Source organism: Pseudomonas sp. KU26590, from assembly GCF_026153515.1.
Classification (GTDB): domain Bacteria; phylum Pseudomonadota; class Gammaproteobacteria; order Pseudomonadales; family Pseudomonadaceae; genus Aquipseudomonas.
This window is the reverse complement of record NZ_CP110644.1, coordinates 4,300,895-4,358,347: the sequence shown is the minus strand read 5'-3', so window position 1 is coordinate 4,358,347 and position 57,453 is coordinate 4,300,895. Positions and strand designations below refer to the sequence as shown.

Here is a 57,453-nt window from a genome sequence, read left to right as displayed (position 1 = left end):
GATCTTCGTCAACGCCCGCGACATCGGTTATAGCGGCAGCGAATTGCAGGACGCGATCAACAGCGACCCGAAAGCCTTGAACATGTTCGAAACGATCCGGGCCTACGGCGCCGTGCGCATGGGGCTGATCGGCACGGTCGAGGAGGCCGCAACGCGTCAGCACACGCCCAAGGTGGCCTTCGTGGCGCCGCCTGCGCAATACCTGTCTTCCAGCGGCAAACGGGTCACCACCGAAGACACCGATTTACTCGTGCGCGCCATGTCCATGGGCAAGCTGCATCACGCGATGATGGGCACCGCGGCAGTGGCCATCGGCACAGCCGCGGCGATTCCGGGAACGCTGGTCAACCTCGCAGCGGGCGGTGGCGAGCGCAGTGCCGTGCGCTTCGGTCACCCCTCGGGCACCCTGCGCGTCGGCGCCGAAGCGGAGTTGGTCGACGGTGAATGGCAGGTCAAAAAAGCGATCATGAGCCGCAGCGCGCGGGTATTGATGGAAGGGTGGGTGCGGGTGCCGGGCTGAAAGCTCAGCTTCATTGAGCACCGTAACCTGTAGGAGCCGGCTTGCTGCGGGCCGCGCTCGGACGAATGCGGTGTGTCAGGCACCGAAAATGGTGTGTGATGAATCGGTTCGCCAGCAAGCCGGCTCCTACAGTGTTGGAGCTGCGCGCTTATTTAAACCGCCGCTCGACGCCTTTCTCCACCAGCACCTTCGCCGAGATTTCCTCGACCGAAAAATGCGTGGAATTGATGTGCGGGATGTTTTCGCGGCGGAACAGGCCCTCGACTTCGCGCACTTCGAACTCGCACTGGGCGTAGCTGGCGTAGCGGCTGTTGGGTTTGCGCTCGTGGCGGATGGCGGTGAGGCGGTCGGGGTCGATGGTCAGGCCGAACAGCTTGTCCCGGTGCAGTTTCAGGGCAGCGGGCAACTGCAGGCGCTCCATGTCGTCTTCGGTCAGCGGGTAGTTGGCCGCGCGGATGCCGAATTGCATGGCCATGTACAGGCAGGTCGGGGTTTTGCCGCAGCGCGACACGCCCACCAGGATGATGTCGGCCTTGTCGTAATAATGGGTTCTGGCGCCGTCATCGTTGTCCAGCGCGAAGTTCACCGCCTCGATCCGCTCCATGTAGTTGGAGTTGTGCCCGATGGAGTGGGATTTCCCCACCGAGTAGGACGAGTGTGAACTAAGCTCCAGCTCCAGCGGGGCGAGAAAGGTCGAGAAGATGTCGATCATGAAGCCGTCGGAGGTCGCGAGGATCTCGCGGATGTCCTGATTGACGATGGTGTCAAAGATGATCGGACGGGCCTCGTCCTTCTCGGCGGCCTTGTTGATTTGCTGCACCATGGCCCGCGCCTTCTCGACGCTGTCGATGTAGGGCCTCGTGAACTTGTTGAAGGTAATGTTCTCAAATTGCGCTAACAGGCTCTGGCCCAGTGTTTCGGCGGTGATGCCGGTGCCATCGGAGATGAAAAAAGCGGATCGTTTCATTTGCGCACCGGGGCCTTAAGCTAATGACCATTTGTGGATATGATAGGCCGGCTTTCTGGCCATGGCTGGCCGCAGTCTACCCGTTTTCAATCGCCGCGATTCCCGCACCAAAGCGTTTCCCAACAATAACCGGTTAGTGGAGAGATCACCTTGGTAGAGTACGTAGTTTCCCTCGATAAGCTCGGCAAACATGATGTTGAGCACGTGGGGGGCAAGAACGCATCCCTCGGCGAGATGATCAGCAACCTGGCGGGCGCAGGCGTGTCCGTTCCCGGTGGCTTTGCCACTACCGCTCAGGCCTACCGTGATTTCCTCGAGCAGAGTGGCCTTAACGATCAGATCCATCAGGCCCTCGACGCGCTGGATGTCGACGACATCAACGCGCTGACGAAAACCGGCGCGAAGATCCGTCAGTGGATCATGGAGGCTGAATTCCCGGAGAAGCTCAACGCCGAAATCCGAACCGCCTTCGCCGAGCTGTCGGCGGGCAACCCGGACATGGCCGTGGCCGTACGCTCTTCCGCCACCGCAGAAGATTTGCCGGATGCCTCCTTCGCCGGTCAGCAGGAAACCTTCCTGAATATCCGTGGCGTCGAAAACGTGATTCGCGCGGCGAAAGAAGTCTTCGCTTCGCTGTTCAACGATCGCGCCATTTCCTACCGCGTGCATCAAGGCTTCGACCACAAGCTGGTGGCGCTGTCCGCTGGCGTGCAGCGCATGGTGCGTTCTGAAACCGGCACCGCCGGCGTCATGTTCACCCTGGACACCGAATCCGGTTTCCGCGACGTGGTGTTCATCACCGGCGCCTACGGCCTGGGCGAGACCGTCGTACAGGGCGCAGTCAACCCCGACGAATTCTACGTTCACAAAAACACCCTTGAAGCCGGTCGCCCGGCGATCCTGCGCCGCAACCTGGGCAGCAAGGCGATCAAGATGATCTACGGCGAAGAAGCCAAGGCCGGCAAATCGGTCAAGACCATCGACGTCGACCCGGCCGACCGCGCGCGTTTCTGCCTCAGCGACGAGGAGGTCAGCAACCTGGCGCGCCAGGCGATGATCATCGAAAAGCACTACCAGTGCCCGATGGACATCGAGTGGGCCAAAGACGGCGATGACGGCAAGCTGTACATCGTGCAGGCGCGTCCCGAGACCGTTAAAAGCCGCACCTCGGCCAACGTCATGGAGCGTTACCTGCTGAAAGAGAAGGGCACCGTTCTGGTGGAAGGCCGCGCCATCGGCCAGCGCATTGGCGCCGGCAAGGTGCGGATCATCAAGGACGTGTCCGAGATGGACAAGGTCCAGCCCGGCGACGTGCTGGTCTCCGACATGACCGACCCGGACTGGGAACCGGTGATGAAGCGCGCCAGCGCCATCGTCACCAATCGCGGCGGGCGCACCTGCCACGCCGCGATCATCGCCCGCGAGCTGGGCATTCCGGCCGTGGTCGGTTGCGGCAACGCCACCGAGCTGTTGCAGGAAGGTCAGGGCGTCACCGTGTCCTGCGCCGAGGGCGACACCGGTTACATCTTCGAGGGCGAGCTGGGCTTCGACATCAAGCAGAACTCCGTCGACGCCATGCCTGACCTGCCGTTCAAGATCATGATGAACGTCGGCAACCCCGATCGCGCCTTTGATTTCGCCCAGCTGCCCAACGCCGGTATCGGCCTGGCGCGTCTGGAATTCATCATCAACCGCATGATCGGCGTGCACCCCAAGGCACTGCTGAACTACGCCAACCTGCCCCAGGACATCAAGGAAAGCGTCGACAAGCGCATCGCCGGTTACGACGACCCGGTCGGTTTCTACGTCGAGAAGCTGGTCGAAGGCATCAGCACCCTGGCGGCGGCGTTCTCGCCGAAAAAAGTCATCGTGCGCCTGTCGGACTTCAAGTCCAACGAATACGCCAACCTCATCGGCGGCAAGCTCTACGAGCCGGAAGAAGAAAACCCGATGCTGGGCTTCCGTGGCGCGTCGCGTTACATCAGCGAAAACTTCCGCGACTGCTTCGAACTGGAATGCCGCGCCCTCAAGCGCGTGCGCAACGAGATGGGCCTGACCAACGTCGAAATCATGGTGCCGTTCGTCCGCACCCTGGGCGAAGCGAGTCAGGTCATCGACTTGCTCGCCGAAAACGGTCTGGCCCGTGGCGAGAACGGTTTGCGCGTGATCATGATGTGCGAGCTACCGTCCAACGCCCTGATGGCCGATGAGTTCCTCGAATTTTTCGACGGTTTCTCCATCGGTTCCAACGACCTGACCCAGCTGACCCTGGGCCTGGACCGTGACTCCGGGATCATCGCCCACCTGTTCGACGAGCGTAACCCTGCGGTCAAGAAGCTGCTGTCCTACGCCATTCAGGCCTGTAACAAGGCGGGCAAGTACATCGGCATCTGCGGCCAGGGCCCGTCCGATCACCCGGATCTGGCGCGCTGGTTGATGGAGCAGGGCATCGAAAGCGTTTCCCTGAATCCTGATTCGGTATTGGAAACCTGGTTCTTCCTGTCCGAAGAGGACGCTCCAACCTGATGCAGATCGAGTAAGATGCCGGCCCGTTTCCATGGGCCGGTTTCCCGAGAGGGCGGTTTTTAACGAATCCGCCCTTTTTTGTGGGTGATTTTCAGCGCGCTGGCAGCGTCAACCTGCTGTCCCGCACAACCGCCGTACCCCATCCACCAAGAGCGTCCAGCAAAAGCACCATGCAAAGCAGCAGTCATCTCTTTCCCGTGGCCTTGATCAGTGCCGAGCGTCGTGGCGACCTGACCGAAGACGTGTACCGTTTGAAGCCCGGCAACAGCCCGGATTTCACTGTCGAAATCGCCGTCACCCGGCTGGGTCGTGTGTCGGCCCCGGATGCCCGAGGCGTGCCTGTGGTCTTGCTGCACGGCAGTTTTTCCAATCGACGCTTCTGGTACTCCCCCAAAGGCATCGGCCTGGGTGCCTATCTGGCCCGTGCCGGGTTTGATGTGTGGATACCGGAAATGCGCGGGCACGGTCTCTCGGCGCGCAATAGCGCGTTTGGAACCAACTGCGTCGCCGATTACGCGCGCTTTGATCTGCCGGCCATCGCGGCGTTTGTGCGCGAGCAGACCGGCGAAGCGCCGCACTGGATCGGCCACTCCTTGGGTGGCACGACCCTGGCCGCGGCATTGGGCGGGCATTATCTGACGGCAGCCGACGCGGCCTCGGTAGCCCTGTTCGGCAGTCAGGTCACCCGCAGCCACTGGCCGCTCAAAGTGCCGCCCCTGCAATGGGCTGCACGGCTGCTGCTCAAACGCTTCGAGCACGTGTCGGGCCCGCGTTTCAAGCGCGGCCCGGAAGACGAGCCCATGGGCGTCCTGCTGGAAAGCATGCGCTGGCATGGCCTGTTCGGTGGCTTCGGGCACAAGAAGGATGACTGGTGGGGCGGGCTGCCACAGGTCACGGTCCCCGTGCTGTGCGCTGCTGGCGCTGGCGATCATCAGGACCCCGAATGGGCCTGCCGCGAGCTCTTCGAGCGGTTTGGCAGCGAGGACAAGACGTTTCTCGTCCTCGGCCGCGAACACGGCTTCAGCGAAGACTTCGGCCACGTGCCGATGCTGGTCAGCAAAGCCGCGCAAACCCAGGTGTGGCCGCGCGTGGCGGACTGGCTGAACCGTCATGTGGCTGTAGAAGAGGCTGAATCAACGCTGAACATGATGGCAACTCTTTGATTGTGACGGGCGCAACCATTCCTTGGGCGCCGACTTGGCGATAAGCTGCGGTCATTGTCATCGCCGGGGCTGAAATGCAGGTGGCGACTTGTTGGTCAGATTTTTCTGTTCCCTGTGAGGTGCTATATAAGGATGCAATGCGCGTGGAGCGTCGGTCGTTCAACCAGGCCGTCTATTCTCGTAGCCGTCTATCCTAGTGGCTGTCTACCCTCATCACAGAGCTTTCCTGACAGGAGTTACCCATGCATTACATCACCCCGGACTTGTGCGACGCCTACCCTGAGCTGGTTCAAGTGGTAGAACCGATGTTCAGCAACTTTGGTGGCCGTGATTCATTTGGCGGTGAGATCGTCACGCTCAAGTGCTTCGAAGACAATTCCTTGGTCCGCGAGCAGGCCGATCAGCCTGGCCACGGCAAAGTGCTGGTCGTGGACGGCGGAGGCTCACTGCGTTGCGCCCTGCTCGGCGACATGATCGCTGAAAAGGCGGCGAAAAACGGTTGGGAGGGCATGGTGATTTTCGGTTGCGTGCGCGACGTCGATGTCCTGGCACAGACCGATCTGGGTGTGCAGGCCTTGGCCAGTCATCCGCTCAAGACCGAAAAGCGCGGCCTGGGTGATCTGAACAAGGTGGTGACCTTCGGCGGTGTGACGTTCAAGCCGGGCGCATTCATCTATGCCGACAACAACGGCATCATCGTCTCGCCCAGCGCGCTGAAGATGCCGGACTGACCGGCTCTATTACGCTTAACGCTGTTAGCGATTCACTCAGCAAGGACACGAATGTTCGACGAAACAAACGCGCAGTGGGGGCTGGTTCATGCCCTCGTGTTGGACGGAAAGGGCGGGGCACGTTTTATCCCCCGAACTGCACTGGATGGTCTGCAGCTGGAGCCCCACGAAAGTGTGTGGCTCCATTGGGACCGCAGCCACCCGCAGACCCAGACGTGGTTGCGCAAGACCAGCGGTCTGAGCGAGTTTGTCTGTGACCTGATGCTGGAAGAGAACACCCGGCCACGCCTGTTGGCCTTGCCGGACAATGAATTGCTGCTGTTCCTGCGCGGGGTCAACCTGAACCCGGGCGCAGAACCGGAAGACATGGTATCGGTGCGTATTTTCGCCGCCGCCCAGCGCGTCATCTCGTTGCGCCTGCGCTCGCTGCGGGCAACCGACGAGCTGATCGCGTCATTGAATGAAGGTAAGGGCCCGAAAACAGCGTCGGAATTGCTGTTGTATCTGGCTCAGTTTCTGACCGAAAAGGTTCAAGCGGTGGTCAGCGAGCTGACAGAACTGGCCGATGACATGGAGGAGCGCATGGATGCCGACGAGCGGTATCTGCCCGAGCACGGCAACATGGTTCACATCCGCCGGCGAGCGGCGGGACTGCGTCGTTTCCTGGCGCCTCAGCGCGACATCTACGCTCAGCTGACGCGCAGCAAGATGCCGTGGTTCGTGGAAGACGATGCCGATTACTGGAACGAATTGAACAACAGCCTGACGCGCTATCTCGAAGAGCTGGAATTGATCCGAGAGCGCGTGGGGCTGGTGCTTGAGGCCGAAGACAGGCGTCGCAACGAACGCATGAACAGGACCATCTATCGGTTTGGGGTCATCACTGGCATCTTCCTGCCGATGAGCTTCCTGACCGGTTTGTTGGGCATCAATGTGGGGGGCATCCCAGGGTCGGAAAATCCCTACGGATTTGTGTACGCCTGCGGCCTGATGCTCGTTGTGGCCGTCGGCCAGATGTGGCTGTTCAAGCGATTGCGCTGGGTATGAGGATGAAAAATCGGAAGGCGTTCACGTGTGTCGTGTGACTCCGGCAGAAGTGGCTGCGTCTTTCAGTGATATTGCGTGAGGTGCCTATGCACGACCCGTTTGAAGAATCACTGCGCGACATGCTCAACGCTTCGTCGAGCAGCCGGGACGATGATGCCGTTCTGGGCCGAGTGTTGAAGACCGCCAACCGTCAGGTCGGCGCCGGTGATCTGTTCAGTCTTCTGGGTCGTTGCACGCAGGCGTTGATGATCGCCGTGAATAACGGCTCCGCTCACGTTTCACCCGTTTCTCGCCGCAAGGCGACACGTGCCGGTACTACGTTTAGCGGTACCGGTGCACAAGACAAGGCTGATTGAATATGGAATTGGATCTCTGGACGCAGAGCCTGGTTACCGCAATGACTGCGTTGTGGACCAAAGTCGCGAACTTCATCCCGAATCTGTTCGGCGCGCTGGTCGTAGTGCTTTTGGGTTTCGTGGTTGCAAAACTGCTCGACACCCTGCTATCCAAGCTGTTGGCCAAACTCGGTCTGGATCGCCTGATGGGCGGCACCGGTTTGACCAAACTGATCAGCCGCGCCGGGATTCAGGTCCCGATATCGACGCTGATCGGCAAGATCGTTTATTGGTTCGTGCTCTTGATTTTTTTGGTATCAGCGGCAGAATCGCTGGGGCTGGAGCGGGTCTCCGCGACGCTGGACATGCTAGCGCTGTACCTGCCGAAGGTTTTCGGCGCCGCGCTGGTGTTGCTGGTCGGTGTCTTGCTGGCGCAGTTGGTCAACGGTATTGTGCGAGGCGCCGCCGAAGGGGTGGGCCTGGATTACTCGGCTGGCCTGGGGCGAATCGCTCAGTGGCTGGTGATCATCATCAGTATTTCGGTGGCGATCAGTCAGCTGGAGGTCAAAACCGACCTGCTGAACCATGTAATTGTTATCGGATTGATTACCGTTGGTCTGGCCGTTGCGTTGGCCATGGGACTGGGCAGTCGCGAAATCGCGAGCCAGATCCTGGCAGGAATTTATGTGCGTGAGTTGTATCAGGTAGGGCAACAAGTGCGTGTGGGTGAGGTCGAAGGGCAGATCGAAGAAATTGGCACGGTGAAAACCACCCTGCTGACCGAGGAAGGGGAGTTGGTGTCTTTGTCCAACCGGATCCTCCTCGAGCAGCGAGTGAGCAGCCGTTGAGCCGGCGAATCTGCTAATGTATGCCGCCGCAAAACCCGGGCGATTCCCGGGCGCGGCGGACATCTACCCGACTGTCGGCACGACTTGTTTTGAATAACGTTCAATCGCCCTCTCTGCGCTACGACCCACGCGAGCTCTCCGACGAGGAGCTGGTTGAGCGTTCGCACGCCGAGCTGTTTCACGTCACGCGGGCGTACGAAGAATTGATGCGTCGTTACCAGCGGACACTTTTTAACGTGTGCGCACGCTATCTGGGGAACGATCGCGATGCTGATGATGTCTGTCAGGAAGTGATGCTTAAGGTGTTGTATGGCTTGAAGAACTTCGAGGGTAAATCGAAGTTCAAGACCTGGCTCTACAGCATCACGTACAACGAATGCATCACGCAGTACAGGAAGGAGCGGCGAAAGCGTCGGTTGCTGGACGCTTTGAGTCTTGACCCCCTCGAGGAAGCGTCGGAAGAAAAGACGCCAAAACCAGAAGAAAAGGGCGGGCTTGATCGCTGGCTTGTGCATGTGAACCCGATCGACAGGGAAATTCTGGTGCTACGATTTGTCGCAGAGCTGGAGTTTCAGGAGATCGCAGACATCATGCACATGGGCCTGAGTGCCACGAAAATGCGTTACAAGCGGGCACTTGATAAATTACGTGAGAAATTTGCAGGCGTTACCGAAACTTAACTCGGCGCAAATATCTCTAACGAGCAGGCAAGTTCTGATAGACTTGCCGACGAGTTGTCTCTCGCTGAGGGGGACTGCTTTACAATCACCAGATGGGGATTTAACGGATGAAACTGAAAAACACCTTGGGCTTGGCCATTGGTACTATTGTTGCCGCAACTTCGTTCGGCGCTCTGGCACAAGGCCAAGGCGCAGTCGAAATCGAAGGCTTCGCCAAGAAAGAACAGTACGACAGCGCTCGTAACTTCAAAAACGACGGCAACCTGTTCGGCGGTTCTGTTGGCTACTTCCTGACCGACGACGTTGAATTGCGTCTGGGCTATGACGAAGTGCACAACGTCCGTAGCGACGACGGCAAGAACATCAAGGGCGCTGATACCGCTCTGGACGCTCTTTACCACTTCAACAACCCGGGCGACATGCTGCGTCCGTACGTCTCGGCTGGTTTCTCCGATCAGAGCATCGGTCAGAACGGCAGCGGCGGTCGTAACCGCTCCACCTTCGCCAACATCGGCGGCGGTGCCAAGCTGTACTTCACTGACAACTTCTATGCCCGTGCTGGCGTTGAAGCTCAGTACAACATCGACCAGGGCGACACCGAGTGGGCGCCAAGCGTCGGTATCGGTGTGAACTTCGGCGGCGGTTCGAAGAAAGTTGAAGCAGCACCGGCTCCAGTAGCTGAAGTGTGCTCCGACAGCGACAACGACGGCGTTTGCGACAACGTTGACAAGTGCCCTGACACCCCAGCAAACGTGACTGTCGACGCTAACGGCTGCCCAGCTGTTGCTGAAGTCGTACGCGTTGAGCTGGACGTTAAATTCGACTTCAACAAGTCGGTTGTGAAGCCAAACAGCTACGGCGACATCAAGAACCTGGCTGACTTCATGAAGCAGTACCCACAGACCACCACCACTGTTGAAGGTCACACTGACTCCGTCGGTCCTGACGCTTACAACCAGAAGCTGTCCGAGCGTCGTGCAAACGCCGTTAAGCAAGTTCTGGTTAACCAGTACGGTGTTGGCGCTAACCGCGTAAACTCGGTTGGCTACGGTGAAACCCGCCCAGTTGCTGACAACGCAACTGACGCTGGCCGCGCTGTAAACCGTCGCGTAGAAGCACAAGTAGAAGCCCAAGCTAAGTAATTAGCCTCGCTTCACGAAAAACCCGGCTCAGGCCGGGTTTTTCTTTGCCTGCGATTTGACCCCGGTGATCCTCCTTGATTTGCGGTCTGGCTGTCTAAGCGAAAAAAACGGATGAATCTGGATCCATCTAAGCGAGTACCCTTGACAGACTAAGCCCTCATTAGCGTTTGAGTAGCAACACCCACAACACCAGATTGAACAGCAGCGACACCAAGGCAACTGTGCGCCAGACTTTAAGCGGCTCACGCTCCAGCAGTGGGATTGTCCGTTTATTCAGCGGCGAGAGTTCGCCCTGTTGAAAGTGCACGAGCCAGTGCTCGGCGGTCTCGAAGCGCTTCAGCGGATCAGCCAGCAGGGCACGCTCTAGATGCTGTTCCAGCCAGTCCGGGACATCCGGGCGGTAACGGCTCACCGGCAGCGGATTGCCGAAGCGGCGGCGCTGGAAGGGCTCGATCTCGCCGTAGGGATAGTGGCCGGTGAGCAGGAAGTACAGCGTGACGCTGGCGCCATACAGATCAAAGCCCGGGCTGGGTTCTGCACCTTCGAAGGCTTCAGGGGCCATGTAGCTGGGCGTGCCGGGCACGTCGCCGTTTTGATCCACTGAGAGACCTGGGCTGTAGGCGAGCCCGAAATCCAGAATGCGTAAACCTCCTGCTTTCTCAAGCAGCAGATTTTCCGGCTTGATGTCACGGTGAATGATGTTGCGACGGTGCAGCAGACCGACGGCAGCGATCAGTTCCCGGGCCAGACTCAGCCACGGCGACAGCGCCATCGGCCCTTCCTGATCGAAGATGTCAGCCAGGGTCTGGCCGGAGTACTCACGCATCACGTAATACAGATGCTGGCGCTGGCCAAGGGGGTGCAGCTCTGGAAAGAAGCGACCCGCGACGCGACGCAAGAACCACTCTTCCAGCAACAGGGCCTGCGCCGCGCCGGCCTCCTCAAGGCGCGAGGGCGGCAGCGTCTTCAATAACCACTGTTGCTGTTGGTTGTCGCGTACGCGATACAGAAGGGACTGTCGCGAGTCGCTCAAACGCGCCTCGACCTGCCAGCCTTCAAAGGTCTGGCCTGCTTTGAGAAGGGCTGGCACAGGCCATTGCTGAAGTTGCAGCAGCGTTTCGCCCAGGCTGTCCGAGCCCAACTGATCGACCTGTACTAGCAAAGCGCTTGCGTTATCGGCGCTGCCCGAAAGATGCGCGGCGTTGACCAGCGTTCGGACAGCCGTATCCAGATCTGCCTGCTCGTTGAGAATCGAGCCGATTCGGTCATCGCCCAACGTTGCCCACACGCCATCGCTGACCAGCAACAAACGCTCGCCTTGGCGCAGCTCGCCGTCCAGGTAATCCATGACCACGTATTGATCCAGACCCAGCGCGCGTTTCAGCACGTGCTGCATGTCCGGCTGTTCCCAGACGTGGTCCTGGCTGACTCGCTGGAGCAGGCCTGAGTGCCAGCGATACACACGACAGTCGCCGACGTGGGCGAGGGTGAAGCGGCGCCCGCGCAGGACCAGCGCACTGAGGGTGGTCAACAAGCCGTTGGCCAGCAGCCAGCGGTTTTGCGCCAGCAGCAGGCGGTCGAGGGCCTGTGCGACGCTCCAGGTTTCCGGCGTCGCGTAGTAATCCATGGCTAATGCCTGCAGCGTGGCCCGGGATGCCAGTCCGCCGTCCGCGCATTGACTGACGCCGTCTGCGAGGGCGAACAGATAACCCTTGCTGGCGGCCAGCGCCGGGGCAGGAGTTACTACGCGTATGGCGTCCTGATTCTCCGTCCGCGGGCCGGTGGCGCTGAGTTCGGCGACGCGCAGTTGCAAGCCCGTGTTAAGGGGCGCGACCGGCGTCAGCGGCGGATTAACACTCAAGGTCTAGACGCGGGCGGCGGTGACAGCGGCCGAGCCCCAGGTGGTTCTCCAGCGACGCTTGACGTTCATCAAGCCGAACCAGGCCAGCACGCCGAGGAACGCGAACAGCCAAAGGCCCAGTTGGTACTCGCCGGTGTTTTGCTTGATCGCGCCGAGCCCGGCGGCGAGCAGGAAGCCACCGATGCCACCGGCCATGCCGATCAGGCCGGTCATCACGCCGATCTCTTTGCGAAAGCGTTGCGGCACCAACTGGAAGACCGCGCCGTTACCGGCCCCGAGGCCGAGCATGGCGGCGACGAACAGCGCCAGTGCCGCCCAGGAGCTGGGCAGGTTGAAGCCGACGGCGGCGATGCAGATCGCGGCGACGGCGTACATGCCGGACAGCGTGCGGATCCCGCCGAAGCGATCGGCGAGGGCGCCGCCCAGTGGCCGCATCATGCTGCCGCCGAAGACGCAGGCGGCGGTGTAATAACCCGCGGTCACCGGGCTCAGGCCGTATTGATCGTTGAAATAGCCGGGCAGGGCGCTGGCCAGGCCGATGAAGCCGCCGAAGGTCACGCTGTAGAAGAACATGAACCACCAGCTGTCGCGGTCGCCCAGGGCTTTGAAATAGTCAGCCATGGATTTGGCCTTGGGGCGTTCCGGGGCGTTTTTTGCCATGAGCGAGAAAGCGATGAGGGTCAGCAGCAGCGGCGCCACGGCAAAGCCGAATACGTTGTTCCAGCCGAAGCTGGCCGCGAGGACTGGCGCGATCAGTGCCGCGAACACAGTGCCGGAGTTGCCGGCGCCGGCGATGCCCATGGCTTTGCCTTGGTGCTGGGGCGGGTACCATTGCGAGGCCAGCGGCAGTGCCACGGCGAAGGACGCGCCGGCCATGCCAAGGAACACGCCGAGCAGAAGCGCTTGTTCATAGCTGTGAATGCCCAGTTGCCAGGCGCCCAGCAGCGCGGCTATGACGATGACCTGACCGATGATCCCGGCGGTCTTCGGCGACAGCTGATCGGCGAGCATGCCCATGATGAAGCGTAGAAACGCACCCGCGAGAATCGGCGTGGCGACCATCAGGCCGCGCTGCTGGGTGGTCAGGTGCAGGTCGGCGGCAATCTGCACCGCCATCGGACCGAGCAGGTACCAGACCATGAAGCTCAGGTCGAAATACAGGAACGCTGCGAACAGTGTCGGTTTATGGCCGGCTTTCCAGAAACTCGTGTTCATCTAACACCTCATCTGCAGGGATTCGTGTTCGGTGGAGGTGTTGCTCGCACCGCTACGGGTCAGGTCATGCAGGCGAAGCACCAGACCGGCGCTCCACCCGCCCCGGTGTGTCCAGGGCAAAAACGAAAAAACGCCGCAGCCCTGTGCGCTTTCGCGAAGGGGTGCGACGTCTTTGTCGTGAGTGGGCAACCGCCGTTGGCTACCTGTGGTTTCTATCTAGCAATCCGTGGGCCAGATGATGGCTTTTTTCTACAAGCCACGATGATCTCCTTGCTCGTACCTGTGTTGCCCATTGACCGGGACACGGCCTGTAGGAGCCGGCTTGCTGGTGAATACAGCGTGTCAGTCGACATGTGAAGAGCTGACAGACCGTGTTCGTCTGATCGCGGCCCGCAGCAAGCGTGCTCCTACGGTGGACTGGCGTCAAACGAGCAATTGGCGTCGGCCACTCAACCTGTAGGAGCGCGCTTGCCCGCGAAGGCAGGGTGTCAGGCGATGGGTTCGTCACAGGCATACCGCGTTCGCGGGCAAGCGCACTCCTACAGTGGATCTCGGCAAGGCACCCTACCTTCGGGATGACCAAAGCCTGCGGATGCTGGCTTGCTGGCGAAGGCAGTTGGGCAGTTGGGCAGTGGGTCAGCGGCTCAGTCGTCAGCTGACACAATGGGTTCGTCCGATCCCGGCCCGCAGCAAGCCGGCTCATGCAGTGGACTGGCGTCAAGCGAGCAAATGGCGTCGGCCACTCAACCTGTAGGAGCGCGCTTGCCCGCGAAGGCAGGGTGTCAGGCGATGGGTTCGTCACAGGCATACCGCGTTCGCGGGCAAGCGCGCTCCTACAGTGGATCTCGGCAAGGCACCCTACCTTCGGGATGACCAAAGCCCGCAGATACCGGCTTGCTGGCGAATGCAGGGTGTCAGTCGACATGTGAAGAGCTGACAGACCGTGTTCGTCTGATCGAGGCCCGCAGCAAGCCGGCTTCTACAGTGGGCATGCGTCAAACGAGCAATTGGCGTCGGCCACTCAACCTGTAGGAGCGCGCTTGCCCGCGAAGGCAGGGTGTCAGGCGATGGGTTCGTCACGGGCACACCTCATTCGCGGGCAAGCGCGCTGCTACAGTGGATCTTGGTAAAGCCCCCAACTTTCGACATACCCAAAGCCGGTATCTACAGAGAGAGTGGGTGTAGCCCGTCATGCCGAGGTCGTCCGGGCCTGGATGCGCTCAGCCCAACAGCTCACTCATCGCAATGATCTGCTCGGCCACCTGAATCAGCTTCTGCTGCCGGCTCATGGCCTGGCGTCGCATCAGGGTGTAGGCGTCTTCCTCGTTGCACTGCTTCATCTTCATCAACAGCCCCTTGGCCGTTTCGATGCGCTTGCGTTCGGCCAGTTGTTGATCGCGGGCATGCAGTTGCGCGCGCAGGTCCTGATCGGTTTCGAAGCGGGCCATGGCGACGTCGAGAATCGGCTGCAGGCGCTGTGCGTGGATACCCTCGACGATGTAGGCGCTGACCCCGGACTTGATCGCCTGACGCATCACGACGGGATCGTGCTCATCGGTGAACATCACGATCGGGCGCGGCAGATCCCGGGTCACCAGCACCACTTGCTCCAGCACATCACGGCCGGGCGATTCGGTGTCGATGAGGATCACGTCCGGGCGCACGGCCTGGACCCGTGCGGGCAGGTCGATGATCAGACCGGATTCGTCGATGACCTCGAAACCGGCTTCGGTCAGCGCCGCTTTCAGCCGACCGACCTTTTTGGGGGTGTCGTTGATCAGCAGGATGCGCAGCATGTCGGCGTCTCCTCAGCGATCAGCATGAACAAGGGCGGCATCGGCCAGCGCGTGCAGCTTGAAGCTGCGGGCGTACCGCGCCGGATCGCTGCCGTCCCAGATTTTGCCGTCGATCAACTGGCTGCTGCGCATCGGCGCCGGCGGCACGGCGATGCCCAGCGCTTCAGCGGCCTCTCGGTAAAGGCCGAGCTGCTGGACGCTGCGGGCGACACCCAGATAGTCCGGGTCTTCGCGCAGCAAGCCCCAGCGGCGGAACTGGGTCATGAACCACATGCCGTCGGACAGCCAGGGCATGTTCACCTCACCGTCGCCGTGGAAGCGGATGGCGTGATGGTCGTGCCATCGGTTGCCGAGTCCGTCATCGTACTCGCCCAGCAGCCGCGATTCGATGGCGCCGACGGGTGCGTTGACGTATTCGGCGGCGCTGAGCAACTGCGCGGTGCTGCGCCGGTTGTCAGCGCTCTCTTCGATGAAGCGGCTGGCCTCAAGCACGGCCATCACCAGCGCCCGCGCCGTGTTCGGGTACTGCTCGGCGAATTCCAGGCTGCACGCCAACACCTTTTCCGGGTGATCCGGCCAGATGGCCTGGGACGTCGCCAGGGTGAAGCCCAGGTTCTGCTGAACGGCACTGGCACCCCACGGCTCGCCGACGCAAAAGCCGTCGATACGCCCGGCCTGCAAGTGCTCGACCATTTGCGGCGGCGGCACCACCACGCTGTCGACGTCGCGCAACGGGTGAATGCCTTGACTCGCGAGCCAGTAATACAACCACAGGGCGTGATTGCCGGTGGGAAAGGTCTGGGCGAAAGTCAGTTTTGAGTCGCTTTGGTGCGTGCGCCGGTCGAGTGCATCAGGAGTGGTCACGCCCGCGTCCTGCAGCGACCGCGACAGGTTGATGCTCTGGCCGTTCTGGTTCAGCCCCATCAGCACCGCCATGTGCTTCGCCGGCCCGGCCAGCCCCAGTTGCACGGCGTAGACCAGGCCGTACAGGCTGTGGGCGGCGTGCAATTCGCCGCTGACCAGTTTGTCGCGCAGGTTGGCCCACGATGACTGCCGGTGCAGGTTGATGTTCAAGCCATAGGGCTGGGCGAAGCCCTGGGTCGCGGCGACGATCAACGAGGCGCTGTCGGTGAGCGCCATGAATCCGAGGTCGACGCTGCTGAGTTCTGGTGCATCGCTGCCGTTGACCCAGGCCAGCGAAGGGTTGAGCGTGTCAGTCATGGTTGCCATTCCGCGTGGAGGCCGAAGCGCTAGTAAGCGCTGCCGATCGTCCAAAAAAAACGCCGCCTCGCCCAGATTGAACCGGGGCGACAGCGACGTCATTGTCCTGTGTCTCGCTCCGCCGTTGGATCGAGTCGATACAGGAGACTAAGCAAGCCATATGCCAGCGCGAGTCGAGGTTGTAAGCAAAGTTCTCGACATGCCTCGCGCTTCGCCCGCAGCGGCGTTTATAATCCGCCGCTGATCCCAGCCGCAATCGAGCCGCCCCCGCCCATGTATAACCTGGCCCGCCAGTTACTGTTCAAACTCTCCCCGGAAACCTCCCACGATCTGTCCATCGACCTGATCGGAGCGGGCGGGCGTCTGGGGCTCAATGGCCTGTTCAACAAGGCGCCGATGCAGCTGCCGGTGACCGTCATGGGCCTGCGCTTCCCCAACCCGGTCGGGCTGGCGGCGGGGCTGGACAAGAACGGCGCGGCCATCGACGGCTTCGCCCAGTTGGGCTTCGGTTTCGTCGAGATCGGCACCGTCACGCCGCGCCCGCAACCGGGCAATCCGAAACCGCGCGTTTTCCGCCTGCCCCACGCCGAAGCCATCATCAACCGCATGGGCTTCAACAACCTGGGCGTCGACAATCTGGTCAGCCGGGTGCAAGCCGCGCAGTACAAAGGCGTGCTGGGCATCAACATCGGCAAGAACGTCGACACGCCCGTTGAGCGCGCCGTGGATGACTACCTCATCTGCCTGGACAAGGTGTACGCCCACGCCAGTTACATCACCGTCAACGTCAGCTCGCCCAACACCCCGGGCCTGCGCAGCCTGCAATTCGGCGATTCACTCAAGCAGTTGCTTGAAGCCTTGCGCTTGCGTCAGGAAGCCTTGACGCAGCTTCACGGCAAGCGCGTGCCGCTGGCGATCAAGATTGCCCCGGACATGAGCGATGAGGAAACGGTATTGGTCGCCAGCGCCCTGCTGGAGTCGGGTATGGACGCGGTGATCGCGACCAACACCACCCTCAGCCGTCAGGGCGTTGAAGGGTTGCCCCACGGCGACGAAGCCGGCGGGCTGTCGGGCGCTCCGGTGCGCGAGCAGAGCACGCACATCGTCAAGGTGCTGGCCGGTGAGTTGGGCGGGCGGTTGCCGATCATTGCTGCCGGCGGCATTACCGAGGGCAAGCACGCGGCCGAGAAGATCGCGGCGGGGGCGAGCCTTGTGCAGATTTATTCCGGGTTCATTTACAAGGGCCCGGCGCTGATCCGCGAATCGGTGGACGCGATCGCGTCAATGTCCCGCTGATCATCCAGCTTCATCCAGACGAAAAGAGGGGTTCCGAATGGAACCCCTCTTGGGCGTTAGCCCGCCGCCCGGGTGGGGCGTGCGTGGTCATGGTGGAGCGATCAGGAATGTCGAAGAAGCTTTAGGTCAGGCTGTAACGTGAGGGTGGCGTCAGCCGACCGCATGAAGTTCGTTGAGTCTGTGAATGCCCGCAGTGCCGGTCATACCGTCCCAATTGTCGCCGCGTCCTTCTCGCCAGCCATTGATCCAGGCTTGACGCACTGACGGTAGAGTAAAGGGGCAAAGCTCACGGGATTTACCGGATACGCCAAATTGGTATCCGCGCGAAAATGCTCTTTCCATCGGATCACGCTTAAGTCTTCTCATAGGGTGTTGCCCTCGTTTGTTGACTGTAATGTCCTTGGAGACCTCAGGTTGAGGTCCGGCAGAAAATTTTCTGCCGTTAGCGGCCCGCTGCCGGCGTCGCGGGCTTGATGCCACCGCCGTTGCGGCGATGACCTTGGGTGATTTCTAACCAATGAAAGATGCGCTGTGAATGATCGTTTTGTCATAAGAACGTAACCATTCAGGCATTACGACCATAAGCATCCACTCGTTTGACAAGTGTTTTTCGAGGGGACCCCTTTCTACCGGGGCTTTCCCGTGGCAGTGCAAGTGTTTCGCAATTGAGAGTGCTGGCCGTTTGCAGTCAGCGGAAAAACGACGAAGGGTCAGCGATGTGACTTTTTATTGCAGCCACCGTCGTGCTGAATAGTGGTTTTTTAACCTCAAAACGTCGGTGCTCATGCGCTGGCGGACCGTCGCACTCGAAATGTATCGGTGCGAGGGACAGGCACAAACTGTGTGCCGCGCAGGCGTCCTCCTTGAAAGGCGTCTGTTGGAATCGGGCCGGACAATGCGTTGTCCGGCCGCTATAGCCCAAGGCTCTGGAATACTCATGTCGGACCGTTACGAACTTTTCCTCACCTGCCCAAAAGGCCTCGAAGGCTTGTTGGCTGAGGAAGCCACCGCCCTTGGTCTCGAGGAAACCCGCGAACACACGTCCGCCATCCGCGGCACCGCCGACATGGAAACCGCCTACCGGCTGTGTCTGTGGTCGCGTCTGGCCAATCGGGTGCTGCTGGTGCTCAAGCGTTTCCCGATGAAGGACGCCGAGGACCTTTACCACGGCGTGCACGACATCGAGTGGGCTGACCATCTGGAAGCGGAAGGTTCGCTGGCCGTCGAGTTCAGCGGCCATGGTTCGGGGATCGACAACACCCACTTTGGCGCCTTGAAGGTCAAGGACGGCATCGTTGACCGGCTGCGCACGGCTGACGGCTTACGTCCATCGGTCGACAAGCTCAACCCGGACCTGCGCGTGCACCTGCGTCTGGACCGGGGCGAAGCGATTCTGTCCCTGGACCTGTCCGGCCACAGCCTGCACCAGCGCGGCTACCGTCTGCAGCAGGGCGCCGCGCCGCTCAAGGAAAACCTGGCCGCCGCGATCCTGATCCGTTCGGGCTGGCCGCGCATTGCCGCTGAAGGCGGCGCGCTGGCTGACCCGATGTGCGGCGTGGGCACTTTCCTGGTCGAAGCAGCGATGATTGCTGCCGACATCGCGCCCAACCTCAAGCGTGAGCGCTGGGGTTTCTCCGCCTGGCTGGGGCACGTGCCGGCGATCTGGCGCAAGCTGCATGACGAAGCGCTGGAACGCGCCCAAGCGGGCCTGGCCAAGCCGCCGCTGTGGATTCGCGGTTACGAAGCCGATCCGCGCCTGATTCAGCCAGGCCGCAACAACGTCGAACGCGCCGGCCTGAGCGAGTGGATCAAGATTTACCAGGGTGAAGTGGCGACCTTCGAGCCGCGTCCCGACCAGAATCAGACCGGTCTGGTCATCTGCAACCCGCCGTACGGCGAGCGTCTCGGTGACGAAGCCAGCCTGTTGTACCTCTATCAGAACCTCGGCGAGCGCCTGCGTCAGGCCTGCCTGAACTGGGAAGCGGCGGTGTTCACCGGTGCGCCTGATCTGGGCAAGCGCATGGGCATTCGCAGCCACAAGCAATACGCGTTCTGGAACGGCGCACTGCCGTGCAAGCTGTTGTTGATCAAAGTGCTGCCGGATCAGTTCGTCACCGGCGAGCGTCGCACCCCGGAGCAACGTCAGGCCGAGCGCGAGCAAGCCGCTTACGATCAGGCGCCGGACGAGCCGCAAGAGCGTCAGTACAACAAGAATGGCAACCCGATCAAGCCGACCCCGGCCCCTGCACCGGTCATCGAGCAACCGCGCCTGAGCGAAGGCGGGCAGATGTTCGCCAATCGCCTGCAGAAGAACCTCAAGGCGCTGGGTAAGTGGGTCAAGCGTGAAGGCATCGACTGCTACCGCGTCTACGATGCGGACATGCCCGAGTACGCCATGGCCATCGACCTGTACCACGATTGGGTCCATGTTCAGGAATACGTCGCACCGAAGTCCATCGACCCGGAAAAAGCCTCGATCCGCATGTTCGACGCCCTGGCGGCCATCCCCCAGGCGCTGGGCATCGACAAGAACCGCGTGGTGGTCAAGCGCCGCGAGCGTCAGAGCGGCACCAAGCAGTACGAGCGTCAGAGCGCCCAGGGCAAGTTCAACGAGGTCAACGAAGGCGGCGTGAAGCTGCTGGTCAACCTCACCGATTACCTGGACACCGGTCTGTTCCTCGATCACCGGCCGATGCGCATGCGTATTCAGCGCGAAGCGGCGGGCAAGCGTTTCCTCAACCTCTACTGCTACACCGCGACCGCCAGCGTGCACGCAGCCAAAGGCGGCGCGCGCAGCACCACCAGCGTCGATTTGTCGAAAACCTACCTGGACTGGGCGCGTCGCAACCTGTCGCTGAACGGCTTCTCGGACAAGAACCGTCTGGAGCAGGGCGACGTGATGGTGTGGCTGGAGGCCAGTCGCGATGAGTACGACCTGATCTTCATCGACCCGCCGACCTTCTCCAACTCCAAGCGCATGGAAGGCGTGTTCGACGTGCAGCGCGATCAGGTCCAACTGATCGACCTGGCCATGGCGCGCCTGGCACCGGGCGGCGTACTGTATTTCTCCAACAACTTCCGCAAATTCCAGCTCGAAGAGACGCTGGTTGAGCGTTACGCGGTGGAAGAAATCACCCAGCACACGGTCGATCCGGACTTTGCCCGCAACGGCAAGATCCACCGCGCCTGGAAAATCACCGCGCGTTAAGGGCGGTTGCCAGGCTGCCGCGTCGGGATAGCTGACGCGTCAGCCTGGGTTTTCCGAAACCGACGGCCTATTGGGTCACGCCCAAGGGCCCCGCATCCCTTGATCAGCGCTGCACCGCCACGCACTTGATTTCCACCAGCAGGCCTGGCTTTGCAAGGTCGCTGACACCCAGGCATGTCCATGCGCAGGTGCCTCGGGGGAAGACGCGGTCTTTCACTGCCCTGAACATGGGCATGTGACTGTGCAGATCGATGTGGTAGGTCGTCAGGTCAACCACGTCTTCGAAGGTGCATCCTCCCGCCGCCAGTACCAGTCGCAGGTTTTCCCATGCGGCGAGAAATTGCTGCTCCGGGTCTTCGATAACGGCCAGCTCATGGGTGCGACCGACCTGGCCGGCGCAGTACAGCGTCTTGCCGACCTTGACGGCAGGGGCATAGCCCGCACGCTCGGCGAGTAGACGCATTTCGTCCGGGACGATGAGTTGACGGTCGGTCATGGGAGTGGAGGCCTTGAATGCTGTTGGAGGGACACGCTATCTCAGGTGGCTGATGTTGGGGGTAAAACTTTCCGCGCCTGCTTGCTCGGCACTCCAGGATAAATCACACTCTGGCCGACAGGTAATGATCATCAGTAAAGGGTGAGTCCATTTGTTGAGGCAACGGAATGCGTAAATCCAGAGTCATCATAATAGCCACCCTGTCAGGGCTGATAGGGGCTGTTCTGCCTATGATAGCGATGGCTTATATTTCTTGGGAAAGGGCACTGGCCAAAGAAAGAACTCATTTGGAAACCTACTCCGAGCGAGCACTAAAAAACATAAGCTTGTCATTGCAACAAGGACTCAAGGTTATATCGGACATGGAGGGCTGGGCGGGAGTGCCGTGCTCTCCCGAGCATATTTCGTTAATGCAAAAAACGACCGTGAATACCCGTGCGGTGGAAGAAATTGATTATCTTGAACAAGGGTTGCTTGGCTGCACATCATGGGGGAATACGTCGATACTGTCTGGATCGACGACGTCGACATACACCGATGCGAGAGGCTACAAGATCAATGTTCGCCTCATCCCGAGGGACCAGGGGATTCAGCCGATTACGATCATCCACCGTGGCGCCTACAACGTCCTTATCAATGCAGGAAGGCTGAGCGACATCATTCTCGATGATCGAATGCAGCTCGGTGTTTTTTACCAAGGCCAATTGGTTAATATTTCTCAGGGAGCGGATGAACAGACGATATCCCGACTTGTATCCAGTCAAGATCGAAATAATAAAGACTATCTCTATGCGGTTTCCACTCAGGACGACTGGTCCGCGCTTGTGATGGAGCCCATAAAAAGCGTCGACACAAGCTTCTACAGCGAGCTGGCGTGGATGCTGCCCATCGGCATAGGTATCGGCTTCGTCGTCGTATTATCTGTCATCCGAATCATGCGAATCAGACTCTCGCCGACGGCGGAGATGCAGATCGCAATTGCTCAGCGGGAGTTCACTGTTCACTATCAACCCATCATTGATCTTGAAACAGAAGCCTGTACGGGGGCCGAAGCGTTGGTCCGATGGGTGAGACCAGACGGAACGGTTGTCTCACCTGATCAATTCATTCCGCTGGCTGAAGAAACAGGGCTTATTCTCCCCATAACTGACCACGTCATCTATGGCGTCGTCAGAGACATGGCGCAACTTCTGCGAGATGACCGTAACCTTCATGTGGCCATTAACATAGGTGCAGAAGATCTAAAATCCGGGCGTTTTCTTGACACGCTTGATCATGCATTGAAAGGCTCGATGATTCACAACAGTCAAATATGGATAGAGGCAACTGAGCGAGGCTTCATCGATGTTGAGTCAGCCGTTATAACGCTTGAAAAGGCTCGGGGGCTAGGGTTCAAGATTGCAAACGATGACTTTGGTACGGGGTACTCCAGTTTGCAATACCTTGAGCGTTTGCCTGTCAATGTGCTCAAGATAGATAAATCTTTCGTGGACGCTATCGATAAATCTTCAGCGTCCAGCTCGGTGGTGACGCATATTATTGCTATGGCTAAAACACTCGGTCTGGAAATGGTTGCCGAGGGCATCGAGAGCCCACATCAGGCAGATTACCTGCGAGCGTATCAGGTGGATTACGCTCAAGGTTGGCTCTACTCGAAAGCATTGCCCGCGCATGATTTTTTAAACTTCATCAATGCCCAAAAAAGCCGCTAGGCGATCTCCGCGCGTTCAACAAAACGAATCCCTATGACAAACCTCGTGATGTGTGCTGCTCAATACTGCTCGGTCGCCGGTGACATCAACGTCAACATCGACCGGCATCTTCACATCATGCGCCGCGCGGTCGAGCATGGCGTTCAGTTTCTGCTGTTCCCCGAGTTGTCCTTGACCGGCTATGAGCCGACCCTTGCGCGCGCACTCGCTCAGACACCTGACGCCGAATGTTTGCAACCGCTGCGTGAGCTCGCGGCGCAGTCCGGGATGACCACGGTGGTGGGGCTGCCACTGCGGCAACCGGGCAGCGAAAACATTCTGATGGGTGCACTGGTGCTGGCCGCCGACGGCTCGCAGTCGGTCTACACCAAGCAGCATCTTCACCCGGGTGAGGAGGCGGTGTTCAGTGCCGGCGAGGGCGGCGCGCTGGTGGATATCGGCGCCGAGCAGATTGCGCTGTCAGTCTGTGCCGACGTTACCCAAGCCAGCCACGCCCAGGCAGCTGCGCAAGCAGGCGCCGACGTGTACGCCAGCAGCGTGTTGATCAGTCACGAGGGATACGCACGGGATACGGCATTGCTGCAGGGCTATGCCAGTGCGCATTCGATGGGCGTGTTGATGGCCAACCATGGCGGACCGTCAGGAGGCTGGGCCTGCGCGGGGCGCAGCGCGTTCTGGTCAGCCGGTGGCCGGTTGGTCGTCAGCGCACCGGGTACGGGCGACTGCCTGGTCATCGCCCGTCGACGTCAAGGCGTGTGGCAGGGCGAGGTGGTCGACTGCCTCGAATGGCAGTGATTTATCCGCGACTGGGCGGGCATTGGCTGCTGGCGCGTTTTTTCAGCGCGGCCGGGAAACGGTAAGAGGCAATCGGTTCACCGGCAATCCGCTTGAGCAGGGTCTCCACCGCTCTTACGCCTTGGGCGTGCATGCTGGTGCTGATGCTGGTCAGTTGCAGGTGTTCGGCAAGGGGCGTGTCGTTGTAGCCGACCACGGCGATGTCGCGCCCGGCCATCAGCCCGCGTGCGCGCAGTGCGCCGAACAGGCCGATGGCGAGGAAGTCGTTGACGGCGAAAATAGCCGTGGGCGGCTGAGGGTGTGACAGCAATCGTTCCCCGGTGACGAAGCCGGTGTGGGTGTCGAAGTGGCCCGTGATGATGCGCTCCGCTGCAATGTCCACGCCCTGCTCGCGATAGAACGCCACGAAACTCGCTGTGCGCTCCCGCGCGTTGCTGCTGTACGGCTCACCGGCGATCACCGCCACGCGGGTGTGGCCCTGGGCAAACAGATGCTCGGCGGCCAGGCGACCGCCCATTTCGTCATCCGAGGTCACGGAGCAATGATGCCCACGCCGGCGACTGACCAGCACGAACGGCACCTGACGCGCTTCCAGCTCTTCGAGAAACCCCGGTTCGTCTGTCGTGTGCACGTCACTGATGATCAGGCCGGTGACGTTGCGCGCGAGCGCACGTTCGCCCCGTTCGCGCTGGCGCTCGGGGAGGTCCAGGGTGTTGGCGACGAAGGATGTGTAACCCATCGCGCTCGCGGCTTCGTCGATGCCCTCATAGACCGTGGCCAGCACGATGTCTGAGAGCCGGGGCACCAGCACGCCGATTTCGCGGCTGTGACGCGTCTTCAGGGTTCGCGCGTGGGTGTTGGGCTGGTAATCGAGACTGGCCGCCAGCGCCCGGATGCGTTCGATGGTCTCTTTGGACGCCGCGCGGCCGGCATGGTCGAGGGTACCGTTGAGCACCCGCGAGACGGTTGAGACATGAATGTCGAGTTGCTGGGCGATACCGCGAAGCGTGGCCGGACGTCGGTTCATGGGCATGCCTGAAAGTGCGGATGAGCAGGGCGCGATGCTCGCATCATGGGGCCCCGTTGCACAGGGCCGGCGGCGTGCTCGCACGAACGCGCGGCGGTTGCGCCACGATGAAGCGTTGCGTACCAAAAGATCGCACGGCCCGCCGGCCAACACTACCCAAACGTTTGGGTGAAAACCGCGACGGTTTTTATCACGCGTTCAACCCACTGAATTCCATCGGATTAATTCATTTTCGGGCCCCTGCCGCCGGGCCGTGCAAAAAAGTTGGTATGAGCATTGCGTTGGGCCTGTCAGCACTCCTCACTACGGATGGGACACTTGCCATGACGCTTGCTTCAGTTACCCGCGCTCGAAGACTTACCCGGCTGGCTCTGGCCTGTTCGGTTGCCATGGGTGCCTCGTTGCCTTTGATGGCGATGGCCGACAGCACCTTGCGCATCGCCATGACCGCCGCAGACATCCCGTTGACCCACGGTCAGCCTGATCAAGGCTACGAGGGCAACCGGTTTACCGGCATCACGATGTTCGACGCTCTGGTGGAGTGGGACCTGTCGCAAAGTGACAAACCCAGCACGTTGATTCCGGGCCTGGCGACGGAATGGGCGGTGAACCCTGAAGATCACACCCGATGGATTTTCAAGCTGCGCCCTGGTGTGAAGTTTCACGACGGCTCGGCCTTCAACGCCGACGCGGTGGTGTGGAACGTCAACAAGGTCCTCGACAAACAAGCCCCGCAATATGCGCCGGGGCAAATCGGCGTGACGGTGTCGCGGATGCCGACCTTGCGCAGCGCGCGGAAAATCGACGATTTGACGGTGGAGCTGACCACCAGCGAGCCCGATGCCGTCCTGCCCTATAACCTGACCAATCTGTTCATGGCCTCGCCCACGGCCTGGCAAAAGGATTTCGCCGCAGTGCCGGCGGCCACCACCGATCCGGCCGAGCGCTCGAAGCTGGCCTGGACGGCCTTTGCCAGCCACTCGGTGGGCACCGGGCCGTTCAAGATGGACCGCATGGTCCCGCGCCAGGAGCTGGTGCTCGACAAGAATCCGGGTTACTGGGACCCCAAGCGTATTCCCAGGGTTGACCACGTGGTCTTGATTCCGCTGCCCGAGGCCAATGCGCGCACGGCGGCATTGTTGTCCGGTCAAGTGGACTGGATCGAGGCGCCCGCGCCGGACGCCATCGATCAACTCAAGAGCAAGGAATTCAAAATCTACGCCAATGGCCAGCCGCATCTCTGGCCGTGGCAGTTCTCCTTCGCCCCTGGTTCTCCGTGGCTGGACAAACGCGTGCGTCAAGCCGCCAACCTGTGCCTGGACCGAAGTGAATTGAAAGCTTACCTGGGCGGCTTCATGCAGGAAGCCACCGGTATCTACGAGAAGGATTCGCCGTGGTACGGCAACCCCGAGTTCAAGATCCGCTATGACCAGGCGGCGGCACAGAAACTCATGACGGACGCCGGTTTCAGCAAGGATCACCCCGTCAACGTCAAGGTGCTGACCTCAGCCTCTGGCTCCGGGCAGATGCAGCCGCTGCCGATGAACGAATACATCCAGCAAAGCCTCAAGGCCTGCTATTTCAACGTGGACATCGCCGTCACCGAATGGAACACCCTGTTCAGTGGCTGGCGCCTGGGGGCCAAGGATCCGGCAGCACAGGGCGCCAATGCGATCAACGTCAGCGCGGCGGTGATGGACCCCTATTTCGGGATGGTGCGGTTTTCCAGCGAAAAGGCCTTCCCGCCGGTTTCCAACAACTGGGGCTACTTCGCTTCGCCCGAAGTCGAAAAGCTGATCAGCACGGTCCGCAACTCGTTCGATCCGAAGGCCCTGGACGAAGCGTCCGGCAAGTTGCACGCGGCAATTGTCGACGAGGCGCCGTTCCTGTTCGTTGCCCACGACGTCGGCCCGCGGGCGATTTCGCCCAAGGTCACTGGCGTGGTGCAACCGCAAAGCTGGTTCATCGACCTGTCGCTGGTCTCCAAACAGGACTGAGCCACCGGCCGCCCTTGTGATCTCCCTCTGTGAGGAAAGCCCATGCTTGCCTACATCTTTCGCCGCGTCTTGCTGGCGACCCCGATTCTGTTAGGCGTGGCACTGGTGTGTTTCATGCTCGTGCACATGGCGCCCGGCGATCCGCTGGTGTCGGTGATGCCGCCGGACGCCTCTGAAGCGCTGCGTGAGCAGTTGATTCAGGCCTACGGTTTTGACAAGCCTCTGCCGGTGCAATTCGGGCTGTGGGTCTGGCACGCGGTGCAGGGTGACCTGGGCATGTCGATCGCCAGCGGCCGCCCGGTGAGCACCGAGGTGCTGGGTGCGGTGAGCTACTCGTTGCGTCTGGCCGTGCTGGCGACGTTGTTCGGCTTTGTGCTCGGCAGCCTGTTTGGCTTTGTCGGCGGCTACTTTCAGGACAGCTGGCTGGACAAGGTCGCCTCGGCGATTTCAGCGATCGGCGTCAGCGTGCCGCACTACTGGCTGGGCATGCTGATGGTCATCGTATTCTCCTCACAACTGGGGTGGTTGCCTGCCACCGGCGGCGGGCCCATGGGACAGTCGGCCTGGGCGTGGGACTGGGCGCATTTCCAGTTCATGATCCTGCCGGCCATCACCTTGTCCGTGATTCCCACCGGCATCATTGCCCGTACCGTGCGCGCTCAGGTGGCGGAGACCTTGTCGCAGGAGTTCATCATCGGCTTGCGCGCCAAAGGGTTGGGGGAGTGGGGCCTGTTCAAGCACGTGGTGAAAAACGCTGCGCCCACGGCCATGGCGGTGATGGGCCTGCAGATCGGCTATCTGATGGGCGGCTCGATTCTGGTGGAAACCGTCTTCGCCTGGCCCGGCACCGGACTGTTGCTCAATTCGGCGATTTTCCAGCGTGACCTGCCGCTGTTGCAGGGCACCATCTGGGTGCTGGCCTTGTTTTTTGTCGCGCTGAATCTGCTGGTGGACATCCTGCAGACGCTGCTCGATCCACGCATCAAAAGGGGCTGAGCATGAACCTCTCAATGCTGCGACCCGCCGCGCCCGTCATCACGCCCATAGAAAGCTCGCCAGGTTACTGGAGCGAGGTGTTTGGCCGCGTGCGCAGAGACCCGGTGGCCCTGTTGGTGGCGGCGGTCATTCTGGCGCTGCTGATACTGGCGGTGTTCGGCCCCTGGATCGTGCCCGGCGATCCGTTCACCACCTCAATGTTCAAACGCCTCAAGCCCATCGGTACCCAGGGCTTCCCGCTGGGCACCGATGAGCTGGGCCGCGACTTGCTGTCCCGCCTGATGCTGGGCGCACGCTTGTCGCTGTTCATGGGGATCACGCCGGTGATACTGGCCTTTTTGATCGGTGGCGCCATCGGTGTGATTGCCGGCTACTTCGGCGGCTGGCTGAACAGCCTGATCATGCGCACCGTGGACGTGTTCTATGCGTTCCCCTCGGTGCTGCTGGCCATCGCGTTCTCCGGTGCATTGGGCGCAGGCGTCAACAATGCGCTGATCTCATTGACGCTGGTGTTCGTGCCGCAAGTGGCGCGCATCGCCGAGAGTGTCACCACCCAGGTGCGCAACCGCGACTACATCGAAGCGGCGCGCGCCTCGGGCGCCGGGTCATTCACCATCATCCGCACGCAGGTGCTTGGCAACGTGCTGGGGCCGATCTTTGTCTTCACCACCGGCTTGATTTCAGTGTCGATGATCCTCGCTTCGGGCCTGTCATTCCTTGGGCTCGGCGTGACCCCGCCCGAGCCTGAATGGGGCCTGATGCTCAATACCCTGCGCACGGCGATCTACACCCAGCCACTGGTGTCGGCATTGCCCGGCGCGATGATTTTCATCACCTCGATTTCTTTCAACGTGCTCGCCGACCGCTTGCGGGCGGCCATGTCGATCAGGAGCTGACCATGAACCAGCGTGATATTGGTGGCCCCGCGCAGCCACTGCTCAACGTCGAAAAACTGGTCAAGCATTTCCCGGTCAAGGGAGGGCTGGGCAAGCACAGCGTCGTGCGCGCGGTGGATGGCATCCACTTCGTCGTGCACAAGGGCGAGACCCTTGGCGTGGTGGGGGAGTCGGGGTGCGGCAAATCCACCATGGCCCGGCTGTTGATGCAGCTCATCCGCCAGGACAGCGGCGAACTGGTGTTCGACGCCATGACGGTGGGCGGCCATCAGCTGCCCCTGCGCGATTATCGACGCCAGGTGCAAATGGTCTTTCAGGACAGCTATTCGTCGCTCAACCCGCGGCTGACCATGGAGCAGTCTGTAGCCTTCGGGCCGTCGGTGCATGGCGTCAGCCAGCGTGACGCGTTGCAGCGGGCGCGGGATCTGCTCGGCCGTGTGGGACTGGAACCGACCCGTTTTGCCGGGCGTTATGCCCATGAGCTGTCCGGCGGTCAGCGCCAGCGGGTCAACATCGCCCGCGCCCTGGCAGTGGAGCCGCGGCTGGTGATTCTCGATGAAGCCGTGTCGGCGCTGGACAAATCGGTCGAGGCCCAGGTGCTCAACCTGTTGCTGGACCTCAAAGACAGCCTGCACCTGACCTACGTGTTCATCAGCCATGACTTGCACGTGGTGCGTTACCTGTCCGACCGGATCATGGTCATGTACCTGGGGGAGATTGTCGAAATCGGCGCGGCCGAGGCATTGTTCAGCGACGCGCAGCACCCCTATACCCAGGCGCTGCTGACGTCCATGCCCTCGATGAACCCCGCACAGCGAACGCTGGTTTCGCCGCTGTCCGGCGATCCACCCAGCCCTATCGATCCGCCGTCGGGTTGCCGGTTTCATACGCGCTGTCCCCACGCCGAAGCGATCTGCCGTCAGACGGTGCCGCCGCTGGCCCTGACAGCGGCGGGTCATCACGCGGCGTGCCTGATGGTGCAGCCCGGGGCAGGGCACAGCCAGAGTCCTTCGGCGCCACTGATTTATGCAGGAGCCTCGGCATGAGCCAACAGACCATGGTCGCCGTGCGCGACCTCAAAGTGCGCTTCAAACGCGGCGGGCAAACCCTGTCGGCGGTCAACGGCGTCAGCCTCTCCGTCGCCCGGGGCGAAGTGCTGGCCCTGATCGGCGAATCCGGTTCAGGCAAGAGCGTGACGCTGCGGGCCCTGATGCGCCTGCATTCCGAGCGGTCCACGGACATCGAAGGCCACATCGAAATCGCCGGTCAAGACCTCATGGCGTTGTCGCGCAGCCAGTTACAGGCGTTGCGCGGGCCGGTGGCGGCGATGATTTTCCAGGAGCCGTTGCTGGCGCTCGACCCGGTCTACACCATTGGTCAGCAGATCGTCGAAGCGCTGCGTCGGCATCGTCCGATGTCAAGGGCGCAAGCCCGGGCGGCGGCGCTGGAAGCCCTGCGCAGCGTGCGCATTCCCAGCCCGGAACAACGGCTGGACGCCTACCCGCACGAAATGTCAGGCGGCATGCGCCAGCGGGCGATGATTGCCCTGGCGCTGGCGTGTCAGCCTCAGATTCTGCTGGCCGACGAACCCACCACGGCGCTGGACGCCACGGTGCAGATACAAATCCTCATCCTGTTGCGCGAGCTGCAGCAGGCCCTTGGTTTGTCGATCATCTTCGTCACCCACGACATCGGCGCGGCGGTCGAGGTGGCGGACCGGGTCGCGGTGATGTACGGCGGACGCATCGTCGAACAGGCGCCGTTGGCCGAGTTACTGGACAACCCGCAGCACCCCTACACCCGCGTGCTGCTGGGCACGCGGCCCAAGGACGGCCTGCGCAAAGGCGAACGGCTGATCAGCATTCCCGGCGCCCCACCGGATCTGGCCAACCTGCCGGACGGATGCGCCTTCGCCCCGCGTTGCCCACGAGCCAGCGCCGTGTGCAGCCGTGAGGTGCCTGCCATCGAAGATGTCATTCCCGAGCATTCCGTGAGCTGCCATCACTGGAATCAGACGCTTGCCCCACCTCTGAGTGAGTCCCTGTCATGACCGATTCCGCTTTTGCCTTGATGCCTTACCCGGCCGTTGATGTGCCCCATGGGGCCAGTGGCCCGCTGGCCGGCTATACCTTCGCCGCCAAAGACCTTTTCGACGTCGCCGGTTACCCCACCGGCGGCGGCAACCCCCATGTGCTGGCCATATCCGGGATCAAAACCACCACCGCGCCGACGATTCAGCGCCTGCTGGACGCGGGGGCGCAGCTGATCGGCAAGGCCCACACCAACGAAATGGCGTTCTCCATGAGCGGCAAGAACGCCCATTACGGCACGCCACGCAACGGCGCGGCCCACGACCGCATTCCCGGTGGATCGTCCTCGGGGTCGGCGTCGGCGGTGTCCAACCACCTGTGCGACTTTGCCATGGGCAGCGACACCGGCGGTTCCGTGCGCACGCCGGCCAGTTATTGCGGTTTGTTCGGCCTGCGCCCCAGCCACGGACGCCTGTCGCTGGCCAACACCCAGGCCCTGTGTGAAAGCATGGACACCGCCGGGTATTTCACCCGAGACGCTGCGCTGTTCGGCCGCGTGGGCGAGTGCCTGCTGGGCGAGGATCCGGCACCCCTCGGTGACGCGCCGTCTTTTGTGATCAGTGATGCGTTGTTTGCCCTGCTGCCGGAAGCTTCACGCGAAGCGTTGGCGCCTGCCATCGCCGGGATCGAGAGCCTCTACGGACCGCTGCAACAACTGCAAGGTGAGCTGCCGTCGCTGACCGATGCCTATTGGGCCTTTCGCTACATTCAGGGGCGCGAGGCGTGGCAGGCACAAGGCGCGTTCATCGAGCAGAACGGTCTGTGCCTGGGCCCCGACGTGGCCGCCCGTTTCGCCTGGTCCAAAGCCGTCACCGACGCGCAGTACGAGCAGTCGTGCGCCCTGCGTGAGCGCTTCGCTGCGACGTGGACCGAGCTGTTGGGCGATCGGGTACTGGTCATGCCGACCGTCCCGGACATCGCCCCGCTGCTGAGCGCCAAAGACGAGGAGATCGAACAGGCCCGGCAGATTTCACACCACCTGCTGGCCATTTCGGTGCTGTGCCGTACGCCACAGCTGAGTATGCCGCTGGCCATGAAGGACGGCGCGCCGTTGGGTATTTCGCTCATGGGGCCTCGGGGCAGTGACCTGAGCCTGGTGAAACTCGCGGTGCGTATTGCCGGATCACGCCCTTCCTGAAGCGCTGACTGTCTGTTGGAGAAACCCCTATGAACACTGCAATCACCCCGGACGTGTTGGCCTCAAGCCAGCCGCTGATCGACAGCCAGCGACTCTGGCAATCGCTCATGGACCTGGCGCAATTGGGCGCGACGGCCAAAGGCGGCGTCTGCCGTCTGGCGCTGACGGACCTGGATCGCCAGGCCCGGGACCTGTTCGTGAAGTGGTGCGAGGCGGCCGGTTGCACGGTGAGCGTCGATGCCATTGGCAATATCTTCGCCCGTCGGGCAGGCACTGATCCGTCGCGGGCACCGGTCATGACCGGCAGCCACATTGACACCCAACCCACCGGCGGCAAGTTCGACGGCTGTTTTGGTGTCATGGCCGGGCTGGAAGTGATCCGCACCTTGAATGATCTGGGCCTGCAGACGCGGGCGCCGATCGAGGTGGTGGTCTGGACCAACGAAGAAGGCTCGCGCTTCCCGCCGTGCATGATGGGGTCGGGCGTGTTCGCCGGCCAGCTTGATCTGGCCGAGACGCTCGCCAGGCAGGACGAGCAAGGCCTGGTGGTGGGTGAAGAATTGCAGCGCATTGGCTACGCCGGCACCCGCCCGGTGCTTGGCCACCCGGTGGGCGCCTATTTTGAAGCCCACATTGAACAGGGGCCGATTCTGGAAGACCAGCGCAAGACGATCGGCGTGGTCATGGGCTGCCTGGGCCAGAAGTGGTTCGACCTGACGTTGACTGGCGTCGAGGCCCATGCCGGGCCGACGCCGATGTCTCTGCGCAAGGATGCGCTGGTGGGTGCCGCTCACGTGGTGACGGCGGTCAACCGGATTGCCAACGCCAGCCAGCCCCATGCCTGCGGCACCGTTGGTTGCCTGAACATTCATCCGGGTTCGCGCAACGTGATCCCGGGCGAAGTGAAGATGACCATCGATTTTCGTCATCTGCACAGCGATAAATTACAGGCGATGGTCGACGACTTGCAGGCGTCCATCGAGCGGGCGTGCGCCGAAAACGGGCTGACGTTTGAGCTGACACCGACAGCGGATTTTCCGCCGCTGGACTTTGCCACGGAGTGCGTCGACGCCGTGCGTGACGGGGCGCGGGAGTTGGGGCTCAGTCACATGGACATCGTCAGCGGCGCGGGCCATGACGCGATTTTCATCGCTGAACTGGGGCCCGCCGGCATGATTTTCGTGCCCTGCGAAGGCGGCATCAGCCATAACGAAATCGAAAACGCCACCCCGCAGGATCTGGCGGCGGGTTGCGCGGTGCTTTTTCGCGCGATGGTCGGCGCTGCGCAACGGGCCCAGGGCTGGTAAACATCTGTCGAACCCCGGCCAGCCCCCCGCCCTGTTACAGGGCGTCGGGGCGTGCAAACGGTCAAAACCGCAAAATCATGCACCCGTTCAGAGCCTGAAAAACTAAATAACCCACAAATCCAACAAAACCAACATTTGCATGTTGACTCTTTTCGACGCGCTGACTTTAATGCCCAGGCAACCCGGAAATGACCGGTTCAGCTGTCGGAGTCCCCATGATCACTGAGCAAGAACCTTTGCCGATGCCAAGCGTGATTGACGCAGCTGCGCGCATTCGTGAGGGCGCGCTGACGCCGCTGCGCCTGGTCGAAGCCAGCCTTCATTCGGTCAAAACCCACAATCCCACACTGAATGCCTTCGGTGACGTCTACACCGAGGCTGCGCTTGCACACGCGCGCACGCTCACCGAGCAAGCACAGGCCGGCCAGTACTGCGGCGCCTTGCATGGCATTCCGTTCGGCATCAAGGACCTGTTTTCCACCGCCGGCCTGCGTACCACGAAAGGCTCGCTGACCGGCCTGGACCAGGTGCCCGAGCACGACGCGCCGATCATTCGCCGGCTCAAAGCGGCGGGCGCCATCATCCTGGGCAAAACCGCCACCACGGAGTTTGGCTGGACCGGCGCCAGCACTTCGCGGGTGTTCGGCAACGGCCGAAACCCGTGGGACCCGCGACTCACCAGCGGTGGTTCCAGCTCGGGTTCGGCCATCGCAGTGGCCGCCAGAATGGTGCCGGCCACCCTGGGCTCCGACGGCGGCGGGTCGGTTCGAATTCCGGGTGCGTTCTGCGGCGCGTTCGCCCTCAAGGGTTCGTTGGGACGCATCCCGACGTGGCCTTGGTCGGCCACTGAAATGCTCAGCCATGCAGGCCCGATCACCCGTACCGTGCGCGACAGCGCCTTGTTGTTTGACATCTTGTCAGGGCCTGATCCGCTGGATCATCAAGCCTTGCCAGCCCCTCTGGAATCCTATCTGGCGCGCTGCGACCAACCCCTGCGCCCGTTACGCATCGGCTACTGCCCGACGCTGTTCGAAACGCCGGTCGATCCGGTCATCGCGGCAGCCGTCGAGGCGGCGGTCGACCTCGTGGCGCGGGCCCTGCCGGTCAGCATCAAAACGTTGAAGCTTGACTGGCAGGACCCCCTGGCGACGTTCGAAACCCTCTGGGTCGGCGGGCGGGGCATCGCCTACGGCAAGTCCCTGGTCGACCGGATGGACGAGCTGGATCCGGGGTTTGCGACGCTGATCAGGCGTTCGGCCGATTACGACCTCTCGGCTTATCTGAACGCCGTGCAGCAGCGTGCTGCGTTTGCCAATCAGGTCCATGGACTGTTCGAACATTACGACCTGCTGCTGATGCCGACGCTGCCGATTCTCCCGTTCGCGGCAGACGACACGGCACCCCAGGGTTTTCCAGGCCAGGAAGGCGCCGTGCCGTGGGCACGCTGGACGCCGTTTACCTACCCTTTCAACATCACCGGGCATCCAGCGGCGAGCTTGCCGTGCGGCTTCAGCCCCGGTGGCTTGCCCATCGGCCTGCAAGTGGTGGGGCCGCGCTTTGCGGACGCCGACGTGCTGCAGTTCTGCGCAGCCTATGAAGCCCTGGCACCGTGGGATCAACACCTGCCGCCGCTGATTACCTAGTCATCGGCAGGATCGGAGTGGGCTCGCAAGAAGCCCGCCCGGCGCGTCACCTTTTTGCAATTCACTGCCCTTTCACCACGATTCGAGTGAGAGGTTCGCGTGTCCCGATCCATCATTGCCCCAGGTTTTACACGTGACCCGGTCCGGCCCACGCCGCGCCGGCTGTTGTGTGGCGGGCGATCAGGCCTGCGCCACACGGCCGACTGCGGCAGTGTCAGGCCGGGCCAGTACACTGAGGGTTTCACCTTGCAACGGAATGTCTACCCCATGCTCAACCAACCTCGTCTGGACGAAATCATGCGCCTGCTGGCGCAACATCAACGGGTCAAGGCGTCGGACCTTGCCCAGTCGCTGTTCGTGTCCGAAGAAACCATCCGCCGTGACTTCAAGTACCTGGAGGAGGCGGGCAGGTTAAGGCGCATCCACGGAGGGGCGATTCTGCCAAGGCCCAACGAAGAACAGCCGCTTCAGGTGCGCACCCGCATCAAGACCCAGGCCAAGGCGGCCATCGGCGCGCGCGCGGCGCAGTTGGTTCAGGACGGGATGGCGATTTTTCTCGACACCGGCACCTCAACCCTGGCGCTGGCGCAGCAACTGACAGCCTTCAGCCACCTGAAGGTGATCACCAACTCCCTGGACATTGCCCAGTTGATCACCCGCCAGAGCGACAACGCGGTGCTGGTCGCGCCCGGCGATGTGCGGCGCAACGACAACGCGCTGGTGGGCGCCCACACCCTGGAATTTGCCCGTCAGTTTCACTACGACATCGCCTTCATGGGCATCGGGGCGATCGACCTGACCCTGGGGTTCATGGACTACGAAGAGCCTGAGGCGCTGTTGCGCCGTACCCTCGCCGGACACTGTCTGCGCAGTGTGGTGCTGGCCGACGACGCCAAGTTCGGCCACCGGACCTTCATCAATACGCTGCCTTTTGGCGCCATCAATACCGTGGTCACCAATCGCCCGTTGTCCGACGATTTTTCGACCCGTCTGGAGCAAGATAATGTCGAAGTCCTTTACTCCTGAACTGCTCACGCCGAATGCCGCTGACATCGAAGAATTCGATGCGCTGTTCCGGCTCAGTTCCGCGATTGGCGCGACGCCGGCCGGTGGCCTGCATCGGCTGTCTGCGTCGGCAGAAGACGGCCAGGTGCGCGATCTTTTCTGCGACTGGCTGACCGGTCACGGCTTTGACGTTCGCGTCGATGCGGTGGGTAATGTGTTCGGGCTGATCACGTTCGATCCTGCCGCGCCGTATCTCTTGTGCGGCTCCCATCTGGACAGTCAGCCCAGTGCCGGTCGCTTCGATGGCATCTATGGCGTGCTGGCAGGTGCGGTGGCGGTGGCAAGCCTGGCCCGGCAACTGCGTGAGCGCGGCGAGACGCCGGCCTGCAATCTGGCCGTGGTGAACTGGACGAACGAGGAGGGCGCGCGTTTCCAGCCGAGCCTGATTGGCAGCAGTGTGTTCACCGGGGCCATGTCCGTGGAGCAGGCGTTGGCCTGCCGCGACGGCGATGGCGTTTCCCTTGAGCAAGCGCTACGCGGTATCGGCTATCTGGGCGACGCGATGGTCGATTTACCGGTCGCCGGTTACGTCGAAATTCACGTCGAACAGGGACCGGCCCTGGAAGCCCAGGGCCAGGCCATTGGCGTGGTGCGTGAGACGTGGGCTGCGCTGAAAAAACGCGTGCGCTTTGACGGCGAGCAAAACCACACCGGCCCCACGCCGATGGCGGCGCGTCGAGATGCCTTGCTGGCGGCGGCCCATGCCATCACCGCCGTGCGCGCCGAAGTCGAGCGGCACGGCCTGGAGATGCACAGTTCGGTCGGACGCCTGGAGATCTACCCCAACTCGCCCAACGTGGTGCCCTCGCGGGTCTCGCTGCTGGTCGAGTTTCGCTCCCGCGATGTAGAACGCCTCGCCGCTGCCGGTGAGCGGTTTGACGTCACCTTGCAGGACATCGCAGCGAAAACATCCACCGGCTTTGAGGTCGAGAGCAGTGTGCTGCGCGAGCCGGTGAAACTGCATCACGGTTTCGCCGAACTGGCGTACAGCGTCGCCCATGAGCTGGGGCTACCGACGGGCAACAGCATCACCGTCTCAGGGCATGACGCCCTCAGCCTGAACCGCCGATACCCGGCGTGCCTGCTGTTCGTTCCGAGCAGCAACGGCGTCTCCCACAACGAAGCGGAGTACACCCGTGACGAAGACTTGCACAACGGCCTGCGCCTGCTGACGTCATTGCTGCATCGCGCCTGTTCTTCCCCTGCCTCGTTCAACTGAGGAATGATGATGCTGAATTCAACGAGCGAGCGTCAGCGGCTGCTGGACGCGTTGAGCGCCGCCGGGTTTCCCGCTGACAGTCAGATCAGTGCGGGCACTGCCGGCGTGGCGTCGCCGATACGCGTGGCGACCGAGTGGGCCGGTTACCGGGTCAGCAGCGCCCTGGGCACCTGGTACGCCAAGGTGCTGCACGCTGACATGGCGCCGTTGATCGATGTCGCTCGAAGTGCGCAAGCCAGTGCGTGCGCCGCTGCCACCGGCGCGGCGCCGGCGTTGAAAAGCGCTGACGTGGCAAACGGGGTGTTGCTGTTCGAGGCGTTGCCCGCGCCGCAGTGGCGCTGGGCGCGGCTGGACGAACTGACGTCGCCGCTGCGTCTGCAGGCGCTGTGGGCCCTGAAGAAGCAAGTGCACGCGGGCCCGACGCCTGACTTCGCGCGTTCTCCAATGGCCGATCTGCAGAAGCTGCGCGCGCTGTGCCTGCGCGACGGCGTCAGCCTGCCGCCCGATCACGCGTGGATCGACACCTGCATTGATCTGGCCTGGGAGGCTCTACAGCAGCATCCCGGCCAAAGCGTCCCCTTGCACGGGGACGGTCTGGCCAGCGACGTCATGGTGGGCCCCGCCGGGGAACTGCGTCTGATCGACTTCGACTACGGCGGGTGTTTCGACCCCTGGTACGACGTGGCGATTACCCTCAACGAGCTGTATCCGTTCGAGAGCCAGTGGCGCGAAGGGATCATCGCGTGGGCGGGCCAGTGCCGCGAGAGCGATTACGCCCGTTGCCGTTTCTACGCACTGATCAACGACTGGTACTGGACGTTATGGGGCCTTTGGGTGGGGGCCACGTCCACCCGCAATCTGGAGTTTTCAAAGGTCGGGCAGTGGACGCTGTTGCGTTGCCGCCAGACTATTCAGGACGCGCGCTTCGAGAGCTGGCTGCGTCAGGTTCAGGAGGGTCAAGCATGAAGAACTTCGGCGACGCCGCCACCGGCGCAGAGCACCAGCTGGAGGCGGCGATTCTCAGCATCGACAGCTGGAAGGGTCGCAAGATCACTTACCAGCCTGTCAGTGGCGGGATCTCCAACACCAACTGGCGCGTGGAGGTGCAGGGCGCCGACACGGCGTACTTTTTTAAAGTGCCGGGGGTGGGCACTGAAATGTTCATCGACCGGAGGACGGCCCACGACGCCAGCCTCAAGGCCGCTGACACCGGCTACGGCGCACCGGTGTTTGCGTTCCTCGAAGCATTCGGCGTTGAGGTGTTCGAATTCATGGAAGGGTGGCGCGCCTCGTCCAACCACGATTTCCTGCAACGCGATGTCCGCCACAGGGCGCTGCACGCGCTCAAGGCGTTCAATGATCAGCCGGCACTGATCCAGACCAAAACAGCCTTCGACATGATTGCCGAACACCAGCGCCAGGTGGCTGAGGTCAACGGCTATACGCCGCCGGACGACGCCTGGCTGTGCCTGCAATACCAGCGGGCCCGGCAGGCGTTGCAGGCGTCGGGCATCGATCTGGCGCCGTGCATGAACGACACACTGGCGGGCAACTTCATGCTCAACGACGCGCGCCAGATCCGTCTGGTGGATTTCGAATACGCCTCCAACAACGACCGCCATTACGAACTGGCGCTGTGGTTTGGCGAGATGTTTTTCACCGACGACATGGAGCTGGCGCTGATTGAAGACTACTTCGGTCGGGTGACGCCTCAGACCCTGGCGCGGATCAAGTTGAACAAGGCGCTGGCGGACCTCAAGTGGTCGACCTGGGCGATGGTGCAGCACGCGGTCTCGCAACTGGATTTTGATTTCTACAAGTACGGCGTCTGGAAACACATGCGCGCGCGCAGCGTCATCAACGATTCGCAGTGGGAAAGCTGGCTAAGACAGGCCTGAGCCTGCGCCAGCGCTGGACCTGAATCAGCCGGCCATGCCTCGGTGCAACCGGGCAACGGTGCTGATTCTGATAACAACAAAATAGCGGGCGTTCCGCATTCGCTTCACTGCCTGGATTTGTTTGATCGCACGGCCATTAAATCCAGAATTCAAGGAGCGCAACATGATGCAAAACAACCCCTCACTGGCGCCGCCCCGCCGTCTGAAGGCCCTGATCTTCGGTGTGTATTTCTTCCTGATGTTGATGATGGCGCTGTTTCCGCCGTTTTATATGGGGGTCAGCAGCAGCGCGGTTATCGTGCTCGGCATTCCGCTGCCCATCTTTTACTGGATATTGATTGCCCTGCTGACCGGCCTCGGCCTGTGGGTGCTGTATGCCATCGAGTCCATGACCGGCGAGATACCTGAAGAGGGGGGCGTGCAATGATCAGCACCGCAGTCGATTCCAATCTGTTCATCACCTTCGGCCTGATCGGCCTGTTTCTGGCCGGCATGATTGCCGTGCTCTACGCCACCAATCGCAAGAGCGACAGCTTCTCCGATTACGCCGTGGGCGGACGGTCCTACGGCCCTTGGTACATCGCCATGTGCTACACCAACTCGTGGTGGCCGGGCGCCACGTTCACGGCGTTTTTTGCGCTGTCCGTCGGCGGTGCGCTGGGTTTCTACGGCATGGTCTACGCGACCCTCGGCGTGACCGCGATGTACTTGATGGCCAACCGTGCATGGACGTGGGGCAAGCGCTTTAACCTGACCACGCAACCGGATCTGTTGGGCATGCGATTCGACAGTCCGGCGGTCAAGCGCATCGCCTCGATCATCGGCATTATCTCGGTGTTTCCGTGGGTCGTGATGGGCATTCAGGCTTTGGCGACGCTGTTCCAGTTTGCAAGCTTCGGTCGCTGGGGCGTAACGACCTGCCTGATGGTTGGCGTGGGGGTGGTGCTGATTCGTCAGTACTGGACCGTCAGCATGGGCATGCGCGGGCTGATCATGACCGACATGTACCAGGGCCTGATTGCGTATGTGCTGTGCGCGGCGCTGTGCATCTTTTTGATGTCCGGCGAGCAAGCGTCGTTTTCGCACCTGGCGCAGTTGCCGGCCAGCATGTTGGTAATCCCGGGCGGTGCGGGCAGCACGTACGGCCCGATGTACATGTTCAGTCTGATCTTCACGGGCGTGATTGGCTCGATGTGCTGGCCAATGAGTTTTCAACGCATTTACACCGCCAGCGGCGTGCGATCTGTGAAAAAGGGCACGCTGCTGACCATCCTGCTGGTCGCAGGCTTCTACGGCATCCTCATGCTGTTCGCGGCCGCCATCAGTCAGGACCCCGCGGTCGCTGCACATCCGCAGAATGGCTGGTTCATTTCGTTGTTCGACATCGGTGGCCCATGGCTGCTGGCGCTGGCGATTGTCATCGTGCTGGCAGCAAGCATCGGCCATGTCGACGGCTGCGTCCAAGTGTGTGGCACGCAGTTCGCCAACGACCTGGCGACCTGGAACAAACCCCGCAGCGACCGTGAGAAGACCGTGCTGGCGAAATCCGGCATGGTGGTGTTCATCGCTGCCGCATCGCTGCTGGCCTACCTGACATTCGATTACTCGCGGTTGCAGTTGCTGGCGCAGATTTCCTACCAGGGGATCATTCAGCTGTCGGTGCCGTTGTTTTTCGGGATCTTCAGCCGCCACGGCAATAAACAAGGCGCAATCGCCGGCATGTTGGTGGGGATCCTGATCGCCATCGTTCTGACCGTGTTCTACCCGGACGATATTCCAGCCCTGGGCTCGCTGACCAGCGGCATCATCGGGGTGATTTTCAACGCGCTGGTGTTCATCGGCTTCGCCTTCGTCATCAAGCCGACGCCCGCTGAGATCGAGCGCGTCAACGCGCTATTCATCCTTGCAGCGCCGCGTCGCGATCCTGTCGGCGCAACCCCTGCAATGAGCTGAACCCCGCGCACAGCGCCGGGCTTGTGTCGCCGGCGCTGTGATTCAAGCAAACAAACGTTGAGGTGTTGAAATGGCTCTCGCGATATTCGACCTGGACGAAACGCTGATCAACGGCGATTGCGCCAGTCTGTGGAGCAGGGAAATGGCCCGGCTGGGTTGGGTCGACGGTGAATGCTTCATGCAGCGTGACGCGCAACTGATGGCGGCGTATGGCGAAGGCAAACTGGCAATGGAAGATTACATGGCGTTCAGCCTGGCGCCGATGGCGGGCCGCGCTCGCCACGCGGTTGCCAGCGACGTGGCCGACTTCGTTCCAGCGGTGATTGATCCTCTGGTCTACGCCGATGCCCGGGCGACTATCGCCCGGCACCGGTCGGCAGGGGACAGGCTACTGGTGATTTCGGCATCGGGCGTGCATCTGGTGGCGCCCATTGCCGCTCACCTGGGCATCGATGAGGTGTTGGCGATCGACCTGGAACTCCTCGATGGTCATTTCAGCGGTCGCACCGAAGGCGTGCTGACCTACCGCGAAGGCAAGGTCACTCGGTTGCTGACGTGGCTGGACAGTGAGGGGGAGACGCTGGAAGGGGCGAGTTTTTATTCCGATTCACGTAATGACCTGCCGCTCCTTTGCGCCGTCAGCCATCCATACGCGGTCAATCCGGACCCTGTGTTGCTGGCCCATGCTCAGCAGGCGCGATGGCCGGTGCTGAGCTGGCGCTAATCAAACCCGACGCAATCAATGCACCGCCCACGAACGGGGTGCGGGGGTGTGGCTGAATTTGGAAATGCCCTTGACCCAGAAACGACGATGGGCGGTCTGGTCCGGCGGCAGCAACGGCTGACTCGACCACTGGTGATGACGCTTGGCTTCGTCGCGATACGCTTTCCACTCCATGGCCTCGGCGGTGTCTTGCGCGGCGCGTTCGTCATCGAACCAGCCCAGAACAGAAACTTCGCCTTGATCGCGGCCATGCTCTACCAGCAGAAAAATGTTTGTGTACATACTTTTGCCTTTCACTGATTCGGTCCGACCCGATATTCGGGCTCTACGAATAGCGTATCGACAGCGGCGGCGGAAAATTTAGGCCCGGGGTTCTCTGCCCGGTGTTGCAGTGCGTCGCCTGACGCCTTCCCGGCTAAAGCAGGTCCCACTGACTGCGCGCGATCCCATTGAATGCACGCGGTTCCATAGTGGGACCGGGTTTAGCCGGGAAGAGGCCGGTTGAATCACCCTCACCCTCACCATCACTTCGGCAGCGGCGTGAGAATGTCGGCCTTGTCGTCCAGCAGAATGAACACCAGCAATTTCACAGGCTTTGTCGCACTGGTGTTTCTCGATTCGTAGTGCTTCGACCCGGCCGGCTCGTACCATGTCTGACCTGCCTTGTAGGTGACCGCCTTGCCCTCATTGACTCTCGAAATCACCTCGCCTTCCAGCACATAAGCGATCGCGCTGCCGCTGTGACTGTGGGCAATGGAGGCTTGGCCCGGTGCGTAATCAACGGTCAGTACCATGGCTTTTTTTCCTGGCGCATTGAGCATCGGGTGCTCTTCCAGAACGGTGACCTTTTCCCGCTCGGCATTGTGGGAATGGGCGCTGCCGACAAACATCACGCCGGCGAAGGCCAGCCAGGAGAGCGGGGCGGTGATGCGTTTGAGCACTTTCATGGGTGGATTTTCCGGCAGCGATTGATGACCACTACGCTAAGCCCGCAGGTGCTCGGCGCACACGTCCAATTGCCGAGAAGATCAGGGGGCCAATCGCCATATACCGGAAACCAAACCGGAAACGAAAAAAGGGCCGAATCAGATTCGGCCCTTCATCGTATTCAGTGCTGCCTCGGCGCTAATCTCGCTCAGAGGCACACAGTCAGCCCAGCGATTTACTTGCTGCCGCTGGACCCGCTCGCGCCACCACCGGTGCCGCCGCCGCTGCCGCCCATGCCGCTGCCGTTGGTCATGCCACCGCCGTCAGCATCACCACGGTTGGTACCGTTGGTGCTGCCCATGCCTTTAGTGCCTGGGGTCGACGTGCCTGGTGAGCTGCCGTCGTTGTTCTGACCGCTGGTGGATGTGCTTGGCTTCGGACCGTTTTTGTCAATCGGGTCGGTTGGGCCGGTAGACCCGGCGAATGCGGAACCGGTGGCAACAGCCATCAGGCCGGCAAGTGTCAGGGCAGTCAATTTTGTCTTGATCATGATGTGAATCCCTTTGTTGTCATGGATACCTATTGGTCAGTCGGGCCATGCAAGAGGTGCATTCGACCCGACGAACGGTCATGCCATGCTCAACGAGGTCCAGAGAGGGTGATCGCCCCCACGCTCTGCGTGGGCACGCATCCCCCGACGCTCTGCGTCCCTTGGCGCAGAGCTGGCCTGTTTAGCTATTTCGCGCGCAGTTCGTATCCCACTGCCAACGTCTGCAGATCAAAGCGATCCAAAATGCTCGAGCAATAACTGGTCCGCGCCAGGAAGGCGCCGGGGCCGTTCAGGTAGGACTCAATGTCTTGCGCGCCTTCGCAGAGCGCGATGGTGCGCCCCTTGAGCAGCCCGCTGGCTTGTGCCGAGCGCAATGCGCCGTTGGGCGTCCAGTCGGCGACGATCAGCGCGCCTATCGGGGCGGATTGTTCGTAACTGTGCACGAACGCTTGCGCCGAACGATCACGCAGGTACGGCGCCATGAAGTAATGAATATCGTCACGGAAAGGCATCGCTTCCTTGTGGGTCGGCAGCGCTACGGCGCCGCTGGCGTAAACCGCGTACACCGCCAGAATCGTCACCGGCCCGCTGAAGGGCAGGGCGTAGGCGACAGCGGCGGCGTGGTGTCGCGCCAGCCACGCCTGCACCTGGATCACGCCGATGATGCTCAACAGTACGGCGCCCGGCAGAAAAAACGTAAAGCGATCGGTGACGTTGTACGACACCGCGAAGATGAAATTCAGCACCGCCGCGCACCACAACAGTCGCAGGCGCCGGCTTTTGGGGAACAGCACCAGCGCCACCAGTTGCGGGCCGAGCAGCGACAGCATCAGCAGCCCGACCGAGTTCTTTTCGTGCCACATGTCGTCGAAGCGAAACAGCGCACCCTGCCAGCTTTGCTCGGTGGTTTTGTCGGGTAGGCCGATCAGGTAACGATGACCGATATCGATCAGGCTCAGACCGTCCTGCAGCTCTTGCAAAACGCCGGGGATTGCCACCGCAAAGCCCAGCACAAAACCCGGAATCGTCAACAGAACCCGCGCCCTGTGCTGCCAGACCAGCTGCACGTACAGCGGCAACAGTACGATAAACGTGAGTTGATGAATGGCGGCGGCGAGGCCGGTGAGGATGCCGATGACGAACAACGCGGTGAGCAGGCCCAGGCGCGATTTATCGCGAAAGTGCACCATGTACGCCAGGGTCACCAGCAGCGTGTGCAGCAGGTAAACCTCCGCCTTGGTCGAGACCCAGAACACGCAATGGCACAGCACGGCGGCGGCAATCGCCAGCAAGGCCTGCTGCGACGTCGCACCGACGCCCTTGGCCAGACGGAAGATCGCCCAGCCCAGCGGGATCAGCAGCATCGAGTTCATGAAACTGAGCACCAGCGGCCCGAAGTGAGCGAACAGCGCCGTGGTGACGAACAGGTACAACGGGTGATCCAGCGGGCCGAGGGCTTCACTGAAATAGCGGCCTTCTGAAGCGTCGGCGATGAAGATGCCGTTGTCCATCCATTGAATCGGTCCGCTGGACGCCAGAAAACTCCAGAGCACGGCGGCCACCGCCAGCAACAAGGGGACGCCAAACAACGCTCGATAACGTACTGCTGCCACCATGACTTGCACTCCTGTCCCTATATTCCGTCGAAAAGCGTTATTGAATCGGTTGAGCCCGAGGCGTCATCGCCTCGCCTTTGAGCTTGATCAGCATCACCGCGCCGATGGCCACGGCGAACCACAGTGTGGCCAGACGAATCAGCACGGTGGCGGCCACCGCGTCGGCGCTGTTCATGCCTTTCCAGACCAGCAACCCGACCATCACCGCCTCCGCGCCGCCCAGTCCGCCGGGCATGAAACTCACCGCGCCGGCCAACATCGCCAGGGCGTAGACGAACACCGCGAAGGTCAGCGGGATGTCCGCGCCCATCCATTTCAGAATCCAGTCGAACGCCAGAGCCTCGGCGCTCCAGGCGACGATGCTCAGCGCGGTCAGCCCGAGCATCAGGCGCAGGCGATGGCATTGCTGCGCATGCACCAGCACCTGCAGCAGATGGCGCAGCAGCCCGAGCAGCTTGCCGCCACCTGCTGGCACCTTTTCGGTGATTCGCTCAAGCAGGCGACGTTGCGAGAGCACCACCAGCCCGACTGCCACCAGCGCCACGCCGACCACGATCATCGGCCACGCCTGGGGGTACAGCGACAGACCGAACAGGGTCAGTAAGACCACCGCAAACAGGTCCGACAGCCGCTCGCTGAAAAACGCCGCGAAGCTCTGCGGGTAGGGCACGCCCCAGGGTTTCAGGAGCACCCCGCGCAACGCTTCACCGGCCTTCCCCGGCGTGGTGGTCAGGGCAAAGCCGGCCAGGTAAATGTTCAGGCTCGGCCGCCACGGCATGGGATGGCCGAGCACTGTCAGGTAGGTCTGCCAGCGCACAAAGCGCAGGCCGTAATTGACCGACGACATGAACAGCGCGATAACAATGCCGACCAGTCCGACCTCGCTCACTGCGGTGCCCACCGCCTGCCAGCCGCCCCACAGCGAAAAGCCCAGATAGCCCAACGCCGACCCGACCACCGACAGCACCACCGCGCGGTAGCGCCAGCCCGACAGATGCGCAGGCCCAGGCGCAGCTGTGTTCATAGATTCAGCCTTTTGAACAGCGGCTGCGGGATCGAACGAATGACCAGCATGATCAGCGCCCAGAAACCCGGTGCGTAGAGCGTAGGCACCTTGTTGGCGATGCCCTTGACGATGCGCCGGGCGACCTGCGCCGGTTGCGCCAGCAGGGCTGCCGGCAACGACAGGCCCTGGGTCATCGGCGTATCCACAAACCCCGGCTTGATGGTGGTGACGTGCACCCCGACCTTGAACAGCCGCGCCTGCAAGCCTTCGCAGTACGTCGACACCGCCGCCTTGGCGCTGCCGTAAAGGTAATTGGAAGGGCGCCCACGGTCGGCGGCCACCGACGAAATGATCGCCAGACTGCCCCAGCGCTGGGTCTCGAACTGCATCGCCAGCACGGTCAGCAGGGCGATCACCGAGGTGCAGTTGTTGGCGAATTCCTTGAGCGCCATGTGCACGTCGCGCTCGCAGGCCTTTTGATCGGGCAGCGTGCCGTGGGCGATCAGGGCGATGTCGATCTGGCCGAGGGCCGTCAGGCAGCGGCCCAGCATCAGCGGGTGCGCCTCGATGTCGTTGGCGTCCATCTCGTGCAGCGTGACGTGGGACGCTCCGCGCGCCCTGAGGTCAGCGGCGGTCTGCTGCAGCTTCTCGACGTTGCGCGCCACGAGGAAAAAATCGCTGCCCTCCGTGGCCCACAAACGCGCGCAGGCAGTGGCAATGGCGGAGGTGGCGCCGATGATCAGGACTTTCTTCACGGCAGTTTTCATAAGATCACACGGCTCCAGAAACGGGACATCAAAGAGGGATCGCGCAGCGCTTCCAACTGCTCCCAGGCGGGGTAGGCGCGACGGAAATCGACGCCGCTCATGTGGGCGTCCTTGGCCGGATACAGCCGCCCGCCGGCGGCGCGAACAATGTCGTCCAGACGCGGGAACAACACGTTTTCCAGCGCCTCGCTCTGGGCAAAATCCAGCGCCAGGGAAGTGCCTTCCAGCGGGAACGACAGCAGGCCCGGCGAGACGATATCGCCACAGCGCTTGAGCACGGCGAGGAACGAACCCTGGCCGGCGGCGGCGATGGTGCGCAGCAGTTCGCCCATGGCCGCTTCGGCATTCGCCGCAGGCACCACGCACTGATATTGCTGAAACCCGCGACGGCCATACATACGGTTCCAGTGCAGGATCCGGTCGAGGGGGTAGAAGAAGGGTTCGTAAGCGCTGCGGCCTTGCTTGCGCTGACTGGGGTGCAGGCGCCAATACAGGTTGTTGAAGGCGCTGAGGGAGATTTTGTTGATCAGTGACACCGGCGGCGTCAGCGGCACGCTGAGCTTTTTGCGCTGGCCGACGTCGAGGGAGCCGTATTGCGCGTGATCACCGACGATGAACACCCCGCGTCCGGTCTCCGCGCCCTTCGCCAGGCAGTCGACCCAGGCGACGCTGTATTCATGACGCGCGTCCAGCTCGGCAGACAGCGCAAAGAACTCGGCCAGATGGGCGAAGCGCACTGTGGTGGTGTCGATCTGGCTGGCGCGGATCGGCATCAACTGAATCTGCGCCCAGTGAATGACCCCGGTAAGGCCGAGGCCGCCGATGCTGGCGGCGAACAACTCGGGCTGCGATGCCTGCGTGCAGACCCTCGCCGGCTCGCCGTGGCGCAACAGGCCGAAGCCCAGCACATGGCGGCCAAAGGTGCCGCGCATGTGATGGTTTTTGCCATGAACGTCGTTGGCGATGGCGCCGCCCAGGGTGGCGAACTGAGTCCCGGGCGTCACCGGCAAAAACCAGCCCTGGGGGATGGCCACGGCCAGCAGTTCAGCCAGGGTGATGCCGGCCTCGGCCTTGATCACGCCGGTGGTCCAGTCGGCCTCGATCAGCCGGTCCAGCGAGCGCATGTGCAGCACTTCGTCGCTGGCGGCCAGGCAACTGTCGCCGTAGCTGCGGCCATTGCCGTAGGGCAGGCTGCTGCGGTAGGCACCGATCACGCGGTCGATCTGCGCAGGCAATTCGTCCAGCCACACGCAGCCGTGACCGCGTTGCGGACGGCGGGGGAAACGTCCCCAGGAGTACAACGGTGTGCTCATGCGGCGATCCAGAACATCATCAGAAACGCGGCGCCGATCAGCTGGCTGGTGCGGTCGCGGAGGGCGAACACCACCGGGTCTTCGTTCATCTGCCCGCGATGGGTCAGCATCCACACCCGCGTCACCCAGAACAGCAGCAGCGGGCAGGCCAGCCAGATGATGTGCGGCGTGACGTACAGCTCGGCGGTTTTCGCGTCCTGGATGTACAGCGCCAGCACCATCACCGCGAGATAACCCGACGACGCCCCCAGCGAGGCGATCATGTCCAGGTCGCCTGGGTGGTAGCCGCGGCCGCGCGCGAAGGTATTGACCTCCCGGGCGCGGGCATCACGCAGCTCGGCGTAGCGCTTGACCATCGCCAGGCTGAGGAAAATGAACATCGAAAACGCGAGGATCCAGAACGTCAGGGGCAGGCTGAACGCTGCGACACCGGCGATGATCCGTGCGGTGTAGAGCATCGCCAGGGCAATCACGTCCCAGGCCATCAGGCGTTTGAGTCTCAGCGAGTAGGTCAGGGTCAGACTGTAGTAGGCGGCCATCACCGCCGAAAACTGCCACGGCAAGAGCAACAGCGCGGCGCCGAAGGCCATCGCCAGCAGCGTCGGCACCATCACCAGCCCGGCCTTGATCGACAGACGCCCGCTGGCGAACGGCCGGCTGCATTTGCTCTTGTGATGGCGGTCGTCGCACAGGTCCAGCAGGTCGTTGAGGATGTAGACGCTGGACGCGCACAGGCCGAAGCAGAGGAACGCGATGACGCCGTCACGCATCAGCTCGAACTGCGCCAGGCGATGGGACGCCAGCAGCGGCACGAAGATCAGCGCGTTTTTCAGCCACTGATGCAGGCGCAGGGCCCTGCGCCAGTCCCGCCAGCCGGGCGTGTTGCTGGTTAGGGTTGGCTCGACGCGGAGTTGCGCTTTGACCTGTGCTTCGACGCCGCGATCGGGATTGACCACATAGGCCAGGCGAGACACATCCCATATCGGCAAGTCATCTTTCGAGTTGCCGACGTAATCGAATCCGCCCTCGCCAAAGTGCGCAACTAACAGGTCGCGCTTGTTGTGACCGGACAAGTTGCGGTTGGCATTGGAGGCCAGCACCAGATCGAATAACTGCAAATGCTCGGCAATGCGCTCGGCCAGGCTGACATGACTCGCCGTCGCCAGTACCACCATGCGGCCGGTGTCTCGTTCGCGCTGGATCATCTCGACGATCTGCGGGTCATACGGCAGCACCGACACGTCTATTTCGCTATTGAGGGCCAGTCCTTCTTTCAAGGCGGCTTTGCCCTTGAACAGCCAGCCCAGCATGTTCAGGGCTTTCAGCGGCTGGCCTCGAATAAACGCCATGGCCGTTTCCATGAGCAGATCCGAGCGCAACAACGTGCCGTCGAGATCAACTACCAAGGGAGGAGAAGTTTCAAGAACTCGTCCCTGAATTCTGGCCATAGTGAGGGCTCCTGTAGGGTCACCGGACTATAAACAAAATAGGATTTTCACCCCTTCATTTAAATTAAAGGGCCTTGCCGGTCACGTCGGCGTGGTGGCGTCAGAATTAAATAGCGAGTTTTTGGGAGAAGTCTGCGGCGGTGTTTCTCCTTAATGAGACAAGCGCTGCCGGGGAATTGGCGACCAACTAATGACTTCGCGGGAATGACGGTTTAGTGCCGTGTTTAATTCGGCGATCTGTGCTTGGTTGTGTTGAGCCGGCTTGCTGTGGGAGGCCAGGAGGAGATGGGTAGACGGTGCTGTCGTTTCGAGTCACGTCGCAGTCATAATGACTCGTCCCCTGCACCCCCTTCCCATGCCACTACCGGGAGTTTTCATGACCCATCCTTTGCTGCTGGCGCTGATTCCGCTGGTCGCCGACCTGTCGCGGGACCTGCCGGACGATGAGCGCTACCGCCGTCTGCTGCGGTCGCTGCGCCAGCTGTTCCCGTGTGACGCCGTGGCATTGCTCAAGCTGGAGGATGAAGTACTGGTGCCCTTGTCGGTCGAGGGCCTGAGCCCGGACGCGCTGGGGCGACGATTCCGCCTGGGGGAGCACCCGCGGCTGGACATCATTCTGCAAAACCGCGAACCGACCCGCTTCTCCACCGACTGCGACCTCCCGGACCCTTACGACGGGCTGGTCGAAGGTGTGCACGGCGATCTGGAAGTGCACGATTGCCTCGGCTGCCCGCTCTACGTGCAGAACACGCTGTGGGGAGTGATTACCCTGGATTCCCTTGATCCGGCGCGCTTTGGTCGGGTTGATCTGGGCGATCTTCAGGCGTTTGCCAGCCTCGCGGCGGCGACCGTTATGGCCAGCGAGCGGATCAGCCAATTGGCCCGGAGCTTTGAGGATCAACGCCAACTGGCCGAGACTTACAAACGCGCCGCTGGCGGACGCGGGCCTCGGGAGCTGATCGGGCAAAGCCCGGTGCACAAGCGTTTGCAGCAGGAAATCCAGCTAGTGGGCAACAGCCCGCTGACGGTCTTGATCACCGGCGAAACCGGCGTGGGCAAGGAACTGGTTGCCGAGGCCATTCACCTGCAGTCGCCCCGGGCGCAGAAACCGCTGATCAGCCTCAACTGCGCCGCGCTGCCCGAACTGCTGGTGGAAAGCGAGCTGTTCGGTCACGTCAAAGGCGCGTTCTCCGGGGCGGTCAGTGGGCGCAGCGGCAAGTTCGAGCTGGCCCACGGCGGTTCGTTGTTTCTCGATGAGGTGGGCGAGCTGCCGCTGCCGGTGCAGTCGAAGTTGCTGCGGGTGTTGCAGAGCGGGCAGTTGCAGCGCGTCGGCTCCGATCAGGAGCATCGCGTGGACGTGCGCATCATCGCCGCGACCAACCGTGATCTGGCTGAAGAAGTGCGCGCCGGTCGCTTCCGTGCGGATCTCTATCACCGTCTGAGCGTTTACCCGTTGGTGGTACCGCCGTTGCGCGAACGGGGTGGCGATGTGTTGCTGCTGGCGGGGTATTTCCTTGAGGAAAACCGGGCGCGGATGGGGCTGCGCAGTTTGCGCATGAGTGCGCAGGCGCAGGCGGTGCTGTTGGCGTACCCATGGCCGGGGAACGTGCGGGAGCTGGAGCACTTGATCAGCCGCGCGGTGCTCAAGGCGTTGTCGGTGCATGGCGAGCGGCCGCGGATCCTGACGATCGAGGCGGGGGTGTTGGGCCTTGAGGCGTCAGGGCTGCCTGGACCTGCTTTGGCGTGCGTAACCGGCGCGGTGCCGGTTATTCAGCCGGGGGAGGCATTGAAAGGGGCGGTGGACGGGTTTCAGAAGCGGTTGATTGGTGAAGCGCTGGAGCGGCATCACGGGAGATGGGCGGAGGTGGCGCGGGAGCTGAGTGTTGATCGGGCGAATTTGAGTCGGTTGGCCAGGCGATTGGGGATTCGGTAGGGTTTTTCAGAGCAAGATCAAGATCAAGATCCTTAAGATCAAGAGCGTCTGCCTGGGGGCAGACTGTTTCGCCTTCGGCGAGTTACTTGATAAAGCCCCAAGTAACCAAGGGCTTGTGCTCCTGGTTGGGTTCCTCCTTCGTCGGAATACCCTCACTCCGGTCTTGCTCCGTGGGCCCGCGCCGAACGGACATCCATGTCCTGACGGCGCTCTCGCCGCATCCATGCGGCTCGGCCCACTGCGCAAGACCTGCGTTCAGCCTGCACCCAAGTCGCGATTGGCGGTGACTGAACCTTTTGGGTATGAGAATCAAGTGCAGATCAAGTGCAGATCAGGTGCAGATCAAAAGCTTCCCGGCTGAACCCGGTCCCACTGACTGCACCCAGCTCACACTGTAGGAGCCGGCTTGCTGGCGAACCCGTCTGATCTGTGACGAAAATGTCGACTGACCCACCGCGTTCGCCAGCAAGCCGGCTCCTACGGAGGTCGCGTTATTCCAAAGAGTCCTGTTTCTGATCGTTCCCACGCTCCGCGTGGTAACGCCGCCCCGGACGCTCCGCGTCCCGCAGACGAAGCACATTTAGGCCGGGGAAGTGACGCGGAGCGTCACAGGATGCATTCCCACGCGGAGCGTGGGAACGATCAACGACGCCTTCCCGGCTAAAGCCGATCCCACTGAATGCACGCGGTGTCCTGTAGGACCGGCTTCAGCCGGGAAGCCTTTGCTCTGCTTGTGATCTGCTCTTGATCTTCTACTCGGTAGTCCAAACACCACAAAACGCGACTTGGGTGCAGGCCGAACGCAGACGACGCGCAGTGGGCCGAGCGGCATGGATGCCGGGAGAGCGCCGTCAGGACATGGATGTCCGTTCGGCGCGGGCCCACGGAGCGTCGTCGAAGTGAGGGTATTCCGACGCAGGAGGAACCTAGCCAGGAGCAGGCACCCTTGGTTACTTGGGGTGCTTTTCCAAGTAACTCGCCGAAGGCGAAACAGTCTGCCCCTAGGCAGACGCTCTTGATCTTGGCTGCTGGAAAAATGACTCCGCTGCTAATGAGCAATATCTTCGAGCGCCAAATTCCGCGTCTTCGGCCCAAACCCCCCAATCGTGATGATCACAATCAACATACTCATCACAATAAACGTCAGCACCCCCGGCGTACCGAAGTTATCCAGAAAAAACCCGATCAACAAACTGCTGAACACCGTCGACAGACGACTGAACGAATAACAGAACCCCACCGCCCGGGCGCGGATGTTGGTCGGGAACAACTCGCTCTGGTACGAGTGATAACTGAAACTCAACCACGCATTACAGAACGTAATCATCACCCCGCAAAAGATCAGCCCGGCAGCCGTCGACTGCTGCGCGAACAGCGTACCGAAAATCATCGAGCCCAAGGCCGAGCCGACAATCTGCCACTTGTTCTCGAAACGGTTGGCAAACTTCACGAACAACAACGGCCCGAGGGGATAGGCGAGGGTGATCACAAACGCATACGCCAGACTGTGGGTCACGCTCACGCCCTGACCGGAAAGCAGCGCAGGCAGCCAGTTACCGAAACCGAAAAAGCCGATCGCCTGGAACACGTGAAACACAATCAGCATCAGCGCGCGACGGCGATAAGGCGGTTGCCAGATATCCGCGAAGCGGCCTTTGCCCTCGACGGCCACGTTGTGGGTTTCCGGTTCGTCCAGCGCCTGGCCGTGGTCCTTGATGCAGCGGGCTTCAAGGTCGTCCATGATCTTTTCGGCCTCGCTGAAGCGGCCGTGTTGCGCCAGCCAGCGCGGCGATTCCGGCAGCCGCGAGCGCAGCCACCAGATGAACAGCGCGAACACCGCACTGGCCAACACCACCCAGCGCCAGCCGGCGATGCCGAACGGGTCCTGGGGCACCAGCCACCAGGACATCAATGCCACCGACGGCACCGACAGGAACTGCACGAAAAACGCGAAGGCGAACGCCGAGCTGCGCATGCGCTTGGGCACCAGTTCCGACAGGTAGGCGTCGATGGTCACCAGCTCGATGCCCAGGCCGATGCCCACCAGAAAGCGCATGCAGATGATGCCCAGTGCGGAGGTCTGTATGCCCATCAACACCGTGGCGACGGTGTACCAGATCAACGCGAAGGTGAAGATGGCGCGGCGGCCGTAGCGGTCGGCGATCGGGCTCAGCAGGCTGGCACCGAGGAACAGCCCCAGAAAGGTCGCCGACGCGAACGCCGCCTGATCGGAAAACCCGAACACGCCCTGCGCCCCTGTGGCGAACAGCCCGTCGCGGATCAGGCCGGGGCTGATGTAGGCGGTCTGAAACAGATCGTAGAGTTCGAAGAAACCGCCAATGGACAGCAGCGCCACCAGCTTCCAGATCGTGGCGACGGCGGGCAGTCGGTCGATGCGCGCGGAAATCCGCGCAGCGCGTATGGGGTCGATTCCGTCAGGGGTCGAACGAGCGTTGTCAGGGCTATCGGGCACGGCATGCATTATTGTTTTTCCGGATCGGTGAGACGCAGCATGTTAGTGCCCCAGAGATTCAAGACAAAACATTTCTGCGCGTTTAAGCTCCGGGACTGACCGCCACCACGTTTCGGATTCCCGTGAAGTACAAACTCCCGACCACTGCCACTGCGCCTTTCTGCCCGTCGGCGACCACCGACAGCGTCGCCATTCCCGCCAATGCGTCTTTCCTGCGCAAGCTGATGCTGTTCGTCGGCCCCGGCCTGTTGATCTCCATCGGCTATATGGACCCCGGCAACTGGGCCACCGCCATTGAAGCGGGTTCGCGCTTCGGTTATTCGCTGTTGTTCGTGGTGGTCCTGGCCAGTCTGTCGGGCATGGTGCTGCAGAATCTGTGTTCGCGCCTGGGCATCGCCACTGGCCGCGATCTGGCGCAGCTGTCCTCCGAGCACTACAGCCGCCGGGTCGGCATGGGTCAGTGGATCCTCGCCGAACTGTCGATCCTGGCGACCGATCTGGCGGAAGTGCTGGGTGCGGCGCTGGCGTTTCACTTGCTGCTGGGGGTGTCGATCACCACCGGCGTGGCGCTCACGGCGTTCGATACGGTCATCGTGCTGGCCTTGCAGGGCGCCAATTTCCGCCGTCTCGAAGCCATTGTGCTGGGGCTGATCGCAACCATCGCGACGTGTTTCTTTATCGAACTGGTGCTGATCAAACCGTTCTGGCCGGACGTGGTGGCGGGGCTCAAGCCGTCGTGGGAGATGCTGAGCAATCAGGAACCGCTGTACATCGCCATCGGCATTCTCGGCGCGACAGTGATGCCCCATAACCTGTACCTGCATTCATCGGTGGTGCAGACCCGGGTCAACGGCACGTCGGTCGAAAGCAAGGCCAGCGCCATTCGCTACGCCCGAGTGGACACCATTGCATCCTTGAGCCTGGCGCTCCTGATCAATGCCGCCATTCTCATTCTGGCCGCTGCCGCGTTCCACGGCACCGGTCACACCGATGTCGTCGAAATCCAGGACGCCTACCACCTGCTCGATCCGCTGGTGGGCGGCGCCGTGGCCAGCGTGCTGTTCGGCGTAGCGCTGCTGGCGGCAGGGCAGAGTTCAACGTTCACCGGAACTATCGCGGGGCAAGTGGTGCTGGAAGGGTTTCTCAAAGCGAAGATCCCGTGCTGGCAACGCCGCTTGGCCACACGCGGGCTGGCGCTGATTCCGGCCTTCATCGGGGTGATCTGGTTTGGCGATGGCGCGGTGGGCAAGATGCTGGTGCTCAGTCAGGTCGTCCTCAGCCTGCAGCTGCCGTTCGCGCTGTGGCCGCTGATCCGCTTCACCAGCGACCCGCAATTGATGGGCCCGTTCGCCAACAGCCGCCTGACCAAAACTCTGGCCTGGGGGCTGTTCGGATTGATCTCCGGCGCGAACCTGACCTTGATGTATTTTTGGGTGACCTGAGAACAACGGGCACTTGTAGGAGCGCGCTTGCCCGCGAACGCGGCTTGTCAGACAGCAGATGTGCCGCAGACGAAACGCAATCGCGGGCAAGCGCGCTCCTACAGTTACAGGGCTTGCCCCGCCCACTTCAGCTCAACAATATCCCCCGCGCCATGCCCGTTGCAGCGATGACCATGATGACCATCAGCAGCGCCTCCATGTGGCTGATCCTCGCAAAACGGCGCGACAGGGAAGTATCAATGGGCTGGTTCTTCTTGAATGCAATGCGCCATTTGATCAGCGCGAACATCGGCACCACTTCCAGCGCGAGCATGGCGACGAACGCCGCCATTTTCAGGTGAAACAGCGGCTGATGCAGGTAGTAATACGAGCCTTTCTCCAGCCCGCCGAACGCCCGAAACGCCCCGGTGATCAGCAGAATCCCGGCCGAGACGCCCCAGATATTGTCGACCACGAACACATCCCTGAACGATCGTGGATCATCCGTGCGCAACCGCCGCAACGCCCGTCCCCTCGCCAGCACCGCCGCGATCGCAAAACCGAACGCCAGCAGGTGCAACGCAGCCAGTACCCATTTGATGAGCATGTTTCAACTCCCCCGAGCGATGTGCAAAGCAAGCGTCAACTGCACAAGCTTAGCGGGTCGGTGGCGTTACGCCTTTGCCGAACAGGCGCTGCGAGAAAAATAATCCGTCGGCGGCGTCGTCCGTCATTTTTGCGGGTTTCGTTGTTTTTCCAAGCTTGGCTTGCGGCGCATATGAACAAAATCAAAGTAAAACGCCGAGATGCCAAACACCGCTATCACTGAAAGAATTATCAAACCGATCACCGAGTTATCCATCACGCTCATCCCACCCATCGCCTAAAGGCCGAGCGCCTATTCATTCCGTTTGCACAGACAACTGCAATCAATACGACGGGATCTTTACGCGAACAGTCCATTGCCTGACACCGTTTATATAGGCGCCTGCCCCTATGGATAAAGAACAACCGCCGCGCGAAGTTTGTCGGCCCCAAAACAACTCATGCCGGCAAACTCTTTGTGGCTGACCGGCATGTATTGGCAGTCCATGGCCTGACGCTGTTGGCTGTGATCGATGTCGGGGTCGTGCAAGTAAACGAAGTCATCATCGCAACCGGTGACCAGCACCCAGTGCGGCGCTTTGGAGCGGGTCAATCGATAGCTGCTGATCAGCACCAGCGCCAGGCCGTTGTCCTTTTGCAGTTGCCAGAGATTGAGCGGCGCACTGCCCAGTTGACGGACCGCGCTTTCAGCCAGCTCGCGGCTGAATTCTTCATGCACCAGGCGCATGACTTCGCGCTTTTCTTCGCTGCGCACACCGGCGAGAAACAACGGCCCGCGCACCGACACCTGCAGGCCGACCTCGAACCCGCGGCGCAATGCGGCCAGCGCCAGCCCCTGGGGGCTGCAACCGCCGTGGCCGGAGGTCATGAACACCGTGGTCGCCTCGCGCCAGATCTGCAGTTCCTCGTGGCGCTGCATGGCGCTCGGCGGTTGCAGGGCTTTCATCGCCATCAGCAGGCACGCCGGGCCGCAGCTGAAGTCCAGGGTTTGCGGGTAGTAGGGCACGTGGCGGGCGACGCCGGTGGCGTGTTCGCGGATGCGTTTTTCGTAGCGCAACGCCGGCGCGTGGTCTTCGTAGTAGTCGTCGATGCGGTCGAACAGGCGATAGCCGTTGCGTTCGTACAAGCGAATCGCCGGGGCGTTGTCCGGGCGGACTTCGAGCCGCAAATAGGCACACTCACGCTCCAGGGCGTGCTGTTCGGCCTGGGCCAGCAGTTGCTGACCGAGGCCCTGGCCCCGGGCATCGTCGCTGATCGCCAGGGAGTAAAGCCGGCCCAGGGACGTGCCGCGATGAAACAGCACCAGCGCGTAACCGGCCAGGCGTTGCTCGGGCTGATCACCCAGCGCGACGATCAATCGCGCATTGGCCCGCGTGACCATCCAGTGAAAGCTGCGCGCATTCAGGCGGTCGGATTCAAAACACTGGTTTTCCAGCACCAACAGTTCATCCACATCGGCGGGCTGGGCGAGGCGATATATAAAGTTCATGTCCGACACCGTAAAGAGTGAGTAACGAAACGGGACATTTCTACAAAGCCATGTTTTATAGAAAGGACTGTTTCCCGAAGGATCAACTCATGAATGCGGTGCCGGTGAAGACCGACGAAGTATCAGCACAACCTCAGCGTTCGGCAACTTTTAATGTCAATCCGCTGAAACCTGTTTCAACCCGAAGCCGACTGTTGATTGTCGTGGAGCGGCTCGAAGACTGGTCGTCTTACTTGCCCAGCGAGCACTTGATCAGCGCCCAGGACTATCTGGAAAACCCGCCCCAGGACACTGCCGGTCAGCGGGTGCAAGTGATCAACCTGTGCCGCAGTTACCGCTACCTGGGTCACGGTTATTACTGCTCGCTGCTGGCCGAAGCTCGGGGTCACCAC

51 protein-coding genes (2 of these 51 only partly in view) are annotated in these 57,453 nt (G+C 61.7%); 31 read left to right on the top strand and 20 right to left on the bottom strand.

Annotated elements, in window-relative coordinates:
* Positions 1-520, top strand: partial view of a 2-methylaconitate cis-trans isomerase PrpF gene (gene prpF, locus OKW98_RS19395; protein WP_265386223.1) — the final stretch only. The gene continues 662 nt to the left of window position 1, outside the view; only the last 520 of its 1,182 coding nucleotides appear in the window; the start codon falls outside the window, past its left edge; its stop codon occupies positions 518-520.
* A 148-nt stretch (positions 521-668) separates the two neighbouring features.
* Here the strand turns inward: prpF and OKW98_RS19390 are convergent, their stop codons facing one another.
* Entirely contained in the window at positions 669-1,487 is an 819-nt protein-coding gene (locus tag OKW98_RS19390; RefSeq protein WP_074887131.1) for a pyruvate, water dikinase regulatory protein, read from the bottom strand.
* Between the two features lie 150 nt (positions 1,488-1,637).
* On the opposite strand from OKW98_RS19390, the gene ppsA reads away from it, so the two are divergent.
* The 8 genes from ppsA to OKW98_RS19350 all read left to right on the top strand — a co-directional run bounded on the left by ppsA (position 1,638) and on the right by OKW98_RS19350 (position 9,959).
* A complete protein-coding gene (ppsA, locus tag OKW98_RS19385) occupies positions 1,638-4,013 on the top strand; it encodes a phosphoenolpyruvate synthase (RefSeq protein ID WP_265386222.1) in 2,376 nt (791 codons plus the stop codon).
* 170 nt (positions 4,014-4,183) lie between these two features.
* Positions 4,184-5,176 carry an alpha/beta fold hydrolase gene (locus OKW98_RS19380; RefSeq protein ID WP_265386221.1) on the top strand — a complete coding sequence of 331 codons (993 nt, stop codon included), beginning with the start codon at positions 4,184-4,186 and terminating at the stop codon, positions 5,174-5,176.
* 242 nt (positions 5,177-5,418) lie between these two features.
* Positions 5,419-5,907, top strand: a complete 489-nt coding sequence (gene rraA / locus OKW98_RS19375) for a ribonuclease E activity regulator RraA (RefSeq protein WP_265386220.1) — start codon at positions 5,419-5,421, stop codon at positions 5,905-5,907.
* Between the two features lie 51 nt (positions 5,908-5,958).
* Entirely contained in the window at positions 5,959-6,954 is a 996-nt protein-coding gene (locus OKW98_RS19370) for a zinc transporter ZntB (RefSeq protein ID WP_265386219.1), read from the top strand.
* 86 nt (positions 6,955-7,040) lie between these two features.
* Positions 7,041-7,310 carry a CrfX protein gene (locus OKW98_RS19365; RefSeq protein ID WP_265386218.1) on the top strand — a complete coding sequence of 90 codons (270 nt, stop codon included), beginning with the start codon at positions 7,041-7,043 and terminating at the stop codon, positions 7,308-7,310.
* Positions 7,311-7,312: 2 nt separating this feature from the next.
* On the top strand, positions 7,313-8,137 hold the full coding sequence (locus tag OKW98_RS19360) for a mechanosensitive ion channel family protein (RefSeq protein ID WP_037011040.1): 825 nt from the start codon (positions 7,313-7,315) through the stop codon (positions 8,135-8,137).
* Between the two features lie 89 nt (positions 8,138-8,226).
* Positions 8,227-8,817 carry an RNA polymerase sigma factor SigX gene (gene sigX / locus OKW98_RS19355; RefSeq protein ID WP_074887153.1) on the top strand — a complete coding sequence of 197 codons (591 nt, stop codon included), beginning with the start codon at positions 8,227-8,229 and terminating at the stop codon, positions 8,815-8,817.
* 107 nt (positions 8,818-8,924) lie between these two features.
* A complete protein-coding gene (locus OKW98_RS19350) occupies positions 8,925-9,959 on the top strand; it encodes an OmpA family protein (RefSeq protein ID WP_133770674.1) in 1,035 nt (344 codons plus the stop codon).
* 160 nt (positions 9,960-10,119) lie between these two features.
* On the opposite strand, the gene OKW98_RS19345 is transcribed toward OKW98_RS19350, so the two are convergent.
* The 4 genes from OKW98_RS19345 to OKW98_RS19330 all read right to left on the bottom strand — a co-directional run bounded on the left by OKW98_RS19345 (position 10,120) and on the right by OKW98_RS19330 (position 16,052).
* Entirely contained in the window at positions 10,120-11,772 is a 1,653-nt protein-coding gene (locus OKW98_RS19345) for a bifunctional protein-serine/threonine kinase/phosphatase (RefSeq protein ID WP_265389781.1), read from the bottom strand.
* Between the two features lie 51 nt (positions 11,773-11,823).
* Positions 11,824-13,035: a nitrate/nitrite transporter gene (locus OKW98_RS19340; protein WP_265386217.1), complete on the bottom strand. Its 1,212-nt coding sequence runs from the start codon at positions 13,033-13,035 to the stop codon at positions 11,824-11,826.
* A 1,220-nt stretch (positions 13,036-14,255) separates the two neighbouring features.
* A complete protein-coding gene (locus tag OKW98_RS19335; protein WP_265386216.1) occupies positions 14,256-14,831 on the bottom strand; it encodes an ANTAR domain-containing response regulator in 576 nt (191 codons plus the stop codon).
* Positions 14,832-14,843: 12 nt separating this feature from the next.
* Complete coding sequence (locus OKW98_RS19330; RefSeq protein WP_265386215.1) at positions 14,844-16,052, bottom strand: CmpA/NrtA family ABC transporter substrate-binding protein; 1,209 nt, start codon at positions 16,050-16,052, stop codon at positions 14,844-14,846.
* A 273-nt stretch (positions 16,053-16,325) separates the two neighbouring features.
* On the opposite strand from OKW98_RS19330, the gene OKW98_RS19325 reads away from it, so the two are divergent.
* Positions 16,326-17,348 (top strand): quinone-dependent dihydroorotate dehydrogenase, encoded by a 1,023-nt coding sequence (locus tag OKW98_RS19325; RefSeq protein WP_265386214.1) that lies wholly within the window; start codon positions 16,326-16,328, stop codon positions 17,346-17,348.
* 150 nt (positions 17,349-17,498) lie between these two features.
* Here OKW98_RS19325 and rmf read toward each other — a convergent pair whose 3' ends face one another.
* Complete coding sequence (gene rmf / locus OKW98_RS19320; protein WP_133770664.1) at positions 17,499-17,714, bottom strand: ribosome modulation factor; 216 nt, start codon at positions 17,712-17,714, stop codon at positions 17,499-17,501.
* Positions 17,715-18,285: 571 nt separating this feature from the next.
* Here rmf and rlmKL point away from each other — a divergent pair.
* Positions 18,286-20,556: a bifunctional 23S rRNA (guanine(2069)-N(7))-methyltransferase RlmK/23S rRNA (guanine(2445)-N(2))-methyltransferase RlmL gene (gene rlmKL, locus OKW98_RS19315; protein WP_265386213.1), complete on the top strand. Its 2,271-nt coding sequence runs from the start codon at positions 18,286-18,288 to the stop codon at positions 20,554-20,556.
* A gap of 103 nt (positions 20,557-20,659) precedes the next feature.
* On the opposite strand, the gene OKW98_RS19310 is transcribed toward rlmKL, so the two are convergent.
* Positions 20,660-21,052 carry a RidA family protein gene (locus tag OKW98_RS19310; RefSeq protein ID WP_265386212.1) on the bottom strand — a complete coding sequence of 131 codons (393 nt, stop codon included), beginning with the start codon at positions 21,050-21,052 and terminating at the stop codon, positions 20,660-20,662.
* A gap of 167 nt (positions 21,053-21,219) precedes the next feature.
* Here OKW98_RS19310 and OKW98_RS19305 point away from each other — a divergent pair, with 167 nt between their 5' ends.
* Complete coding sequence (locus OKW98_RS19305; RefSeq protein WP_265386211.1) at positions 21,220-22,764, top strand: EAL domain-containing protein; 1,545 nt, start codon at positions 21,220-21,222, stop codon at positions 22,762-22,764.
* Between the two features lie 33 nt (positions 22,765-22,797).
* Positions 22,798-23,559 (top strand): carbon-nitrogen hydrolase family protein, encoded by a 762-nt coding sequence (locus OKW98_RS19300; protein ID WP_265386210.1) that lies wholly within the window; start codon positions 22,798-22,800, stop codon positions 23,557-23,559.
* 1 nt (position 23,560) lies between these two features.
* On the opposite strand, the gene OKW98_RS19295 is transcribed toward OKW98_RS19300, so the two are convergent.
* Positions 23,561-24,586, bottom strand: a complete 1,026-nt coding sequence (locus OKW98_RS19295) for a LacI family DNA-binding transcriptional regulator (protein ID WP_265386209.1) — start codon at positions 24,584-24,586, stop codon at positions 23,561-23,563.
* 323 nt (positions 24,587-24,909) lie between these two features.
* Here OKW98_RS19295 and OKW98_RS19290 point away from each other — a divergent pair, with 323 nt between their 5' ends.
* The 15 genes from OKW98_RS19290 (at position 24,910) to OKW98_RS19220 (ending at position 41,512) form a co-directional block, all read left to right on the top strand.
* Entirely contained in the window at positions 24,910-26,583 is a 1,674-nt protein-coding gene (locus OKW98_RS19290; protein ID WP_265386208.1) for an ABC transporter substrate-binding protein, read from the top strand.
* A gap of 42 nt (positions 26,584-26,625) precedes the next feature.
* On the top strand, positions 26,626-27,579 hold the full coding sequence (locus tag OKW98_RS19285; protein WP_265386207.1) for an ABC transporter permease: 954 nt from the start codon (positions 26,626-26,628) through the stop codon (positions 27,577-27,579).
* A gap of 2 nt (positions 27,580-27,581) precedes the next feature.
* Positions 27,582-28,475, top strand: coding sequence for an ABC transporter permease (locus OKW98_RS19280; protein ID WP_265386206.1), 894 nt, complete (start codon positions 27,582-27,584; stop codon positions 28,473-28,475).
* A gap of 2 nt (positions 28,476-28,477) precedes the next feature.
* Positions 28,478-29,521, top strand: coding sequence for an ABC transporter ATP-binding protein (locus OKW98_RS19275; RefSeq protein ID WP_265386205.1), 1,044 nt, complete (start codon positions 28,478-28,480; stop codon positions 29,519-29,521).
* Positions 29,518-30,525 (top strand): ABC transporter ATP-binding protein, encoded by a 1,008-nt coding sequence (locus OKW98_RS19270; protein ID WP_265386204.1) that lies wholly within the window; start codon positions 29,518-29,520, stop codon positions 30,523-30,525. Before OKW98_RS19275 ends, OKW98_RS19270 begins: the two co-directional genes overlap by 4 nt.
* Positions 30,522-31,703 (top strand): amidase, encoded by a 1,182-nt coding sequence (locus OKW98_RS19265; RefSeq protein WP_265386203.1) that lies wholly within the window; start codon positions 30,522-30,524, stop codon positions 31,701-31,703. Before OKW98_RS19270 ends, OKW98_RS19265 begins: the two co-directional genes overlap by 4 nt.
* Before the next feature lie 29 nt (positions 31,704-31,732).
* On the top strand, positions 31,733-33,010 hold the full coding sequence (locus OKW98_RS19260) for a Zn-dependent hydrolase (RefSeq protein ID WP_265386202.1): 1,278 nt from the start codon (positions 31,733-31,735) through the stop codon (positions 33,008-33,010).
* Positions 33,011-33,252: 242 nt separating this feature from the next.
* Positions 33,253-34,653, top strand: a complete 1,401-nt coding sequence (locus tag OKW98_RS19255) for an amidase (RefSeq protein WP_265389780.1) — start codon at positions 33,253-33,255, stop codon at positions 34,651-34,653.
* 267 nt (positions 34,654-34,920) lie between these two features.
* Positions 34,921-35,679, top strand: a complete 759-nt coding sequence (locus OKW98_RS19250; RefSeq protein ID WP_265386201.1) for a DeoR/GlpR family DNA-binding transcription regulator — start codon at positions 34,921-34,923, stop codon at positions 35,677-35,679.
* Positions 35,657-36,937, top strand: coding sequence for a Zn-dependent hydrolase (locus OKW98_RS19245; protein WP_265386200.1), 1,281 nt, complete (start codon positions 35,657-35,659; stop codon positions 36,935-36,937). Before OKW98_RS19250 ends, OKW98_RS19245 begins: the two co-directional genes overlap by 23 nt.
* Positions 36,938-36,946: 9 nt before the next feature.
* The gene (locus OKW98_RS19240; protein ID WP_265386199.1) at positions 36,947-37,903 is read left to right on the top strand and encodes a phosphotransferase family protein; all 957 of its coding nucleotides are present in this window, start codon (positions 36,947-36,949) and stop codon (positions 37,901-37,903) included.
* Positions 37,900-38,835 (top strand): choline kinase family protein, encoded by a 936-nt coding sequence (locus OKW98_RS19235; RefSeq protein WP_265386198.1) that lies wholly within the window; start codon positions 37,900-37,902, stop codon positions 38,833-38,835. The genes OKW98_RS19240 and OKW98_RS19235 overlap by 4 nt, the downstream gene beginning before the upstream one ends.
* Before the next feature lie 166 nt (positions 38,836-39,001).
* Entirely contained in the window at positions 39,002-39,262 is a 261-nt protein-coding gene (locus OKW98_RS19230) for a hypothetical protein (protein WP_265389779.1), read from the top strand.
* Positions 39,259-40,788, top strand: coding sequence for a sodium:solute symporter family protein (locus OKW98_RS19225; protein WP_265386197.1), 1,530 nt, complete (start codon positions 39,259-39,261; stop codon positions 40,786-40,788). Before OKW98_RS19230 ends, OKW98_RS19225 begins: the two co-directional genes overlap by 4 nt.
* A gap of 70 nt (positions 40,789-40,858) precedes the next feature.
* On the top strand, positions 40,859-41,512 hold the full coding sequence (locus OKW98_RS19220) for an HAD family hydrolase (RefSeq protein WP_265386196.1): 654 nt from the start codon (positions 40,859-40,861) through the stop codon (positions 41,510-41,512).
* Between the two features lie 15 nt (positions 41,513-41,527).
* On the opposite strand, the gene OKW98_RS19215 is transcribed toward OKW98_RS19220, so the two are convergent.
* The 8 genes from OKW98_RS19215 to OKW98_RS19180 form a co-directional block, all read right to left on the bottom strand.
* Complete coding sequence (locus tag OKW98_RS19215) at positions 41,528-41,794, bottom strand: hypothetical protein (protein ID WP_065988488.1); 267 nt, start codon at positions 41,792-41,794, stop codon at positions 41,528-41,530.
* Between the two features lie 242 nt (positions 41,795-42,036).
* Positions 42,037-42,459, bottom strand: coding sequence for a cupin domain-containing protein (locus tag OKW98_RS19210; RefSeq protein WP_416147391.1), 423 nt, complete (start codon positions 42,457-42,459; stop codon positions 42,037-42,039).
* A 215-nt stretch (positions 42,460-42,674) separates the two neighbouring features.
* On the bottom strand, positions 42,675-42,989 hold the full coding sequence (locus OKW98_RS19205) for a hypothetical protein (protein ID WP_065988487.1): 315 nt from the start codon (positions 42,987-42,989) through the stop codon (positions 42,675-42,677).
* Positions 42,990-43,174: 185 nt separating this feature from the next.
* Positions 43,175-44,605, bottom strand: coding sequence for a DUF2723 domain-containing protein (locus OKW98_RS19200; RefSeq protein WP_265386195.1), 1,431 nt, complete (start codon positions 44,603-44,605; stop codon positions 43,175-43,177).
* Positions 44,606-44,642: 37 nt separating this feature from the next.
* Entirely contained in the window at positions 44,643-45,629 is a 987-nt protein-coding gene (locus OKW98_RS19195; RefSeq protein WP_265386194.1) for a lysylphosphatidylglycerol synthase transmembrane domain-containing protein, read from the bottom strand.
* Positions 45,626-46,366: an SDR family oxidoreductase gene (locus OKW98_RS19190; protein WP_265389777.1), complete on the bottom strand. Its 741-nt coding sequence runs from the start codon at positions 46,364-46,366 to the stop codon at positions 45,626-45,628. The genes OKW98_RS19195 and OKW98_RS19190 overlap by 4 nt, the downstream gene beginning before the upstream one ends.
* A gap of 8 nt (positions 46,367-46,374) precedes the next feature.
* Positions 46,375-47,691, bottom strand: a complete 1,317-nt coding sequence (locus tag OKW98_RS19185) for an FAD-binding oxidoreductase (RefSeq protein WP_265386193.1) — start codon at positions 47,689-47,691, stop codon at positions 46,375-46,377.
* On the bottom strand, positions 47,688-49,139 hold the full coding sequence (locus OKW98_RS19180) for a UbiA family prenyltransferase (RefSeq protein WP_265386192.1): 1,452 nt from the start codon (positions 49,137-49,139) through the stop codon (positions 47,688-47,690). Before OKW98_RS19180 ends, OKW98_RS19185 begins: the two co-directional genes overlap by 4 nt.
* A 376-nt stretch (positions 49,140-49,515) precedes the next feature.
* Between OKW98_RS19180 and norR the strand changes: the two genes are divergently transcribed.
* Complete coding sequence (norR, locus tag OKW98_RS19175; protein WP_265386191.1) at positions 49,516-51,072, top strand: nitric oxide reductase transcriptional regulator NorR; 1,557 nt, start codon at positions 49,516-49,518, stop codon at positions 51,070-51,072.
* Between the two features lie 1,048 nt (positions 51,073-52,120).
* On the opposite strand, the gene OKW98_RS19170 is transcribed toward norR, so the two are convergent.
* On the bottom strand, positions 52,121-53,554 hold the full coding sequence (locus tag OKW98_RS19170; protein ID WP_265386190.1) for an MFS transporter: 1,434 nt from the start codon (positions 53,552-53,554) through the stop codon (positions 52,121-52,123).
* Positions 53,555-53,736: 182 nt separating this feature from the next.
* Between OKW98_RS19170 and OKW98_RS19165 the strand changes: the two genes are divergently transcribed.
* Positions 53,737-54,987, top strand: a complete 1,251-nt coding sequence (locus OKW98_RS19165) for an Nramp family divalent metal transporter (protein ID WP_265389776.1) — start codon at positions 53,737-53,739, stop codon at positions 54,985-54,987.
* A 127-nt stretch (positions 54,988-55,114) separates the two neighbouring features.
* Here the strand turns inward: OKW98_RS19165 and OKW98_RS19160 are convergent, their stop codons facing one another.
* From OKW98_RS19160 to OKW98_RS19150, 3 genes are all read right to left on the bottom strand, one after another.
* Entirely contained in the window at positions 55,115-55,573 is a 459-nt protein-coding gene (locus OKW98_RS19160; RefSeq protein ID WP_265386189.1) for a DUF2214 family protein, read from the bottom strand.
* 123 nt (positions 55,574-55,696) lie between these two features.
* A complete protein-coding gene (locus tag OKW98_RS19155; RefSeq protein ID WP_265386188.1) occupies positions 55,697-55,837 on the bottom strand; it encodes a hypothetical protein in 141 nt (46 codons plus the stop codon).
* 123 nt (positions 55,838-55,960) lie between these two features.
* Complete coding sequence (locus tag OKW98_RS19150) at positions 55,961-57,061, bottom strand: GNAT family N-acetyltransferase/peptidase C39 family protein (protein ID WP_265386187.1); 1,101 nt, start codon at positions 57,059-57,061, stop codon at positions 55,961-55,963.
* Positions 57,062-57,150: 89 nt separating this feature from the next.
* Between OKW98_RS19150 and OKW98_RS19145 the strand changes: the two genes are divergently transcribed.
* Positions 57,151-57,453, top strand: partial view of a RimK family protein gene (locus tag OKW98_RS19145; protein ID WP_265386186.1) — the 5' portion only. 1,281 nt of this gene lie beyond the right edge of the window; 303 of the gene's 1,584 nt are visible here — the first part of the coding sequence; it begins with the start codon at positions 57,151-57,153; its stop codon lies beyond the right edge, outside the window.

What these genes read in the sequence shown, in the direction of transcription:
- OKW98_RS19390 (WP_074887131.1), bottom strand. Translation starts at nt 1,487, where the DNA reads ATGAAACGATCCGCTTTTTTCATCTCCGATGGCACCGGCATCACCGCC.
- OKW98_RS19380 (WP_265386221.1), top strand. Translation starts at nt 4,184, where the DNA reads ATGCAAAGCAGCAGTCATCTCTTTCCCGTGGCCTTGATCAGTGCCGAG.
- rraA (WP_265386220.1), top strand. Translation starts at nt 5,419, where the DNA reads ATGCATTACATCACCCCGGACTTGTGCGACGCCTACCCTGAGCTGGTT.
- OKW98_RS19370 (WP_265386219.1), top strand. Translation starts at nt 5,959, where the DNA reads ATGTTCGACGAAACAAACGCGCAGTGGGGGCTGGTTCATGCCCTCGTG.
- OKW98_RS19365 (WP_265386218.1), top strand. Translation starts at nt 7,041, where the DNA reads ATGCACGACCCGTTTGAAGAATCACTGCGCGACATGCTCAACGCTTCG.
- OKW98_RS19360 (WP_037011040.1), top strand. Translation starts at nt 7,313, where the DNA reads ATGGAATTGGATCTCTGGACGCAGAGCCTGGTTACCGCAATGACTGCG.
- OKW98_RS19350 (WP_133770674.1), top strand. Translation starts at nt 8,925, where the DNA reads ATGAAACTGAAAAACACCTTGGGCTTGGCCATTGGTACTATTGTTGCC.
- OKW98_RS19340 (WP_265386217.1), bottom strand. Translation starts at nt 13,035, where the DNA reads ATGAACACGAGTTTCTGGAAAGCCGGCCATAAACCGACACTGTTCGCA.
- OKW98_RS19335 (WP_265386216.1), bottom strand. Translation starts at nt 14,831, where the DNA reads ATGCTGCGCATCCTGCTGATCAACGACACCCCCAAAAAGGTCGGTCGG.
- OKW98_RS19330 (WP_265386215.1), bottom strand. Translation starts at nt 16,052, where the DNA reads ATGACTGACACGCTCAACCCTTCGCTGGCCTGGGTCAACGGCAGCGAT.
- OKW98_RS19325 (WP_265386214.1), top strand. Translation starts at nt 16,326, where the DNA reads ATGTATAACCTGGCCCGCCAGTTACTGTTCAAACTCTCCCCGGAAACC.
- rmf (WP_133770664.1), bottom strand. Translation starts at nt 17,714, where the DNA reads ATGAGAAGACTTAAGCGTGATCCGATGGAAAGAGCATTTTCGCGCGGA.
- rlmKL (WP_265386213.1), top strand. Translation starts at nt 18,286, where the DNA reads ATGTCGGACCGTTACGAACTTTTCCTCACCTGCCCAAAAGGCCTCGAA.
- OKW98_RS19310 (WP_265386212.1), bottom strand. Translation starts at nt 21,052, where the DNA reads ATGACCGACCGTCAACTCATCGTCCCGGACGAAATGCGTCTACTCGCC.
- OKW98_RS19305 (WP_265386211.1), top strand. Translation starts at nt 21,220, where the DNA reads ATGCGTAAATCCAGAGTCATCATAATAGCCACCCTGTCAGGGCTGATA.
- OKW98_RS19300 (WP_265386210.1), top strand. Translation starts at nt 22,798, where the DNA reads ATGACAAACCTCGTGATGTGTGCTGCTCAATACTGCTCGGTCGCCGGT.
- OKW98_RS19295 (WP_265386209.1), bottom strand. Translation starts at nt 24,586, where the DNA reads ATGAACCGACGTCCGGCCACGCTTCGCGGTATCGCCCAGCAACTCGAC.
- OKW98_RS19290 (WP_265386208.1), top strand. Translation starts at nt 24,910, where the DNA reads ATGACGCTTGCTTCAGTTACCCGCGCTCGAAGACTTACCCGGCTGGCT.
- OKW98_RS19285 (WP_265386207.1), top strand. Translation starts at nt 26,626, where the DNA reads ATGCTTGCCTACATCTTTCGCCGCGTCTTGCTGGCGACCCCGATTCTG.
- OKW98_RS19280 (WP_265386206.1), top strand. Translation starts at nt 27,582, where the DNA reads ATGAACCTCTCAATGCTGCGACCCGCCGCGCCCGTCATCACGCCCATA.
- OKW98_RS19275 (WP_265386205.1), top strand. Translation starts at nt 28,478, where the DNA reads ATGAACCAGCGTGATATTGGTGGCCCCGCGCAGCCACTGCTCAACGTC.
- OKW98_RS19270 (WP_265386204.1), top strand. Translation starts at nt 29,518, where the DNA reads ATGAGCCAACAGACCATGGTCGCCGTGCGCGACCTCAAAGTGCGCTTC.
- OKW98_RS19265 (WP_265386203.1), top strand. Translation starts at nt 30,522, where the DNA reads ATGACCGATTCCGCTTTTGCCTTGATGCCTTACCCGGCCGTTGATGTG.
- OKW98_RS19260 (WP_265386202.1), top strand. Translation starts at nt 31,733, where the DNA reads ATGAACACTGCAATCACCCCGGACGTGTTGGCCTCAAGCCAGCCGCTG.
- OKW98_RS19255 (WP_265389780.1), top strand. Translation starts at nt 33,253, where the DNA reads ATGCCAAGCGTGATTGACGCAGCTGCGCGCATTCGTGAGGGCGCGCTG.
- OKW98_RS19250 (WP_265386201.1), top strand. Translation starts at nt 34,921, where the DNA reads ATGCTCAACCAACCTCGTCTGGACGAAATCATGCGCCTGCTGGCGCAA.
- OKW98_RS19245 (WP_265386200.1), top strand. Translation starts at nt 35,657, where the DNA reads ATGTCGAAGTCCTTTACTCCTGAACTGCTCACGCCGAATGCCGCTGAC.
- OKW98_RS19240 (WP_265386199.1), top strand. Translation starts at nt 36,947, where the DNA reads ATGCTGAATTCAACGAGCGAGCGTCAGCGGCTGCTGGACGCGTTGAGC.
- OKW98_RS19235 (WP_265386198.1), top strand. Translation starts at nt 37,900, where the DNA reads ATGAAGAACTTCGGCGACGCCGCCACCGGCGCAGAGCACCAGCTGGAG.
- OKW98_RS19230 (WP_265389779.1), top strand. Translation starts at nt 39,002, where the DNA reads ATGCAAAACAACCCCTCACTGGCGCCGCCCCGCCGTCTGAAGGCCCTG.
- OKW98_RS19225 (WP_265386197.1), top strand. Translation starts at nt 39,259, where the DNA reads ATGATCAGCACCGCAGTCGATTCCAATCTGTTCATCACCTTCGGCCTG.
- OKW98_RS19220 (WP_265386196.1), top strand. Translation starts at nt 40,859, where the DNA reads ATGGCTCTCGCGATATTCGACCTGGACGAAACGCTGATCAACGGCGAT.
- OKW98_RS19215 (WP_065988488.1), bottom strand. Translation starts at nt 41,794, where the DNA reads ATGTACACAAACATTTTTCTGCTGGTAGAGCATGGCCGCGATCAAGGC.
- OKW98_RS19210 (WP_416147391.1), bottom strand. Translation starts at nt 42,459, where the DNA reads ATGAAAGTGCTCAAACGCATCACCGCCCCGCTCTCCTGGCTGGCCTTC.
- OKW98_RS19205 (WP_065988487.1), bottom strand. Translation starts at nt 42,989, where the DNA reads ATGATCAAGACAAAATTGACTGCCCTGACACTTGCCGGCCTGATGGCT.
- OKW98_RS19200 (WP_265386195.1), bottom strand. Translation starts at nt 44,605, where the DNA reads ATGGTGGCAGCAGTACGTTATCGAGCGTTGTTTGGCGTCCCCTTGTTG.
- OKW98_RS19195 (WP_265386194.1), bottom strand. Translation starts at nt 45,629, where the DNA reads ATGAACACAGCTGCGCCTGGGCCTGCGCATCTGTCGGGCTGGCGCTAC.
- OKW98_RS19185 (WP_265386193.1), bottom strand. Translation starts at nt 47,691, where the DNA reads ATGAGCACACCGTTGTACTCCTGGGGACGTTTCCCCCGCCGTCCGCAA.
- OKW98_RS19180 (WP_265386192.1), bottom strand. Translation starts at nt 49,139, where the DNA reads ATGGCCAGAATTCAGGGACGAGTTCTTGAAACTTCTCCTCCCTTGGTA.
- norR (WP_265386191.1), top strand. Translation starts at nt 49,516, where the DNA reads ATGACCCATCCTTTGCTGCTGGCGCTGATTCCGCTGGTCGCCGACCTG.
- OKW98_RS19170 (WP_265386190.1), bottom strand. Translation starts at nt 53,554, where the DNA reads ATGCATGCCGTGCCCGATAGCCCTGACAACGCTCGTTCGACCCCTGAC.
- OKW98_RS19160 (WP_265386189.1), bottom strand. Translation starts at nt 55,573, where the DNA reads ATGCTCATCAAATGGGTACTGGCTGCGTTGCACCTGCTGGCGTTCGGT.
- OKW98_RS19155 (WP_265386188.1), bottom strand. Translation starts at nt 55,837, where the DNA reads ATGAGCGTGATGGATAACTCGGTGATCGGTTTGATAATTCTTTCAGTG.
- OKW98_RS19150 (WP_265386187.1), bottom strand. Translation starts at nt 57,061, where the DNA reads ATGAACTTTATATATCGCCTCGCCCAGCCCGCCGATGTGGATGAACTG.